Origin of the sequence: Kitasatospora sp. NPDC087315, from assembly GCF_044744345.1 — a bacterium.
In the GTDB taxonomy this organism is placed as follows: domain Bacteria; phylum Actinomycetota; class Actinomycetes; order Streptomycetales; family Streptomycetaceae; genus Kitasatospora.
The window spans coordinates 426,857-484,527 of record NZ_JBIUYD010000001.1 but is presented as its reverse complement, the minus strand read 5'-3'; the positions used below and the strand labels follow the sequence as shown (position 1 = coordinate 484,527).

Genomic DNA, 57,671 nt, shown 5'->3' with positions numbered 1-57,671 from the left:
GTCCCAGGACATCGCCGATGCGGTCGGCTTTCTGGTCTCCCGACGCGCTTCGTGGATCACCGGCAGCAATCTCGTCATCGACGGCGGGCGGACCACGGCCCTGTGACCAGCGGCTGACACCCGACGGGATCCGGCATCGGCCGCAGACCCGCGAACTCCGAGGATCACGGACTCCGGCCGGACCAGTCACCACGTATGCCCAGTAACCACGGACGCACAGACAACCGCTTGCCAGGACGGGAAGGACGGACACGATGACCGCGACAGAGGACGGGGTGCCGGCCTATCCGTTCGGTCCGGCCGACCGGCTCGACGTGGACCCGAAGCTGGCCGAGATCTGCGGCGAACAGCCGGTGCTGCGCGTGAGCCTGCCCTACGGTGGCGACGGCTGGCTGGTCACGCGGCACGCGGACGTCAAGACGGTGCTGGCCGACCCCCGCTTCAGCCGGGCCGCCGCGGTCGGCGAGGACGTGCCCCGCACGGTCTCCGCCGGGCTGCCCAGCACCTCCATGCTGAGCATGGACCCGCCGGAACACAGCCGGCTGCGGCGCCCGGTGGCAAACGCCTTCACGCTGCGCCGTGTCGAGGCGATGCGCCCGCGCATCGAGCAGATCGTGAACGGCCTGATCGACACCATGATCGCCGCGGGACCGCCCGCCGACCTGACTCGGACGCTGACCTGGCCGCTGCCGCTCACGGTGATCTGCGAACTGCTCGGCGTGCCCGTCGCCGACCGCGACCGGTTCAGCGTCTGGGTGGACGGCCTGCTGATGCTGTCCGATCCGGCCCGGTCCGCGCGGGCCCGCGAAGACCTCAACGACTACCTCGCCGGTCTGGTCGCCCTCCGCCGTACCGCCCCCACCGACGACCTGCTCGGCGAGCTGGTCACCGTGCGGGACGAGGGGGACCGGCTCAGCGAGGAGGAGTTGGTCAGCCTCGGGGTCAGCCTGCTGTCCGCCGGTCAGGAGGCCACCGCCAACCAGCTCGGCAACTTCGTCTACACGCTGCTGACCGAGCCCGGTCTCTGGCGGGAGCTCGTCGCCGATCCCGGCCTGGTGCCCGATGCGGTCGAGGAGCTCTCCCGGATCATCCCGATCAGCGCCTTGGCCGGCTTCACCCGTATCGCCACCGAGGACGTGGAACTGAGCGGGCGAACCGTTCGCGCCGGCGACGCCGTGGTCGCCGAACTGGCCCTGGCCAACCGGGATCCCGAGGTGTTCGACCGCCCCGAGGAGATCGACTTCCACCGCGGGAACGTCCCGCACGTCACCTTCGGGCACGGCGTGCACTACTGCCTCGGCGCGCAGCTGGCCAGGACGGAGTTGCGCGTGGTGCTCGAGTCCCTGGTCCGCCGCCTGCCCGGTCTGCGCCTCGCGGTGCCGGCCGACCAGGTGTCCTGGCGGACCGAGCGCCTGATCCGCGGGGCTGCCGCGCTGCCGGTCAGCTGGTGAGGCTCTCACCGGCGGGAAGGGCCGCCGGAGGCTGTCGTCGCCCGCGTCCCCTGCCCCTCGACCAGTACCCAGTCCGACCTGCACGACTCGCCGACATCACCGGGACGCTACGGGAGGGCTGACCATGGCCGAACCACTGGAGGCGATCACTGCGGCGGTGCATGACCCGGGCAAGGGGCTTGCCGAGGTCATGGCGGCCGTCATGGAGGGCTACGGGGACCGGCCGGCCCTCGGCGAACGTGTCAGGGAACCTTCGACGGGGCGCCTGCTCCCGAGGTTCGGCACCATCAGCTACCGCGAACTGTGGACACGCGTCCGTGCGGTCGCCGGCACCTGGTACCACGACCCGGAGTATCCGTTGGGCGCGGGCGACCGGATCGGCATCCTGGGCTTCAGCAGCACCGACTACGCGACGCTCGACCTCGCCTGCATCCACTCGGGCATCGTGTCCGTGCCGCTGCAGTCCAGCGCGCCGCTGTCCCAGCTGCGGCCGATCATCGCGGAGACCGGGCCGCGCGTCCTCGCCGCGAGCACCGAGCGCCTGGACACCGCCGTCGAAGCCGTTCTCGGGGAAACGTCGATCCAGCGCGTGATCGTGTTCGACTACCGCCCCGAGGTCGCGGACCAGCGCGAGGCCTTCGAGTCCACCCGGCGGCGCCTGGCCGAAGCCGGCCGCCCGGTGGTCGTCGAATCGCTGGCCGCGGTGATCGAACGCGGAACCCGCCTGCCGCCCGCTCCCCTGTTCACCGCCGACGCCGGCGACGATCCGCTGGCCCTGCTCATCTACACGTCCGGCAGCACCGGGACCCCCAAGGGTGCCATGTACACCCAGCGGCTGGTCGGCACCGCGTGGAACGGGTTCACCTACGGCTCGGCGGACGTGCCCGCGATCGTCGTCCACTACATGCCGCAGAGCCACCTCGCCGGCCGCTATTCGCTGATGGGCTCGCTCGCCCGGGGCGGTGTCGGCCACTTCACCGCCAGGAGCGACCTCTCCACCCTGTTCGAGGACATCGCGCTGGTCCGCCCCACGGAGCTGACCATGGTTCCGCGCGTGTGCGACATGCTCTTCCAGCAGTACCGGAGCGAGCTGGACCGGCGGGCCGGCGAGCCGGGTGACGTCGAGGCGGCGGTGAGGAGGGAGCTGCGGGAGAACTTCCTGGGCGGGCGCGTCGCCAAGGCCTTCGTCGGGACCGCCCCGATCTCCGCCGAGCTGGCGGCCTTCGTCGAGTCCTGCCTGGATCTCCACCTGTACACCGGTTACGGCTCCACCGAGGCCGGCGGGGTGCTGCTCGACACGGTGGTGCAGCGCCCGCCGGTGATCGACTACAAGCTGGTCGACGTCCCGGAACTGGGCTACTTCCGAACCGACCTCCCGCATCCGCGCGGGGAACTGCTGCTCAAGACGGCCAGCGTCATTCCCGGGTACTACCAGCGGCCCGAGGTCACCGCCGAGATCTTCGACGAGGACGGCTACTACCGGACCGGCGACATCATGGCCGAGCTCGGGCCCGACCGGCTGGTCTACGTCGACCGCACCAAGGACGTCCTGAAGCTGTCCCAGGGCGAGTTCGTGGCCGTCTCCCGCCTGGAGGCCCTCTTCGTCGCCGGCCCCCTGGTCCGGCAGATCTTCGTGTACGGCAACAGTGAACGCGCCTACCTGCTCGCGGTGGTGGTGCCCACCCCGGAGGCGCTGGCCAGGAGCGGCGGGGACGTCGAGTCGCTCAAGCCGCTGCTCAGCGCGTCGCTCCAGCGGATCGCCGGGGAGGCCGAACTCAACTCGTACGAGATCCCCCGCGACTTCGTGATCGAGACCGAACCCTTCAGCTCCGCGAACGGCCTGCTCGCCGACAGCCACAAACTGCTGCGCCCCAGGCTCAGGGAGCGTTACGGCGAGGCCCTCGAACGGCTCTACACCGAACTCGCCGACGGGCAGGCCAGGCGACTGCGCGAACTGCGGCAGGCCGGGCCGGACCAGCCGGTGCTGGAAACGGTCGGCCGGGCCGCCCAGGCACTGCTGGGCTGCCCGGACACCGAGCTGCGCGCCGACGCGCACTTCACCGCCCTGGGCGGGGACTCCCTGTCCGCGCTGTCCTTCTCCAGCCTCATGAAGGAGATCTTCCACATCGAGGTTCCGGTCGGGGTGGTCATCAGCCCGACCAACGACCTGGCGCGGTTGGCGGGATACATCGAGGCGGAGCGCGAGTCCGGGGCGAAGCGGCCCACGTTCGCCTCCGTCCACGGCGGGAACGGCTCCGAAGTCCGCGCCGGCGACCTCACCCTGGAGAAGTTCGTCGACGCGCCGACGCTCGCCGCCGCCCCGGCGCTGCCCCGCCCCGACGGTGCCGTGCGGGCCGTCCTGCTGACCGGGGCCAACGGCTACCTCGGCCGGTTCCTGTGCCTGGAATGGCTGGAGCGGCTGGCGCCCTCGGGCGGCAGGCTGATCTGCGTCGTCCGCGGAAGCGACGCGGTCGCAGCGGCGAAGCGGCTCGAGAAGGCCTTCGACAGCGGCGACGCCGAACTGCTCCGGCGGTACCGGGAGCTGGCCGACGGGACCCTGGAAGTGCTCGCGGGTGACATCGGCGAGCCGTACCTGGGCCTGGGCGAGGACACCTGGAACCGGCTGGCCGATACCGTGGACCTGATCGTCCATCCGGCCGCCCTGGTCAACCACGTGCTGCCGTACACCCAGTTGTTCGGACCCAACGTCGTCGGCACGGCCGAACTGATCCGGTTGGCGCTCACCACGCGGATCAAGCCCGTCACCTACGTGTCCAGCGTCGCCGTGCAGGCCGGAGCCGCGGCTGCGGCCCTCGACGAGGACGCCGACATCCGCGGCACCAGCCCGGTGCGGCGGCTCGATCAGGGCTACGCCAACGGGTACGCGACCAGCAAGTGGGCCGGCGAGGTCCTGCTCCGGGAGGCACACGACCTGTGCGGCCTGCCGGTCGCCGTCTTCCGGTCGGACATGATCCTCGCGCACAGCCGGTACGCGGGGCAGGTGAACGTGCCCGACATGTTCACCCGGCTGCTGCTCAGCCTGGTCGCCACCGGCATCGCGCCGGGCTCGTTCTACCGGACCGGCACCCGCGCGCACTACGACGGTCTGCCGGTCGACTTCACCGCCGAGGCCATCGCCTCGCTGGGCGCGCGGGCCACCGAGGGCTACCGGACCTTCAACGTGCTGAACCCGCACGACGACGGCATCTCGCTGGACACCTTCACCGACTGGCTCACCGAGGCCGGCCACCCGATCCAGCGGATCGACGACTACGACGAATGGCTCGCCCGCGTCACGGCCGCGGTCCGCGCCCTGCCGGAGAGGCAGCGTCCGCACTCGCTGCTGCCCCTGCTGCACGCCTTCGCGCAACCCCAGGAAGGCGGCCCGGGTCCGGCGGTCCCCGCCGAGCGGTTCCACGCCGCCGTACGAGCCGCCAAGATCGGCCCCGGCGAGGACATCCCCCACCTGTCGGCGGCCCTCATCCGCAAGTACGTCACCGACCTGCGCCGACTCGGCCTGCTCTAGGGCTTGGTCCCGCCCGTTGGCGGTGGCGTCACGAGAACGAAATGAGAACCCGGCATGGAACAGAACATCAGCGAGACGGCGATCCGGTGTCTGCGGCGGCTGGAGGAGTACGACTTCGCCGGCGTCCGGGCGATGTGCACCGACGGGGCCACCGTGTGGCAGAACGACGGCAAGGCGGAGCAGGCGATCGACGAGCGACTGGAACAGTTCAAGTCCTTCGTCACCACCCTCGATTCGCTGCGGTACGACGTGATCCGCCAGTTCCAGAATCCGAACGAGGTGCTCCAGCAGCAAGTACTTCACCTGGCCATGGCCGACGGGTCCCGCAGCGAACTCCACACCGCGGTGTACTTCCGGTTCGACGGCGGCCTCATCGACCGGATCGAGGAGTACGTCTACACCGTGCCGGCGGGCACGCCGGGATAGTCGGGCGGCGGCCAGGTGGCCGCGCGGCAGCCGGTCGCAACCGTGCCGTCCATGCCGCCCGTTCGGCGTCCGGCACCGCTCAGCGCGACCGGCGCAGCTCCTCCAGCTCACCGGTCATCCGGCCGAGGAAGCGCGCCACCGCGGCCAGCTCCGCCGCGGTGAACTCGCCGCGTACCGCCTCGGTCCGGCGCGCCACCGGGGCGAACCACTCGGCCGCCATCCGCCCCGCCCCCGGCAGGTAGTGCACCAGGACCTGCCGGCGGTCGGCGGCGTCCCTGGTCCGCCGGACGTGCCCGGCCCGCTCCAGCCGGTCCAGCACGGCGGTGACCGCCCCCGAGCTGAGCGCCAGCTCCTCGCCCAGCCGGCCGGGGGTGATCCCGCCCGGCCCGCCGGCCGGGCCGGGCGCCGCCCGCATGACGGCGAGCAGCGCCTGGACGTCGGTCGCGTGCAGCCCGCTCGCGGCGGCGAAGCCGTGGCCGAGCAGGTTCATCTCGGAGGCGAGGTCCTGGAGCAGCCGGCCGAGTACCGGGGTGTCGGACGGCCCCGGGGGCGGCGGGGTCGTGATCGGCTCCTGCTCCGACAAGGTCATCTTCTCCGGTCGCGGACGGCGTTCCTACCCGTTCAGCCTAACGGCCGGGATAGCGCCGGACGCGGCCGCCGGCCGCTCACACCTGGTCCGCGACCGGCTCCCGGACGGCCTGGCGGACCGTCACCGGACGCGGCCGGGCCGGCCACCAGACCCGGTCGCCGAGGTCCCGGACCAGCGCGGGCACCAGCAGCGAGCGCACCAGCAGGGTGTCCAGCAGCACGCCGAACGCCACGATGAAGGCGATCTGGGCGAGGAAGGCCAGCGGGATCACGCCCAGCGCGGCGAAGGTCGCGGCGAGCACCACCCCGGCCGAGGTGATCACCCCGCCGGTCGCCGTCAGGCCGCGCAGCACCCCCTCCCGGGTGCCGGCCCGCAGCGCCTCCTCGCGCACCCGGGTCATCAGGAAGATGTTGTAGTCCACCCCGAGCGCCACCAGGAACACGTATCCGTACAGCGGCACCGAGGGGTCGGTGGCCGAGAAGCCGAACACGTGCGGGAAGACCAGCGCGCTGACCCCGAGCGTCGCCAGGTAGGAGAGCGCCACGGTGGCCGCGAGCAGCACCGGGGCGAGCAGCGAGCGCAGCAGCAGCACGAGCACGGCGAGGACGCAGACCAGCACGACCGGCATGATCAGTGTCCGGTCGCGCTCGGCCGTGACGCGGGTGTCGTACTGCTGCGCGGTGTACCCGCCGACCAGCGCGTCCGCGTCCGGCACCGTGTGCACGGCCTGCCGCAGGCTCCGCACGGTGGCGATCGCGGCGTCGCTGTCGGCCGGGTCGGCGAGCGTGACGTCCAGCCGGACCTTCCCGTCCACCTCCTTGGCCGGCCCGCCCGGCGCCCCGCCGGTGTACGGGCGGACGGCCGCCACCCCGGGGACGGCACCGGCCGCCGCGGTGACGGCCTCGGCCCGCCCGGCGGCGGCGATCACCACGGCCGGGTTGCCGGAGCCCCCCGCGAAGTGCGCGGAGAGCAGCCGCTGGCCGGCCACCGAGGGCTGGGCCTTGATGAACAGTTCGGTCTGCGGCACCCCGCCCGCGTCCAGGGTGGGCGCGAAGGCCGCCAGCCCGGCGAGGACGGCCAGGCTCACCGCCCAGGTCGCGCGCGGCCGCCGGCCGACCAGCCCGGCCACCCCGGCCCAGACGGCGTGCACCGGTGCCCGCCCGTCCGCGGCCGGGCGGGCCGGCCAGTACGCGGCGCGGCCGAGCAGCACCAGCGCGGCCGGGAGGAAGGTGAGCGCGGAGAGCACCGCGCAGCCGATCCCGATCGCGCCGACCGGCCCGAGCGCCCGGTTGTTGGTCAGGTCGGAGATCAGCAGCACCAGCAGGCCGAGGGCGACGGTCGCCCCGGAGGCGGCGACCGGTTCGACGGACTGCCGCCAGGCGGTGCGCATCGCGGCGAACCGGTCGCCGTGCAGGTGCAGTTCCTCGCGGAAGCGGGCCGACAGCAGCAGCCCGTAGTCGGTGGCCGCGCCGATCACCAGGATCGACAGCAGCCCCTGCACCTGGCCGTCCACCCGGACCACGCCGTGGTCGGCGAGCAGGTAGACCAGCGCGCAGGCGATGCCGAGGGCGAACACCGCGCCGAGGATCACCAGCAGCGGCAGCAGCACACTGCGGTAGACGGCGAGCAGGATCAGCAGCACCACCCCGAGGGCGACACCGAGCAGCAGCCCGTCGATCCCGGCGAAGGCACCGCCGAGGTCGGCCAGGATCGCGGCCGGCCCGGTCAGGCCGACCGTGGAGTCCGGGACCTGCCCGGCGAGTTCGCGGACGGCCCGGACGCTGTCGCCGGTCTGTCTCCCGAGGTCGGAGCGGAACTGGACGACGCCCTGCAGGGCCCGGCCGTCCTCGGCGGGCACGGCCGGCGAGACCCGCCCGGTGGCACCGGTGACGCCGGCGGCCGCGCGCAGCACCTGCTCGGCGGCGGCCCGCTGGGCGTCGTCCACGGCTCCGGTGCGGCTCTCCCAGACCACGATCAGCGGCATCGCGGCCCCGGTCTGGAACTCCCGTCCGAGTCTCGCCACTTCGGTCGACTCGGCGCTGCGCGGCAGAAAGGCGGCCCGGTCGTTGGTGGCGACCTGGGAGAGCTTTCCGGCGTAGGAGCCGAAGGCTCCGCCCAGCCCGAGCCAGACGACGAGCAGGGCCAGCGGGATCAGCAGCCTGGTGCGGCGCCGGACGGCAGGGGGGGCGGTGAGCATGGCGGGAACGCCCTTCGCGCGGGGGCGGGTCACGGACAGCGGGATCATATCTCTCGATGATCGAGAGACTTCACCGTCGAGAGGCCTCCCGCCCCGTCGGCGGAGCGGCCACCGGGAGCGCGCACCCGCCGAGGGCCTCCGGGATCCGGACACGCAGATTCACCCGATCGAGTGGCGGTTGGTGCGCATAGAAACAAATCGGCCCGGACACACTAGTCCATGGCTGACCCATCAGCCTCAACTCACACCCTCACCATAGGAGTTGTTCCCATGGCCCTCCCCATCGCCGACGCCAAGACCCTCAAGTCCGCCCTCGCCGTGACCGTCGACCAGGTCAAGACGTGGCACTCCCTCACGTTCGCGACCGTCCAGGACGCCGTGACCTTCGTCAACCTCGCGCCCGCCCAGGGCGCCGGGGAGTTCGGGTTCTCCTACCGCCCGGACGGGCAGGTGGACGCGATCTACTTCCTCTGAGCCCTCGCGGCACCGACGGCCCCGGGCTCCGACCCGGGGCCGTCGCCCCGCCCGGCCCGGCCCGCGCACCCCGGTGGGTGCGCGGGCCGGGCCGGCACGGCGGTGGGGGTCAGCCGGCGATGGGCCCGGTGTCGAGGCGGATGTGGTCGACGGCCCAGTACCAGTTGTTGCCGGCGTCGTACATCCGGAACTTCAGGGTCACCGTACGGGCGCCCGCCGGAACGGCGAACTGCTTGGTGACGAAGGCGTTCTGGACGTCCTTGCCGGCGTTGTCGTTGCCGGTGGCGTCGCTGCTGTAGCTGAGCAGGCGGATCTCGGTGCCGTTGTCGAAGACGGCCGTCACGGCGGCCTTCTGCGGAGCCTCCTGACGGTAGTGCGAGTCGAAGGCGAGGTACAGCGTGCTCGCGCCGGACGGGAGTTGGACAGCGGGCGAGACCAGGGTGGAGTCGAAGACGCCCTTGCGGGACGGCGCGCCGGTGTCGTCCCAGTCGTCGGGGTCGGCGACCGCGAGGACGCCCAGACCGCGGGTGAAGTTGCCCCGGTCCTGGCCGGCCGGGGTGGACCAGGCCCGCTTGGTGTGGAAGGTCCAGCCCTGGAGCCGGACGGTGCCCTGCGGCATGCCCGGCGCGTTGACCACCGACCAGCCCTGCGGGGCCTGCGGGGTCCAGCCGAGCACGCCGTCCAGCGGCTGGAGGGCCCCGGCCAGCGACTCGAAGTCCTCGCCGAGCAGGTGGCCGGCCATCGTGGGGGCGGTACGCGCGGCGATCTCGCCGTCGGCGACGGCGAAGCGGTTCCCGGCCAGTGCCCGGGCGGTGACCAGGACGCGGTGGGTGGCACCGTCGGGCAGCTGGGCGGGCGGGGTGACGTCCCATTCGGCGGTGCCGGTGGCGCCCGCCGCGAGCGTGGCGGGCGGCGCGGTGACGGCGGTGACCGTCCAGCCGGCCGGGACGACCGGCTGTGCCTCGATCGCGCTCAGCGCGGCGGCGGCGGTGAACCGGGCGCTGATCCGGGCGGGCCGCCCGGGCAGCAGGACGGCCTCGTCGATGGTGGTGGAGGCGGCCCTGAGGGCGACCTCCAGGGCGAGCGGGTCGGACAGGCCCAGCGCCGGGTCGGTGACGGTCCGCTCGTCCCACGGGAAGCGGCCGGCGATCCGGCGGCGGAAGGCGAGGTCGCCGCGGACGGCCACCGCGACGTCGTACCAGCCCTCCGGGCCGACGGTCAGGTTGACGGTCTTGTCGTCGCCCGCCGCGACCCTGACCTCGCGCAGCCCGTCCCCGTAGGCGAGGTCGCCGACCAGGAAGGTCTGGGCGGTGCGCGAGCGGTTGATCACGTCCACCTCCAGCACCTTGCCGTTGCGCTCCTCGGAGAGCGAGACCTCGTACGCGGCGGCGGCGTCGCCGCGCAGGTGCCAGAGCGCGCCGTTGGGGCCGTGCACGCGCAGGTCGTAGCCGTCGGGCCCGACCGTCCAGACGTCCGAGAGCCGGTTCTTGGCGCCCACCGTGTAGTGGCGGGGCGCGCTGCCGGGCTCGGGGTAGACGGCGAAGACGGCGCCCTGGCGGCCCTGGTTGATGAAGTCGACGGTCAGCTCGTTGCCCTTGAGCTTCGGCTTGACCAGCAGGTTGTACGGCGCGGGCCGGGCGGTGCGGGTGCCGCGCTGCTGCTGCGGGAGGACCTGCGGGCTGGGCACGGTGGGGGCGGGCAGCTTGCCGGTGTCCACGACCTTCTGCCGGTTGCCGCTGGTGTCGGGCAGCTCCGGCCAGACCGGGTTGCGGCCGGAGAAGTCGAAGACGTTGGTGAGGTCGCCGCAGACGGCGCGCCGCCAGGGGCTGATGTTGGGCTCCTGGACGCCGAAGCGCTGCTCCAGGAAGCGCAGCACCGAGGTGTGGTCGTAGACGGTGGAGTCGACCACGCCACCGCGCGTCCACGGCGAGACGACGACCATCGGCACCCGGACGCCGAGGCCCATCGGATACGGGCCGGAGACCACGGTCTCCCCGGCGGGCAGGGTGTCCGACCAGGTGAGCGAGCCGTCGGCGGCCTTCACCCGGTACCTGCCGTCCTGGCCGACCACCCGGTGGTAGGTCGAGCCGCCCTTGCTCACCCGGACCACCACCTCGCCGTCGACGGAGACGGTCGACTTGCCGCGCCCGGCCGCCAGCGGCGGGACGGGCGGCAGCTGGTGGTCGAAGAAGCCGCCGTGCTCGTCGTAGTTGAGGATGAAGACGGTCTTCTCCCACACCTCGGGCTTGGCCGCCAGCGCCGCGAGCAGCCGGGCCGTCAGGTGTTCACCGTTCGGCGGCGCGTAGTTGGCGTGCTCGGAGAGCGCGGCGGGCGCGATCAGCCAGGAGACCTGCGGCAGCCGGTCCGCCTGGACGTCGGCGGTGAACGCCTCGACCAGGGCGTCGCCCATCGCGAACGGGTCGTTCTTCTTCGCCGGGTCGCCGACGGCGCGCATGCCGCGCTCGTACAGCGGCTCGCCCGGCTTGGCCTTGACGAAGGGTGCGAACCAGGCCAGCGCGTTGTCGTCGAAGTTGTCCAGCGCCTGGTACGTCTTCCAGCTGACGCCGGCCCGCTCCAGCCGCTCGGCGTAGGTGGTCCACTCGTAGCCGCCGGGGATCTCGGTGTTGTCGGTCACCGGGGTGTCGCGCACGGTGCCGCCGCTGGTGCCGGTCATCAGGTGCTCGCGGTTGGTGTTGGTGTTGCACTGCACCGACGCGTAGTAGGCGTCACAGGTGGTGAACACCGAGGCGAGCGCGTTGTAGAACGGCATGTCGGCGCTCTCGTAGTAGCCCTGGCCGAGCCAGCCGCTGGCGCGGCGGGTGACCGAGCCGTCGGCGAGGCCGTCGTTCCAGGCCTTCATCGAGTCGACGAAGCCGAAGGCGGGGGCGCCCTGCTGGTACGCGTTGGTGTGTGCGGCGTTCATCGGGAACGGCAGCAGGTGCCCCTCCTTGCGGCCCGGGTCGGGCTGGTGGAACACCGAGCGCCCGTTGACCCCGCGCACCGCCGTCCGGTCGCCGAAGCCGCGCACGCCGGGCAGTGTGCCGAAGTAGTGGTCGAACGCGCGGTTCTCCTGCATGAACACCACGACGTGCTGGATGTCCGCCAGCCGGCCGGGCCGGGCCGGCGCGGCGAGCGCCTCGCGCACGCTCAGCGGGAGGGCGGACAGCATCGCGGCCGCCGCCGCGCCGCCGAGCAGGGTGCGGCGCGACAGTTCGGGCATCGGACTCATCGGGGGGTGACTCCTTGTTCGCGGACGCTGGGCCACCGTTCGGCCCAGACCCGTTATGTCTATGCGCCCCAGATGGACGGGACCGGCGTGTTGGATGGCGCTTCGGTGACGGCCCGTGGACTCCAAGCTGTCCAGACAACTTGACGACCGAACAGGCCTCCGCACCGCCCCTGACCGGCCCCGGACGGCAGCCGTCCCCCCTCCGCCACCGGACCCCGGCCCGGCGTGTCACCCCCGAGGTCACACTCCGCGTACGCGCCACCCCCTAGCGTGTCCTCCCGCAGGACGCCGAGTTCGGGAGTGAGATGCCGAGGAGCCGCAGAAGCCCGCGCCGGGCCGCCCGGCCGGCCGCGCTCGCACTGGTGCTGGTGCTCGCCGCCTGTGGCGGCGGTGGCGGCGGAACCGGCCCGACCGTCCTGGAGTGGTACAACTTCCCCGACGACTCCGGCGCCCTCCAACAGGCCGCCGACACCTGCGGCCAGGCCTCCGGCGGCCGCTACGAGATCCGCTACAACAAACTGCCGCGCACCGCCGACGGCCAGCGCCAGCAACTGGTCCGCCGGCTCGCGGCGCACGACGCGGGCGTCGACATCATGGGCCTGGACGTCACCTGGGCACCGGAGTTCGCCGAGGCCGGCTGGATCCGCGAGTGGACCGGGGCGCTGAAGGAGCAGGCCCGCGCCGACACCCTGGCGGCCGCGCTCACGACGGCCACCTGGAAGGACCGGCTCTACGCCGTCCCGTACAACTCCAACACCCAACTGCTCTGGTACCGCGATGACCTGGTGGCCGGCCCGCCCCGCACCTGGGGCGAGATGCTCGGCCAGGCCGAGGCCCTGGCCAGGGCCGGAAAACCGCACCATGTCGAGGTGCAGGGCGCCCAGTACGAGGGGCTGACGGTCTGGTTCAACACCCTGGTGACCAGCGCCGGCGGCACCATCCTCACCCCGGACGCCTCCGCCCCCTCGCTCGGGGCGCCCGCCGTCACCGCCGCGGGCATCATCCGGGACCTCGCGCGCTCCCCCGCCGCCGACCCCTCGCTCGCCAACCAGATGGAGGACCAGAACCGGCTGGCGATGGAGTCCGGGACGGCCGCCTTCGAGCTCAACTACCCCTTCGTCTACCCGTCGATGAAGGCCAACCGGCCCGCGCTGTTCCCGCACCTGCGCTGGGCGCCCTACCCGGCGGTGACCGCGGACCGCCCGGCGAGCGTCACGATCGGCGGCATCGACCTCGCCGTCGGTGCCTACGGCCGCCACCCCGAACTGGCCCACGAGGCCACCCTCTGCCTGCGCAACCGCGACAACCAGCTGGTCAACGCGCTCAAGGGCGGCCTGCCGCCGTCGCTGCGCAGCCTCTACACCGCCGCCGAGCTGACGGCGAGCTACCCGTTCGCCGCCGAGGTGCTGACGGCCCTGGACTCCGCCTCGGTCCGGCCGCGGACACCCGCCTACCAGAACGTCTCGATCGCCATCTCGCACGCGCTCTCGCCGCCCTCGGCGATCGACCCCGAGAGCACCGTCTCCTCGCTGTCCGGCCAGATCGAGGACGCGCTCGCCTCGAAGGGGCTGATCCCGTGACCAGGCCGCCCACCGCACCCACCACGCCCGAAACACCCAAGGCACCCACCGTGCCCACCACTCCCACCGCGACGGAGCGGCGGCTCTCCGCGGGCTCCCGCCAGGAGCGCCGGCTCGCCTGGCTGCTCTGCGCCCCGGCGGTGGCCGTGATGACCGCGGTGACGGCCTATCCGGTCGGCTACGCCGTCTACCTCTCCCTCCACCGCTACGACCTGCGGTTCCCGCAGCAGGCGGAGTTCATCTGGTTCGACAACTATGCCGCCGTGCTGACCTCCTCCTTCTGGTGGCAGGCGCTCCGGGTTACGGTGCTGATCAGCGCGGTCTCGGTGACGATCGAGCTGGTCCTCGGTCTCGCCCTGGCCCTGGTGATGCACCGGGCGGCGTTCGGCCGGGGCGCCGTACGCACCGCCGTCCTGGTGCCGTACGGCATCGTCACCGTCGTCGCCGCCTACTCCTGGCAGTACGCCTGGACGCCCGGCACCGGCTATCTGGCGGCCCTGCTCCCAGCGGGCAGCGCGCCGCTCACCGACCACTGGCAGGCGATCGGCCTGATCATCCTGGCCGAGATCTGGAAGACCACGCCGTTCATGGCGCTCCTGCTGCTGGCCGGGCTGGCGCTGGTCCCCGGTGAGACGGTCCGGGCCGCGATGGTGGACGGCGCGACCTTCCGGCAACGGCTGCGGCTGGTGATCCTGCCGCTGATGAAGCCGGCCATCCTGGTCGCCCTGCTGTTCCGGACCCTGGACGCGTTCCGGGTCTTCGACAACATCTACATCCTGACCGGGGGCTCCAACGACACCGGCTCGGTGTCGATCCTCGGCTACGACAACCTGTTCACCGCGCTCAACCTCGGCATCGGCTCGGCGATCTCGGTGCTGATCTTCCTCTGCGTGGCCGTGATCGCGCTGGTCTTCATCAAGGTGTTCGGCGCCGCGGCGCCCGGTGGCGGAACGGAGCGCCGATGACATCCCGCCGCACCAGGACGCTCACCGGCTGGGGGGCCGTCAACCTGCTGGTGGTGCTGTACGCGCTGTTCCCGGTCTGGTGGATCGCCGCGCTCTCCTTCAAGGACCCGGGCACGCTCGGCGACGGGGCCTTCGTCCCGCGCCAGTGGACGCTCGCGAACTACCGCGGCATCTTCCGGACCTCGGAGTTCACCCGGGCGCTGGTCAACTCGATCGGCATCGCGGTGATCGCGACCACCATCGCCGTGGTGCTGGGCACCATGGCCGCCTACGCGGTGGCCCGGCTGCGCTTCCCCGGCAAGCGTCTGCTGATCGGGCTGTCGCTGCTGATCGCGATGTTCCCGCCGATCTCGCTGGTCTCGCCGCTGTTCGACATCGAGCGGCTGCTGGGCCTCTTCGACACCTGGCCCGGCCTGATCATCCCGTACACGACCTTCTCGCTGCCGCTGGCGATCTACACCCTGTCGGCGTTCTTCCGGGAGATCCCGTGGGACCTGGAGAAGGCGGCGAAGGTGGACGGTGCGACGCCCGCGCAGGCGTTCCGGCTGGTGATCGCGCCGCTGGCGGCGCCCGGTGTGTTCACCACCGGGATCCTGGTCTTCATCTTCTGCTGGAACGACTTCCTGTTCGCGATCTCGCTCACCTCCACCACCGCGGCGCGGACCGTCCCGGCGGCGATCGCCTTCTTCACCGGCAGTTCGCAGTTCGAGCAGCCCACCGGTTCGATCGCCGCGGCCGCCGTGGTGATCACGGTGCCGATCGTGGTGTTCGTGCTGCTGTTCCAGCGCCGCATCGTGGCCGGCCTCACCGCCGGCGCAGTCAAGGGATGAGCCCGGTCGGCGGGCGCGTCCAGGGATGGGTCCGCCGGCCGGCGGACCGGGAAGGCAGAGCGTGGCCGAGATCGTCCTCGACGGGATCACCAAACGCTACCCGGACGGCTCCGTCGCCGTCCACGACTTCAACCTGACCGTCGCGGACGGCGAGTTCGTGATCCTGGTCGGCCCCTCGGGCTGCGGGAAGTCCACCACCCTCAACATGATCGCGGGCCTGGAGGACATCACCGCGGGCACCCTGCGGATCGGCGGCCAGGTGGTCAACGACCGCGCGCCCAAGGACCGGGACATCGCCATGGTGTTCCAGAGCTACGCGCTCTACCCGCACATGAGCGTCCGCCAGAACATGGGCTTCGCGCTCCGGCTGGCCAGGACGGACAAGGCCGTCATCGCCCGCAAGGTCGAGGAGGCCGCGCGCATCCTCGACCTCACCGAGCACCTGGACCGCAAGCCCGCCAACCTCTCCGGCGGCCAGCGCCAGCGGGTCGCCATGGGCCGGGCGATCGTCCGCGCCCCCAAGGCCTTCCTGATGGACGAGCCGCTGTCCAACCTGGACGCCAAGCTCCGGGTGCAGATGCGCACCCAGATCTCCCGGCTGCAGCGCCGGCTCGGCACCACCACCGTCTACGTCACCCACGACCAGGTCGAGGCGATGACGCTCGGCGACCGGGTGGTGGTGATGCGCGGTGGCCTGGTCCAACAGATCGGCGCACCACAGGAGTTGTACGACCGTCCGGTCAACCTCTTCGTCGCCGGGTTCATCGGCTCCCCGGGCATGAACCTCCTGAACGCCACCGTGGAGCAGGACACCCTGCGGACGGCGCTGGGCGACCTGGCGATGGCCGACCCGGTCCGGCGCCGGCTCGCCCGGGCCGGCGCGCCGCGCCGGGTGATCGTCGGCATCCGGCCCGAGCACTTCGAGGACGCGGCCCTGCTGGAGCGTCCGCACGGCGGCCGGACGGCGACGGTGGACGTCGAGGTGCTGGAGTCGGTCGGCTCGGACGTCTACGTCCACTTCACGGCGGAGGGCGAGGCCCTCACCCCGGGCGCCCTGGAGGAGTTCGCGGCCGAACGGAAGGACACCGGGGCCGGGGCCGGGGCGCGAGGGCGCGAGGTGGTCGCCCGGATCGGCACCGCGACCCGGGCCGTCGAGGGCGGCCCGCTGGAGCTGTGGATCGACACCGACCGGCTGCACGTCTTCGACCCGGACAGCGGCGCCAACCTGACCCTTCCGGAGGGCTGAGTACGCCGGCGGGCGGAGCCGCCGACATGCCCGAACGGCCGATCCGGGCGATCATGGGGAAACCGCGCGCCCTCGCGCGGTCGGTGCTCCGTCCCGGAAAGCCCGGAAAGGGTGGAATGCGATGTTCCAGCTCCTGTGGATCCTGCTCATCGGTTTCGTGCTCGGTGTGCTCGCCAAACTGATCCTCCGCGGACCGCAGTCGATCCCCTGGTGGCTGACCATGCTGCTCGGCGCCGCCGGGGCCTGGCTCGGCAACGCGGTGTCCGGCTGGATCGGCGTCCGCCACACCTCGGGCATCGACTGGATCCGCCACCTCCTCCAGATCGGTTTCGCCGTCGCCCTGGTGGCATTCGTCGCCCCCGCCTGGAGCAAGTCACACCCCCGCCGGTAGCGCCCCGGCCGCCTCCGCCGGGCTCAGGCGACGTGGACGCGGGGGCGGCGGTCCCGGTCCGGTTCGGCCTCGCGCAGCACCTCGCGGGTGACGGGCGCGACCTCGCCGTGGCCGAACAGGAAGAACCGCAGGAACTGGGCGAGCGGGTTGCCCTCGGTCCATTCGAAGTAGATGTGCGGCCGCTGGCCGGTGAGGTCCCGCACCCGGAGCAGCAGCGCGGCCAGCGCGTTCGGGACGCTGGAGCTCTGCAGCGCGAGCACCCGGTAGCGGTCGTGCAGCACCTCGCCGCGGACCGTCAGCTCGGCCTCGAAGTCGGACGGGTCGAGCACCGTGACCTCGACGAAGACCAGGTCGTCGTCGGCGGGGATGTCGTTGTCGGCGCGGATCTGGCGGCTCTTGTCACGGTACTCGGCGAGGTCCCGGCTGTTGGGCTCGTTGGCGATCAGCCGCAGCGGGCGGTGGGTGTAGTCGCGGACGAAGCGCTCGGCGACCTCGTCCAGCACCACGTCGGTGACGCGCAGCTCGAAGGCCCGCTTGAGCCGGGAGAGCAGCGAGAGCAGCATGATCCCGGCGATGAAGCAGGCTCCGATCTTGACCCCGTCGGGCCGCTCGGCCACGTTCACCGCCGTGGTGTAGACGAAGACCGTGGCGATCACGGCGAACGCCGCGGTCCAGCGGTGCTGCTGGGCCTTGCGGGCGGCGATGGTCACGGCGATGGCGGCCGAGCTGATCAGCACCAGCACGCCGGTGGCGTACGCGCCGCCCTGGGCGTCCACGCTGGCGTCGAAGAGCCAGGTGACCAGGAAGGCGATGGCGGTGAGGACGAGCACGGTCGGGCGCACCGCCCGGGCCCACTGCGGCGCCATGCCGTAGCGCGGCAGGTAGCGGGGCATCAGGTTGAGCAGCCCGGCCATCGCCGAGGCCCCCGCGAACCAGAGGATGGCGATGGTGGAGAGGTCGTAGACGCTGCCGAAGGCGCTGCCGAGGTACTCGTGGGCCAGGTAGGCGAGGGCCCGGCCGTTGGCCGGGCCGCCGGCCTTGAAGGCGTCGGCGGGGATCAGCAAGGTGGTGATGAAGCTGGTGGTGATCAGGAAGACGCTCATGATCAGGGCCGCGGTGGTGAGCAGCTTGCGGGCGCCCCGGATCCGGCCGGTGGGGCGCTCCTCGGTGTCGTCCGGGTCGCCCTCGATGTGCGGCATCACGGCGACCCCGGTCTCGAAGCCGGAGAGGCCGAGTGCCAGTTTGGGGAAGACCACCAGCGCGACGCCGATCATCGCGATCGCGTTGCCGTGCTCGGCGGTGAGCCCGTTCTTCCAGTCGGTGACCACGTGCGGGGCGTGCAGCACCTGCCAGAGACCGGTCACCACCACCACGACGTTCAGCGTCAGGTAGACCGCGACCAGGAACACCGCCAGGCCGATCGCCTCGCTGAAGCCCTTGAGGAAGACCCCGCCGAGCAGTGCGATCAGCACCAGGGTGATGAGCACCTGTCTGCCGCCGAGGACGCCGCTGAGATGGGGGTTCTCCACCAGGTGGGCGGTGGCGTCGGCCGCCGACAGGGTGATGGTGATCATGAAGTCGGTGGCGGCGAACCCGAGCAGCGTCAGGACGAAGAGCTTGCCCTTCCAGAACGACAGCAGTCGTTCCAGCATGGCGATCGAGCCCTGGCCGTGCGGGCTCTCCTGGGCCACCCGCCGGTACACCGGCAGCGCCCCCAGCAGGGTGACCGCCACCAGCACGATCGTCGCCACCGGGGAGAGCAGACCGGCCGCGAGGGCGGCGATGCCGGGCTGGTAGCCGAGTGTGGAGAAGTAGTCCAGACCGGTCAGGCACATCACCCGCCACCAGCGCTGGACCCGGTGCGCGGCGGGGGCCTCGGCGTGCGGGCCCGGGTGCTGCTTGGCCAGGTCGACCAGGCCCTCCAGCAGCCACGCCCGCAGACGCTGCCGTCCCGACGGAGTGCCCCCCGGATCGGCCGAAGCTGACGAGCCCACGTACACCCCTGTCCACGACTCCGGCCGCCCACGGCTCCGGACCACCTGGCCGCCGTACGGACGGCCCGGTCAGGCTATGTGACGGGGCGACCGGTCCGGCGGAGGGCGGCCGCGCGCGTCGCGCCCGCGGTGCCCTGAACGGCCGTCACGGCGGGGCCGGGAACGGTGTGGTGACACGGTGTGCTGAACCTTCGGCGCGCCGGAGCGCGGCGGGCTCCGGCCGGAGCCGCGACCGGCAAGGATGACCGCGCGGGTCGGCGGGGGCGGCCCGGCCGGGTGAGCGCGAACATGAGGGAGACGGTAGTGGCGGAGCGGCGAACGCCCGGGAGCAGGCGGCACTTTCTGGGGCTGGGACTGGCCGCCGCGGCCGGTGTCTGCTCATGCGGCACCCGCCGGCCGGACCCGGACCCGCAGCCCTCGGCCGGCTCACCGAGCAGCGGTCCCGAGCCCGCGCGGACCGGCCTCCCGTCGGAGAACTCGGCTCCCGGCTCGGCCGACTGGGAGGTCACCAACCCGGGCCCGGCCCACGCGATCGAGGGGTTCGCGGACCGGGTGAGCGTGCTGCCGGGCGAGGGTTTCGGGCTGCATGTCTCCACCGCGGCCGCCGCGTTCACGGTGTCGGCGTACCGGATGGGCTGGTACGGCGGTGCGCGGGCCCGGCTGCTCTGGCGCCGTGCGCACGTGCCCGGCGCCCGGCAGGCCGCGCCCCGGGTCGACGGCCCGACCAGGACGGTGCTGACCGGCTGGCGGCGCACCCTCGCGGTGGACACCGCCGGCTGGCCCGAGGGCGCCTATCTGCTCCGGCTGGACGCCGAGGACGGATCGGGGCAGCGGTACGTCCCGCTCACCGTCCGCTCGGCGGCCACGGCCGGGCGGACGGTGGTGATGAGCGCGCCCGCCACCTGGCAGGCGTACAACGAGTGGGGCGGCCACAGCCTCTACAACGGGCCGACCGGCGGGCTGGCCACCCGCTCGCTGCGCGTCACCTTCGACCGGCCGTACGACTACGACCACGGGGCCGGGCTCTTCCTGGTCTACGAGGCGCCGCTGATCGCGCTCGCCGAACGGCTCGGGATCCCGCTGGCGTACACCACCGGGATCGACGTCGCCCGGGAGCCCGGGCTGCTGCGCGGCGCCACCGCCGTGCTCTCGCTCGGCCACGACGAGTACTGGTCCCCCGAACAGCGCGCACAGGTGACCGCGGCCCGGGACGCCGGGACCAACCTGGCCGTCCTGGGCGCCAACTGCTGCTACCGCCGGGTCCGTTTCGAGCCGTCGGAGCTGGGCCCGGACCGGGTGGTGGTCTGCTACAAGGACGCCTGGCAGGAGGATCCGGGCTACCGGGCGGGCGCGCCGGCGACCACGGACTTCCGGGCGGGGCCGGGCGCCGACCCGGAGAGCTCGATGCTCGGCGTGATCTACGACGGCTACCCGGTGGACGCCCCGTACGTGGTCGGCTCCCCCGGGCACTGGGTCTTCGAGGGGACGGGCGCCACCGCCGGGGCGTCCTTCCCGCACCTGGTCGGCGTCGAGTACGACCGGGTGAACACGGCCTTCCCGACGCCGCGTCCGATCGAGATCCTCGCGCACTCCCCGGTGGTCTGCGAGGGCAGGCGCTCGTTCGCCGACACCGCCTACTCCACCCTGCCGGGCGGCGCCGGGGTGTTCGCCACCGGGACGATGCGCTGGGTGGAGGCCCTGGACGCCCGGGGGCCGGGCGGCAGCAGCGCCGACCACGGCATCGACGCCCGGGCCGGCGACCTGGTCCGCAAGGTCACCGAGAACGTGCTGCGCGCCTTCGCGGCGGGCCCGGCCGGATCCGCCCGCCCCGCCCGGGACAACGTCCGGGCCGTGTACGGCCGGGAGTGAGACCGGCCGGGGGCAGGGCCGGGACGGGGCACGCGCGGCCGTGGCGCGGACACGCCTTAGACTCGCACGGCCGTAGTGGACAACCGTCCGACGGGGCGAGGGCCCCGGCCGGAGATCGCGCGAGGGACAGAACATGGTCGAGGCCTCCCCCAAGGTCGTTGTGGTCGTACCCACGTACAACGAGCGGGAGAACCTGCCGGTCCTCGCCGGCCTGCTCGCGGAGCTGGAACTGCCCAACCTGCACCTGCTGGTGGTCGACGACAACTCGCCGGACGGCACCGGCGAGGTCGCCGACAAGCTCGCGGCGGACTCCGGCGGCACGATCGCCGTACTGCACCGCACCGGGAAGGACGGCCTCGGGCGGGCGTACCTCGCGGGCATGGGCCGGGCCCTCGCGGAGGGGGCCGACGTGGTGATCCAGATGGACGCCGACCTGTCCCACCCGGCCTCGGTGCTCCCGGTCATGGTGGAGACCCTGCTCGCCGACGACACCGCGGTGGTGCTCGGCTCCCGCTACGTGCCCGGCGGCTCGACCGCCGAGGAGTGGCCGTGGCACCGGAAGGCGCTGTCGGCCTGGGCGAACTTCTACGTCAACGCGATACTCGGCCTGGGCGTCAAGGACGCCACCGCCGGGTTCAAGGCCTGGCGCGCCGACACGCTGCGGGCGATCGACCTGCCGTCCGTGAACAGCAACGGGTACTCGTTCCAGGTCGAGATGAACTACCGCGCCGTCCAGCGGGGGCTGCGGATCCGGGAAGTTCCGATCCGGTTCGAGGAGCGGGTCAAGGGCGCGTCCAAGATGAGCCTCGGGGTGCAGGTCGAGTCGGCGCTCGCACCCTGGAGGCTGCTGCGCGACGGCCGCCGCTGACCGACGCGGGCCACGGCCGGGGCATTCGGGTACCGGTCGGCCGATCCGCGGTGTAAGGCGCGGTGAGCGGGAAAGAAGGGCGGCATGCCCGTTCTCCCGGAACCCCTCGTCACCGCGGTCCGGCGCCGTGCCAGGGAACCCGCCGTCGTCCTGACGGTCCGGGCCACGGTGGCCGCGACCCTCTCGTACGCGGTCGCGGTGCGGCTGAGCAGCGAACCGGCCCCGCTGACCGCGCCGCTCACCGCGCTGCTGGTCGTCCAGGTCACCCTCTACTCCACGCTGACGACCAGCATCCGCCGGGTCAACTCGGTCGTGGTCGGGGTGCTGATCGCGATCGGGTTCAGCACCGTGACGGGGCTCTCCTGGTGGAGCCTGGGGCTGATCGTCCTGGCGTCGCTGACGATCGGCCAGTTCGTCCGGGTGGACGAGTTCGTGAACGAGGTCGCGATCAGCGCGATGCTGGTCCTGGGGGTGACCCGGCTGGCCTCGCAGGCCTGGGACCGGGTGCTGGAGACGGTGATCGGCGCCGCGGTGGGTCTGCTCTTCAACCTGCTGTTCGCCCCGCCGGTCTGGGTGGACACGGCGGGCGAGTCGATCGAGGACCTGGCCCGGCGCGCCCGCCACCTGCTCCTGGGCATCGCCGAGGAGCTCGGCCGGCCCACCCCGGTGGAGCGCGCGGCCGAACGGCTGCACGAGGCCCGCCGGCTCGACCAGGCCATCGCGGACGTGGACGGCGCGCTGCGGCAGGCGGAGGACAGCCTGCGCCTCAACCCCCGGATCAGCGAGGGCCTGCTCTCCCGGCTGGTGCTGCGTACCGGACTGGACACGCTTGAGATCTGCGTGGTCGTGATCCGGGTGCTGGCCCGCTCACTCACCGATCTGGCCAAGCGGCGAGCTCCGGGCGAACGGCTGTTCCCGCAGGAGGTGGCCGTCGGGCTGGAGGAGTTGCTCGACCACGTCGGCGGCGCGCTGGTCAGCTTCGCGGTGCTGGTCACCACCCAGGTGAGCCGCAACGCCGAGGAGGCCGAGCAGCGGCTCGGCGCCGAGCTGGCCGCCGCCTGGGCCTGCCGGGAGAACGTGGCCCAGATGCTGCTGCGCAAGGTCCAGGACCACCCGGAGGCCTGGCAGCTGCACGGCGCGATACTGGCCGAGGTCGACCGGATCCTGGACGAACTCGACCTCGAACACCGCAGCCGGCGGCTGATGGAGGAACTGGACCGGGCCTCGGTCGCGAGCCGGGAGCGGTTCTCCCGACTCGCCTGGCTGCGCCGGATCGTCCGCGGCGAGCGGCTGCGGCCGGCCCGGGCGAGGCGATGACGGCACCTCGGGTCGGTCCGACCGGGGCATCGGCCACGGCTCCCGCGGGAGGGGCGGCCGGTTTCGAGGCAGGTCCTCAGGTTGGAGAGCACCACCGACCAGCCGGCCTCGGCGTCGGCGAGTCCGGCGGCGGGCAGGGGCTGGTGATCTTCCGCATGGCTTCGACGCCGGCGGCGGGCCACGGCCGGGCGGCCGGGCCACGGCCGGGGGTCACCGCGTTCGGCGCCCCCGGCCGTGGCCGTGCTCAGTGCACCCAGCCCGCGTAGCGCTGGGTGAAGCGCAAGCCGGTGGCGGCCGTCACGACGACGTCGTAGCGGCCCTGCTTGTCCAGCGGCCAGGCCAGGTTGACCTGCTTGCCGGGCTTGACCCAGACGGTCTGCGCGGTGCCCGCGAAGTCGTTGGGCGCGGCGGTGAAGCCGAGGTCGGTGAGGCCGTCGTTGACCAACTGGAGGGTCAGCCGGGAGGAGTTGACGAGGTCGGCCGTCACGATCGGTACGCCGATGTCGTTCTGGCCGTCCTGGCCGTCGCGGACGACGGTGCCGGCGAAGCGGCGGACGAAGCCGTCCGGGCCGTGGACGGTGAAGTCGTAGCGGCCGTTGGTCCCGGCGGCGTCCCAGACGTGGGTCGCGGTGGCACCGGGCGCCACGGTGTAGGGCGTGCCCGCGAACGGGAGCAGGATGTTGGGGTAGACGGTGTAAGGGAAGGCGACCGTCCCGTCGTTGCTCATGGTGCAGGTGACCCTGCCGGTCCTGCGGTCCACGTCCACGTCGGCCCAGGGCTGGTACGGCAGGTGGCGGTGCGGGCGTTCGCCGCGCTCCTGGACGGGCATGGACTGGGTGCCGGCCGCGGGCAGGGCGACGCCCGGCAGCTTGGTGCCCGCGTCGGCCCTGGCCATCAGCGCGTTGGTGTCGGGGAGCCCGGGTATCGAGAGGTCCGGTGCGGCGAAGTCGAAGCAGCTGGTGAGATCGCCGCAGACGGCCCGGCGCCAGCCCGAGATGTTCGGCTCGGTGACACCGGTGACCAGCTCCATGAAGCGCAGCACCGAGGTGTGGTCGAAGACCTGGGAGTTGACCCAACCTCCGCGCGACCACGGGGAGATGACCCAGAGCGGGACTCTGTTGCCGAGGCCGATCGCCCGGCCCTGGGTGAACTCCTCGGGCGTGCCGGGCTCCGGGGTGGGCGGGACCATGTGGTCGAAGTAGCCGTCGTTCTCGTCGTACATGACCAGGAAGACGGTGTGCTGCCACACCTCCGGGTTGGACATCAGCGACTGGAGCGCCGTGTTGACCCAGTGCGCGCCGTACGCCGGGCCTGCCTCCGGGTGTTCGGAGAACAGGTAGGGCGCGACCAGCCAGGAGATGGTCGGCAGGGTGCCGTCCTTGCAGTGGGCGTCGAAGGCGGCCGGGTCGAACCTGGTCATCGCGTTGATGTACCGCGGGTCCGTGGCGGGGAAGTTGTGGAACTGCTTGAAGTACGACAACGCGTTGTCGTCGTAGTCGCCGGTGCGGTCGTCCTTGCTGGGGTTGTGGTAGACCCGCCAGGAGACGCCCGCCTCCTGGAGCCGCTCGGCGTAGGTCGTCCAGTCTGCGACGGGGTTGTCGGTGACCGGGGTGTTGTCGATCCACGGGCCGGTGGTGCCGTCCCGTCCCGGCCCGGCGGTACCGGTCCACAGATAGAGGCGGTTGGGGTCGGTCGGCCCGGCGAGGGAGGTGAAGTAGGCGTCGCAGAGGGTGAACGCGTCGGCCAGGGCGTACTGGTAGGGGATGTCGTCCCGGGTGAAGTAGCCCATGGTGCGCTCGCCCTTGGCGGCGATCCACTTGTCCATCGCGCCGTTGTTGATCGCCTGGTGGCCGGTGGCCCAGTCGTGCGGCAGGCCGCCGGCGTTCTGCGCGTTGTACTTGGAGGTGTCCATCCGGTACGGCAGCATCACCCCGCCGTCGCTGCGGCGGGCGTCGGGCTGGCGGAACACGTCGCCGCCGTCCGGGAAGCGGAGCGCCTGCTTGTCACCGAAGCCGCGGACGCCGGCCAGTGTGCCGAAGTAGTGGTCGAAGCTGCGGTTCTCCTGCATCAGCACGACGACGTGCCTGACGTCCTTGATGGTGCCGGTGAGCCGGCCCGCGGTGGGTGCGGCGCCGGCGGGTGCGGCCGGGAGGCCGACGACGGCGGCCGCACCCGCGGCCGCGGTGGCGCCGACGAAGGTGCGGCGGGAGAGATCGGACATGACGAACTGGCCTCTCGAAGCTGTGGGAACCGGCTGGGCCGCGTGAACCGGCCGTGCCGGGTGGGCGGTCAGAGCTGCGGAGTGCTCAGAGCCGGAAGGTGGCGACGGCGGCGGCCGTGTCGGACGGCCACTGGTTGGCGGCGACGGCGTCCGGGTCGGTGCCGGTGGCGGGCCAGTCGGCGACCAGTGTGTGCGCCTCGACCAGCTTCAACGAGCCGGTGTACAGGACGTAGTCGATCCGGTCCTGCGGCTCGGGCCGGCCGCCGCGCTGCTTGCGGACCGGCGACCAGGTGAAGCCGGGGGCCTTGACCGGGTTGCGGTTCTCCTCGCGGAAGGTGTCGGTCAGTCCGGCGGCCTGGAGCACGGTGGTGACCGGCCAGGCGAGCGGGCCGACGCCGCCGTGCGCGGTGGCGGTGGCCGCCGTCCAGTCCAGGTGCGAGGGCGAAGAAAGCGCCCCGGCGAGGACGACCGGGGTGCGCCCGGCGGCGTCGGCCCGGACGGCGGCGGCCAGCGCCCTGGCCTGCTGGAGGCGGACGGAGGCGTTCTCGGCGGCCGTCACCTGGGCGGCGCTCTGGCCGTCCTGGACGGCGTAGGGACCGTAGTTCGCCTCGTCCAGGTGCGCGGCCCAGAAGCGGACGGTCCGCCCGCCGGGCAACTGGAGGGTGACACCGGCGGCGGGCAGCGCGGCGGTGACGGGCGTGACGGCGGTGAGCGGGTAGCGGCTGAGGATGCCCACACTGCCCGGGCTCTGGTAGGCGTACCAGCCGAGCGCGTCGGCGAGCGCCCGGGCCGCGGTGCCACCGGTCTCCTGGAGGGCGAGCACGTCCAGGCCCTGGGCGAGCACCACGCGCAGCTGCTTCTCCAGCGCGTCGGTGGAGTGCGTGCCGGCGTCCCAGAGGTTCCAGCCGGCCGCCTTGAGGAGCAGCGGCCCGGCCGGGTCGGCGACCGGGATCTGCACGGTGACGGTGTCGGTGGCACCCGCGCTGTCCTTGACGCCGACGACCACCACCTCGGGGTTCTTCGATGCCGCGGGGGCGGTGCCGGTCAGGGTGCCGTCGGCGCCGACGGAGGCCCAGGCCGGGCCGCTGACCTTGCGGAACGCGGCGGTGCCGGCCGGGTTGCCGGCCGGGCGGGACCAGAGCCCGCCGAGCTTCACGGTGACGGCGGCGCCGGGGGCCGCGGGGGCGGTGGTGAGCGCGTCGACCGCGCTGTGCGGGCGGACCACGACGGGCTTGGGCCGGAAGCTGAACGGGACCGTCTGCGCCAGGATGCCGTAGCCGTCCTTGGCCAGCAGGTAGGCCGTGTAGGGGCCGCCGGTCAGCGCGGAGGTGTCGAGCTGGACGTCGCCGGACGCCGCGGCGGTGTACTTCCAGAGCAGCGAGCCGCCGTTGCCGGGCCGGCGGGTGCCGTCGTAGATGCCGACCCAGTTCTTGGCGTCGGGGGCGTCGGTCGTCCAGTGGAAGGTGAGCTTGTCGCCCTCGAAGGGGTTGGCGGAGGAGGTGAGCGCCAGGGCGCTGCCTGTGGCCACGGTTGTCCTGTCCGCCGCTCGGGAGGCCGGTCCGCGGGGGGGCGGGGACCGCGGCCCGTCCGCGGCTGGTCACGGAGGCTGGGTAGGGCTGCCCGCAGTTGGCTGTACAACTGGGGGCGGGCCCCATTCATCCGAAGGTCGGCGACCAGGACATGAACGAGGTGTGACGGAACATCGGGCGGTGCGGGAACTCCGGCCCGGCCGGGCCGACGGGACGCGGCCGGGCGGAGTGGACCAAGTGGGTCCGGTGGACCGGGTGGACCGGCACCGGTCGGCGGCCGCCGGTCAGCCGGCCGGGGCCGGACCGCCGTGACCGCGCCCCTCCTCGACGAACCGCTTGAAGTCGTGCAGATCGTCGATGACCTGACGGTCCACGAAGCCCAGTGCCTCGCCGATCCGTTCCAGCAGTCCGTGCGGCTCGACGTCCAGCTGGAGCATGATCTTCGTGGTGCCCTCGCCGATCCGGTGGAAGGTCACCACCCCGGCCTGACGGACCTCGCCGGCCACGGTGGCCCACGCCACCCGCTCGTCCGGCACCACCTCCGTCGTCCGGGCCTCGAACTCCCGCTGTGCCCCGGCCACACCGACCACCCAGCGGGTCAGCCCGGGGCTCCGCCGCTCGATGCTGACCACACCCCGCATGAACCGGGGGAACTCCTCGAACCTGGTCCACTGCTCGTACGCCGCCGAGAGCGGCACGTCGACCTGGACCGACTCCTCGATCTTCGTCATCGTGCGTCCCTTCCTCCCGAGGTACCGGCCACCGTCCGGCGGCCGCTCGCCGAACCGCCTGCCCCGCCCGGGCCGGACCATGCCCGGCTTCGGCGTACCCGGTTTCGGCGTGCCCGGCCGCGGAACGGACCGGCACCGAGGCTGACCGGCTCCGGACGGTCCATCGGACCGGCCCGCCGGACCGGGACTTCCGGCCGGACCGGCGTGAACGACGGCGCAGCGGGCAGGCGGACGCCCGGCCCGGCCGCTCCCCCGCGGCGGCTGCGGAGCGGGCGGGCCACCCGGAGCATCCCGAGCGCGTCCGAAGGAGGGATCCGTGTGGAGGGGTGGAGCCTCGTCCGCCTGCTCGCCGTCGCCTCGGCGGCGGCCATCGCCGCCTACGTCCTGAACCTGGCGTCCGAGGCGGTCGCCCGCCTGCTGGCCGCGCGGGGACACACCGGCCGGGTGCCGGCCCTCCTGCGCGGCTGCCGTCCGCCGCTGCTCGCGGCCACCGCCTGCGGGCTGATCCTCGCCGGAGAGCCGTGGGTGCGCGCGGCCCCGGCGGTCCACGGGGCCGTCCGGCATCTGCTGGTGCTCGCCGCCATCGCCTCCTGCGCGTGGCTCACCGCGCGCCTGGTGCGGCTGCTGGTGGACGGCGCGCTGCACCTCGCCGTCCGCCGGCGCGACCCCGCGTGGGCGGGCCGGGCCCGGACCCAGGCCGGACTGCTCGGGCGGATCTGCCAGGCGGCCGTCGCGGTGGTCGCCCTGGGGGCGATGCTGATGACGTTCCCGGCCGTCCGCGGCCTCGGGACCAGCCTGCTCGCCTCCGCCGGACTGGTCGGTGTGGTCGCCGGGATCGCGGCGCAGAGCACCCTCGCCAACCTCTTCGCGGGCGTCCAGATGGCCTTCGGCGATCTGGTCCGGATCGGTGACGTCGTGGTGGTGGCCGGGGAGTGGGGCACGGTGGAGGAGATCACCCTCACCTCGGTGGTGGTCGCCACCTGGGACCAGCGACGGCTGGTCATGCCGATGTCCTACTTCGCGGGCCGGCCGTTCGAGAACTGGTCCCGCCGGACCAGCCGGATCACCGGGACGGCACTGATCCACCTGGACCACAGCGCTCCGGTGGCCGCACTGCGCATGGTGTTCGACGACTTCCTGGCCAAGAACGCGCTCTGGGACGGTGAGGGCAGGGCCCTCCAGGTGGTCGACACCACACCGACCACCATCGTGGTGCGCGCCCTGATGACCGCCGCCAACGCCGACGACGCCTTCGAGCTGCGCTGCCAGGTCCGCGAGCACCTGGTCGCGCACGTCCACGAACACCATCCGCACGCGCTCCCGCGGGTGCCGGTGGCGCCCGCCGCCGGGCGGCCCGGGGAGCCGTGCCCGACGGCGGCCGACCAGTGTGAGGACCCGCGCCCCGGAATGTGACAAATCTCCTTCACGACTTCGTCACACCGCCGGGAGGAATCACCTCGGACATCGCGGGTACAGGGGCACGGACCGTCGCGGAACCGATGAAAGGACCGACATGGCTGCGCCCAGTGATGCCCTCCTCGCCCCCGCGCACTCGTTCGCCGAAAGCCAGGCCCGGACGAGGGACGCGGGTCCGGGCGGTGGAGTGCCCGGACCGAGGCCCGAGAGCCCCGGGACGCCCAGGACGCCCGGAACAGCGGAGATTCCGGAGATTCCGGAGATCGCGGAGATCACGGAGATCACGGAGATCACGGAGATCACGGAGATCACGGCGCCGCGCGAGGTCGCGCCGGCCGACGCACGCGCGCTGACCCGCACACTGATGCGGCGGCTCGGCGGGCTGGAGGAGGGCACCCGGGAGTACTCCTACGTCCGGGCCACCCTGATCGAGCTCAACCTCTCCCTGGTCCGCTTCGCCGTCCGGCGGTTCAGCTCCAGCCGCGAACCGCAGGAGGACCTCGTCCAGGTCGGCACCATCGGCCTCATCAAGGCGATCGACCGGTTCGACCCGGAGCACGGGGTGGAGTTCACCACCTTCGCCCTGCCCACCATCCTCGGCGAGATCCGGCGGCACTTCCGCGACACCACCTGGGCCGTGCACGTCCCGCGCCGGCTGCAGGAGCTGCGGCTCACCCTGGCGAAGGCCCAGGAGCTGCTGTCGCAGCGACTCGACCGCGCGCCGACCGTCGCGGAGCTGGCCGGGCACCTCTCGCTCTCCCAGGAGGAGGTGATCGAGGGACTCACCGCCGCCAACGGGCACACCGTCGGCTCGCTGGACATGAGCACGGACCCGTCCGAGGACTCCAAGGGCTCCCTGCTGCACCGGCTCGGTGACGACGACAGCAGGCTGGAGAAGGTCGAAGACCTGGTCTCGCTCAAGCCGCTGGTCGCCGCGCTGCCGGAGCGCGACCGGCTGATCCTCTCGATGCGGTTCGTCGAGGAACTCACCCAGTCCGAGATCGGTGCCCGGCTCGGGGTCTCCCAGATGCATGTCTCCCGGTTGCTGAGCCGGACGCTGAAGCGGCTCCGCGACGGTCTGGACGAGGACTGAACGAACGTGTCCCGGCCGCCTCGCGGCCGGGACGCCCGTCCGGCGGCCCCCGCGCCTTGGCCGCCGGCTTTCCCCCGCGTAAGGTCGGAGGGCACTCTCTGGAGGGGAAAGACGACAACCATGCCAGTCGATCACGAGCAGTACCCGACGGCGACGGCCGCGCCCGTCGTACCGGCCGCGCTGACCGTCGAGGTCCGGCACACCGGGGCCGAGGCGGCGGTCTGCGCGGTGGCGGGCGACCTCGACATCGACAGCCTGTCCCCCGCCGAGGAGGCGCTGGCCTCGCTGGTGAAGCAGCGCCCGGCGCTGGTGGTGGTCGATCTGGAGGCCGTGGGCTTCTGTGATTCCTCGGGCCTCAATCTGCTGCTGAAGACCCGTCTGGCCGCCGACGCGGCCGGGGTCGGGTTCCGGCTCGCGGCGATCGCCCCGCCGGTCGCCCGGGTCCTGGAACTGACCGGTGCCGGCGCCGTGTTCTCGATCCACGAGTCGGTCGGCGCGGCGCTCGCCGCGTGAACGGCGGGACGCTGCCCGGTCGCGTCGCGCCCGGGCCCTTCGGCAGGTGCCACCGCGCCGCTCCGGTTCGCCGCCGGGCGGGCGGCGATCGAATCAGCCGCTCCAGGAATAACTCCGGGCCACCCGGGAATCCGACCAGACGACCTGCGACCGCGAAGAGCATGCACGGCGGAGAGCACCCAGTGCGGAGGACACCCGTCGCGAGGCACGCTCACCGCGAAGAGCACGAAGGGGTGAACCGCATATGACGAGGGGCCGGGGCACCCTGGACGACAGCCGGTCCGGCGTCGGCCCGCCGGCGGCCGGCCAGCGACGGCGGCTGCTGCTGGCCGGGCTCCCCAAACCGGTGGCCCGTGCCCGGGCGTTCACCCGGCAGGCGCTCGCCGACTGGTCGTGGCTGACTCCGGAGGACGGCGCCGACCCCGACGTGGTCGACGACGTCATGCTGCTCGTGGCCGAACTGGTGGCCAACGCCATGATGCACGGCGGCGGCCCGTTGGAGCTCCTGCTGGACGCCACCGGCGAACGCCTGCGGATCGAGGTGAGCGACGGCGAGGCCGCGCTGCCGGAGCCGCAGCTGCCGCACCGGCCCGGCCTGCCGGGCGGCCACGGGCTCCTGATCGTGCAGCGGACCGCAGACCGCTGGGGCGCCGATCGGCACGCCCGGGGCAAGGCGGTCTGGGCCGAGGTCGAGGCCCGGCGGCTGGCCCCGGGCCTGGCGGCCGGCCGCTGAACGAACGGTCAGGACGCCCGGGGCGGGTGTTCCGACCGGATACTCGGGGCGCGCTCGGGCTGGGCGGCTCGGGCTCGTACGGAGCGCACGCCGAGGCGGCCCGGGGCGGTCACCGGCCCCGGGCCGCACGGCCGTCCTCCGGGGCCGCTCAGCCGGACTCCCCCACCAGCTCGGCCACCGTGTCGGGCCACCGGACGAGCCGGTGCTCGGCGCCCGGCGCGACCTCGTCGTACGTCCGCGCGAGGAAATCGGCGAGGTCCCGGGCCGGCAGCACCACCACGGCGCAGCCCTCGTCCCCGTGGAACTCGACGCCGACCAGGTCGGGCGACCACGGCCCGACCCGGAGGTCGCCCAGACCGGCGGGCGCGCGCAGCCCCGTACCGAACAGCTCTCGGGCGGCCGTCCAGGACAGTGAACCCTCCGGCTCGGCCGAGGCGTTGGCCCCGAAGCCGAGCGAGAGCGCGAAAGGGTCGCCGGGGTCGTACCGCACGGCCATCAGCACCGGTCGGGGTCGCGGCCCGACGATGCACGCCTCGATGAAGTCCTCGATGATCTGGGCCACGGTGCGCCCGCCCTCCCTGGTCGTGAATCCGCTGCCCGCCCGGTGTCGGGCGCGATCTGTCGGACTTGCGTTGATACCGCCGCTGAGCTGGGAATTCTCGATGGCACCGAAGTGCAGCAACCCCATAGAGTCGGCGGGCCCGCCCCGGTCGGGGCGATGGTCTCACCGGTTCGCGCGTCGAGAGCGCGCGACGGTCCAGGAGTTGACGGTCTGATGATGTGTGTGGCTTGCGGGGTGCGCCCCGTGGCGAGTGGGAACTGGCGCTGCTTCGGCTGCGCGGAGGCGGCGCCGGAGTGGCCCGCGGCGTACCGTTCGCCGCACGGCCTGGCGGTGGCGCTCTTCGTTCTGCTGGGCCTCGACGGGTTGATCTCCCTGGGGCTGGTCGCGACCGATCTCTGGGCCCACACGTTCTACGGCCGCCTGATCGACGGGACGGACGACGTCGACAGCGGCCTGCTCGACACCCTGAGCACCCTGTCCGACGGGCTGAGCGGGCTCGCCGCCCTGGCGATGGTGGCCACCGCCGTGGTGTTCGTCATCTGGTTCTACCGGGTGCGGCAGAACGCCGACCTGCTGACTCCGAACGGGCACCGCCTCGGCAAGGGCTGGACCATCGGCGCCTGGATCACCCCGCTGGTCCACCTGTGGTTCCCCTGGCGGCTGATGGTGGACTGCTGGCAGGCGAGCGCCCCGCCGGCGGCGGACGGCCGACGGCGCACGATGCCGCAGACCATCCTGACCCTGTGGTGGTCGGCCTGGGTCGGTTCCCTGGTGATCGGGCGGATCTCGAACACCCTCGCGGACTCGTCCGATCTGGACATCGTGCGCGGTGCGGTCCTCCTGGAGGCCGTCGGGGAGACGATCAGCCTGGTGGCAGCCGTGCTGGCGATCGTCGTCGTCCACCGGCTGACCTCGATGCAGCAGGCCCGCCGGACGATGATCGATCCGTTCGCCGCCGCCCTGGCGGTCAGGGCGGTCGCGGGGCACGGAGTGGCGGCGGCGACCGGCCCCACGGCGGCCGATACCTCAGGGGTCGGTACGGCAGGGGTCGGTACGGCAGGGGTCGGTACGGCAGGGGCGGCCGCCGCCGGCCCCACAGCCGCCGAGCCGCCGCGCTGAGCCGGGACCGCGGCTCCGCCGCAAACGCCCCGGGGTGTCCGACGGCCGGCGCGGCGGGCCGGCGGCACGGGCGGGCTCAGCCGAGTCCGCGGGCGTGGCGCAGACGGGCGGAGACGGCGTCCGGGTCGACGATCGGGGCGGGGTAGCCGGCGGGCGGCGGGTCGAGGCGCCACGGCCGGTGGGCGGCTCGGCCCGCGAGCCCGGCCAGCTCGGGCACCCAGCGGCGGACATAGGCGCCGTCCGGGTCCAGCCGGTCGGCCTGGGCGAGGGGGCTGAGCACCCGGTTGGGCCGGGTGTCCGTGCCGGTACCGGCCACCCACTGCCAGTTGAGCTGGTTGTTCGCCAGGTCTCCGTCGACCAGGAGGTCCAGGAAGTGGCGGGCGCCGATCCGCCAGTCCTTGTAGAGGGTCTTGGCCAGGAAGGACGCCGTGACCAGCCGGGCGCGGTTGTGCATCCAGCCCTCCTCGGCGAGCTGGCGCATCCCGGCGTCCACCAGCGGGAAGCCGGTCCGGCCCTGGCGCCAGGCCTCGCACTCCTCGTCGTCGGGCAGCCAGCGGTCGCCCCGGGGCCGGTAGTCGCGGTGCGCGGCCTCCGGGCGGGCGGCGAGCACCTGGTGGTGGAAGTCCCGCCAGACCAGCTGCCGTACGAACGCCTCGGCGCCGCTGCCGCCCCGGCGTTCGGCGGCCGCGACCAGTTCGGCGGCCGAGAGACAGCCGAAGTGCAGGTAGGGCGAGAGACGTGACGTGCCGTCGGCGGCGAGGTCGTCGTGGAGGTCCCCGTACTGTTCGAGCGGGTAGGCCTGCCACCGCCGCCGCCCGGCGCTCTCGCCGCCGGGCGGCAGGCCCGGCGAGTCGGGGGCGGCGACCGGGACGGGCTCGCTCGCGATCCCGTCGGGCGTGCGCAGCACCTTCGGCACCCGGTGCAGGGTGCGGCGCGGGGTCTGCTGCCAGGCCCGGAAGTACGGGGTGAAGACGGCGTAGTGGTCCTTGCCCTCGGGGGTCACCGCGCCCGGCACGGCCACGGTCAGGGAACCGTCGTGGACACGCAGCCGCTCGCCGAGCCGCTCGCGCAGGGCCTGCTCGCGACGGTGCGCGAAGCCGCTCACACCGGCGGCGACATGGACCGAGACGGCGTCCACCTCGGCGGCGAGGCGGGCGGTCTCGGCGGCGACGGGGCCGCCGCGCAGCACCAGCCGGCCGCCGAGCGGGCGCAGCGAGGCGTCCAGGTCGGTGAGGCAGTCGGCGAGGAAGGCGGACCGGTTGGGCGGGGCGAAGCCCACGGCGGCGACGGCCGGGTCGAGGACGAACAGCGGCACGACCTCGTCGGCGGCGTCGGCGGCGGCCCGGAGCACGGGGTTGTCGTGCAGGCGCAGGTCCTGGGTGAACAGGGCGATGGAGACGGTCATCAGTGGCGGCCCGGTGGTTGTGGTGACGGTTCCGGAACAGGGTCGGGGTCGGGGGTCGGCGGGGACGGCGCCCGGGGTGGGCACCACGGCGAGGCATGTGAGCCTGTCACCCGGCCGGGCACACGGCAGGGCGGCGCGCCGGACGACGGGCCGGTACCGGGCCGTCGTCCGGCGGTTGTTCGGAGCCGGCGACGGTGCGGACGGGTCTGCCGGAGCGGCGGCGGTCGTCTCGTCGTCGCGGGCCCCTGCGGGGGCGGGCGCAGCTCGGCCGGGCGGCGTCCGGCCATGACCTCCCCGGGCCGCACCGGCACCGGGGGCCGGCGCCCCCTGTACCGAGCCCGTCGCACGGTGGTCGCCGCAGACGGACCGGCCGGGTGTGTACCGGCCGGTCCGGATCGGCGGATGCGGGGCCGGCGCCCGGGGCGGGCCGGGTCAGGCCAGGGTGAGGAAGAGCTTCTCCAGCTCGGCCTCGCTCATCGGCGGGGCGTCGGTGTCCGCGGCCGCCATGCACTGACGCATGCCGCTGGCCACGATCTTGAACCCGGCCCGGTCCAGGGCCCGTGAGACCGCCGCCAACTGGGTGACGACGTCCTTGCAGTCCCGACCGGCCTCGATCATCGCGATCACTCCGGCCAGCTGGCCCTGCGCCCGGCGGAGGCGGTTCAGGACCGCTCCGACCGCTTCCTCGTCCACCTGCATGTCCGGGCCGCCTTTCATGGTGATGACCAGTCCCCCAGTGTACCCCGCGGGGTATCGCGGCCCTTGCGGCAAAGGACCGGCTCCGGGGCAGGGCCCGGCTCGCCCGACGAGCACGGGCTCACCCGATCAGGTGAAAGCGGAAAAATCGCGTGCGCGGAGAGCGACAGCCGATCTACCTTGAGTCACCCGAACGCACATCCGGGCCGCCCGGCGCCCGGATCGACAGGGAGGACCACTCATGACATCCACGATCCATGGCGCACGTCCCGCCCACCCCGAGAACGCGGACGAGCCGCCGCGCCCGCGCGTGACCGTCCCCGACGGTGGGCCGATCACCGACGCCCGGCGCCCGGCGGCCGCTGAAGGGGCGTCACATATGAGGCAAGTGAGCCATTTCCGCACAACAGCGGGTGAAGTGACCATCCGTGCACGGGGATCCACCTGAACACCTAGGCTGTCCGCCAATAGATCATCAGATCATAGGTGCGGGGAGGCAACGGTGGAGTACGAGACGATGCGGGAGCACGGTGAGCCCTCCGTCCCCGCCGATCTGCACCCCGAGATCCCGCATCCGGCCCGGATGTACGACTACTACCTGGGCGGGAAGGACAACTTCCCCGCCGACCGCGCCGCCGCCGAACGGGCGCTGGCGGCGAACCCCGAGTTCCGGTCCACCGCACGGGCCAACCGGGCCTTTCTGCACCGGGCGGTGCGGACGGCGGCGGCCCTCGGCCTCGACCAGTTCCTTGACATCGGCACCGGCATCCCCACGGCCGGCCATACCCATGAGATCGCGCAGACCGTCAATCCGCGATCGCGGGTCGTCTATGTGGACAACGACCCGATCGTGCTGACTCATGCGCGCGCCCTGATGGCCGGGACGCCCCTCGGCCGGACCGCCGTGCTCCAGGCCGATCTGCGCGACCCGGCCGACGTCCTCGCCGCCACCAAGGCCGAGCACCTGCTCGACTTCGGACGCCCGGTGGCACTGGTCCTCGCCGCCGTACTGCACTTCCTGCGGGACGAGGACCGGCCGTACGAGGTGGTGCACACGCTGCTCGACGCACTGGCGCCCGGCAGTTGTCTGATCCTGTCGCACGGCACGGCCGACTTCATCCCCGCCGAGGTCCGCGACCGGGTCACCGGGGTCTACGACAGGGCCACCGCCCCACTGGTCGGCCGCAGCCGGGAGCAGGTCCAGACGTTCCTGGACGGGCTCGAGGTGCTGGACCCCGGAGTCGTCACCGTCCCGCTCTGGCGGCCGGACGGCGCTCCCGGCGAGGGCGCGGAGCGGGTCAGCATGTACGGCGCGCTGGCGCGCAAGGCGTAGGCGGCACGGGCCCCGAGCGGTAGGGGCCCCGAGCGGCGCGCGGCGAGGCCCCGCCGAAGCCGTCGGACAGGCCGTCCAGCCGGTGCACTCCGCACCACCCCAACGCGCCAGTAATCCCCAGCGGGGATCGGGGGGTTAGCCCCATGCCCCGGACCGTCAGCACCGGGATACCGTACTCGAACCGGCTCCACAGGGGGGCCTTCACCAGCGACTTTCTCAGATGTGGGGTAGAGGAATGCGCCAGCAGCGCCGCTACGTCGGAGCCCTCGTGCTCGCCGGGATCACCGTGGGCGGACTCAGCGCCTGTTCACCCGACAAGAACTTCAAGGACGACTCCGCGATCCCGGAGAAGATCACCTCCGTCCGGCTGGACAGCACCACCGGAAGCGTCACCCTGCACGGCCGGGCCGGAGCCGACACGGTCTCCGTCCACCGCTCGGTCGACTACTCCGGCGACAAGCCCGGCACCACCGTCACGGTGGAGAACGGCGCGCTGGTCCTGCACGGCTGCGGACGCCACTGCTCGGTCGGCTACACCGTGGAGCTCCCGGCCGGGCTGCCGATCAGCGGGCAGACCTCGAACGGGGCGATCAGCCTCTCCCAGGTCGGCCAGGTGAACGTGTCCACCACCAATGGCGGCATCACCCTGGACGGCGTGGCCGGCCCGGCCGAGGTGAGGACCACCAACGGCGCGATCAAGGGCACCGGGCTGAACGGCGACCACGTCCAGGCGGAGACCAGCAACGGCCGGATCGACCTCACCCCGGTCAGGGCCCAGGACGTGAAGGCGAAGACCTCCAACGGCGGCATCGCCCTCACCGTCCCGGCCGACGCCTACAAGGTCTCGGCCGACACCGACAACGGCAGCAAGAACATCGGTGTCGGCAACGACCCGAACGGCCGGTACCGGCTCGACCTCCGCACCTCCAACGGGGGCATCACCGTCCGGACCTCCTGACGGCCGGGCCGGGAGCTCACCCGGTCCAGGTCCGCACGTCCAGAAGTGGCGGGTCGAGCGGCCAGGGCGGGGCGGCGGCCGTGGCCGCGAGGCGGAGAGCGCCGAGCAGCGGCGGGCCGTCGGGCCGACGCGGGCGGGCGGCCGGCAGGACGGCTGCCAGGGTGGCCACGGCGGCCCCGCGAACCGATGGTAGGTTGAACAGGCCTCCGGTCAAAGCGATCTGAGGCTCCGTCAGCGCGGCGGCTCCGGCAGCAGCAGCCGCGCTGACGGCGATCTCCTCCCCCGCCCGCCGGACGATCCCGCCCGCGACCGCGCAGCCCGCCTCCGCCGCCATGGCGACCTCCGGGGCGAACGCGGCCAGCAGGGCGGCACGGTCCGGGCGCGGCTGGAGCGCGGCGGGCAGGCCGGTCACCGGGCCGTAGCGGCGTTCCGCCGACTCCAGCAGGGCCGGCGAGCCACCCGCACGGCCGTCGTACGCGCGCAGGGCCGCCTCCAGACCGGCCCGGCCGATCCAGGCGCCGCCGCCGCAGTCGCCGAGCAACTGCCCCCAGCCGTCGGCCCGTCGCCAGCCGGTGTCGGGGTGGAAGCCGATCGCCACCAGGCCGGTGCCCGCGGCCACGGCCACGCCCGGCCGCGCCCCGAGCGCGCCCGCGTAGGCGGAGATCGCGTCGCCGGCCAGGACCAGCCGGCCCGCTCCGGTGGCGCGGGCCAGCGGGGCGGGCAGCTTCGCCGCCAGGTCGCGGCCGAGCAGTGCCATCCCGGTGGCTCCGATGGCAACGGCACTGACGCACCCACCGGTTCGCCCGTCCGCTCGCCCGTCCGCTCGCACCGAGGCGGCCAGCGGGCCGAGGGCGGGGAGCAGCTGGCCGAGCAGGGCGTCCGCGTCGTGGCCGGCGCCGGAGATCCGGGCAGGGCTCGCGAGTTCGACGGTGCGCGCCCGGGACAGGTCGGCGGGCCAGGCGTCGGGGGCGAGGGCGAGCCGGATGCCGGAGCCTCCGACGTCAATGCCGATCACCCAGGAGCCTCCGGCGGCTTCGGCCTGGGCCGATGTCCGGTCCACAGCACCCCTCCCAGTGATGTTGCTCTTCCACATCCCGAGACTTCTGTGCGAGAAGCCTCGACATCCCGACGGGTGTCAACCTCAGGTGTGTCCGAAGTGTGCCATCACCGCCCCGGGAAGGAGACCGCGCCGTACACCGTGCCGCCGCCCTCACCACCCGGGCGCACGTGGACTTCTGCCGCGCCACCACCGCCGCCTGTCACGGCGCCGCGCCTGCCCAGGGGTCCGGGCGGCCGGCGGGGACACCGGCATCTGAGGTCCAGTCACCTCTGGGCAGACCGCCGCGCGGAGCCGGGAACGGCCCCGCGCGGCGCGGTGACGGCTTGGTGGCGGCTCAGGAGCGGAGGTCGAAGACCAGGCGGGCCGAGACCTTGCCGGCCAGCACCTCCTCGATGCAGGTGTTGACGTCGTCGAGTTTGCGGGTTTCGCGGATGACGCGGGTGCGGCCGAGGGCGTGCAGGCGGAAGACCTCGGCGAGGTCCTGGCGGGTGCCGACGATCGAGCCGGTCACCTTGGTGCCGTTCAGCACGGTCTCGAAGACGGGCAGTTCGAGCTTCCCTCCGGCGGGCAGGGCGACCAGCACCAGTGTGCCGCCGCGGCGCAGCGAGGCGTAGGCGGCCTGGAAGGAGGCGTTGCTCACCGCGAGCGCGATGGCCGCGTCGGCGCCGCCGAGTTTCTGGACTTCGGCCGCGATGTCCTGGGTGCGGGCGTCGAGGACGTGGTCGGCGCCGAGTTCCCGGGCGAGGGCGAGTTTGTCGTCGGTGATGTCGACGGCGATGGTCTCGGCGCCGAAGACGCGGGCGTACTGCAGGGCGAGGTGGCCGAGGCCGCCGATGCCCGAGACCAGGACGCGCGTGCCGGGGCGGGCGCCGGAGACCTTCAGCGCCTTGTAGGTGGTGACGCCCGCGCAGGTGAGCGGTGCGGCGTCCAGCGGGTCGATGCCGTCGGGGACGGGCACCACGTAGTCACCGTGGGCGAGCGCGTACTCGGCGTAGGCGCCGTCCACCGAGTAGCCGCTGTTGTGCTGGCCGAGGCAGAGCGTCTCCCAGCCCGAGACGCAGTGGTCGCAGCGCCCGCAGGCGTCGGCCAGCCAGGCGATCGCCACCCGCTCCCCCGCCTTGGTGTGGCGGACCTGCCCACCCACCGCCTCGACGATGCCGACACCCTCGTGGCCGGGCACGAACGGCGGACTGGGCTTGACGGGCCAGTCACCATGGGCGGCGTGGATGTCGGTGTGGCAGATCCCGGACGCCTCCAGGCGGACCAGCACCTGGTGCGGCGCGGGCGTCGGGACCGGGCGGTCCTCGATCACCAGCGGCTGGGCGAAGTCTTGGACGACGGCGGCCTTCATGGTCTCTGCCTTTCGAGCGGGAGGACTTGGGCTGTTTCCATCCCACGCCCACCGCGCCCGTCCCGTAAGGGCCGAAGAGGACCCACCCACCCGGGCCGATGGTCCCCGCCCGCCCTGACCAAGGTCGCCCCGGCCAAGGTCGCCCCCGGCCAGACCCCGGCCCGGGTCAGCCGGGGTGGAAGATCACCCGGACGTCGGCGTCGACGGGCAGGATCAGCACGTTGCCCTCGTTCCAGGTCCAGGTGTACGGAATGAGGAACATCCGGTTGTTCGACTGGGCCAGCAGACGCAGGCCGCGATAGCGGTAGTGGAAGCGCTGGGCCGGCCCCGGGTCCGGCAGTGCCCGCTCGTCCACGCCCTGCCACTGGAGGTAGAGACGCTCCGTGGTGTCGACGATCACGGCGGGGCGCAGGGCGAGGTTGCCGGCGAGGCGGTGCGCGTCGCTGGTGCCCTTCTCGTGGGCGTAGCCCCCGGCGGCCCAGAACGAGCAGAGCGCGATGATCGCGACGCTGATGCCGAGCGCCGCCCGCTCCCCGGGCAACGGGTAGGGGGCGCCGGCGCTCCGCACGGCCAGCACCCGGGCGAGGACGGCCAGCAGCAGGGCGCCGCCCAGCAGGAGCGGCGTGCCCATCGCGCCCGCGTCGATGGTCTGGAATCCGGCGAGGAAGCCGAGCACCAGGAGCGGAACGGCCAGGAGCCCGATGACGCGGCAGAAGCGGCGGACGGCCCGGGAGGCACCCGGGTCGTCGCGGACGGCGCTGGTCGCGAAGTGGTAGGCCAGCGCCGCGAGGAGGGCTCCGCAGAGGACGGCTCCCACCGGGAGGTAGAGCGCGGCGGAGCTGCGGAGCAGGTAGTCCTGGGTGGCGAAGCCGAGCGTCGCGGCGTCCACGCCGAAGAAGCTGTAGAGCGCGTCGGTGTAGGCGTAGCCGAAGAAGAGCAGCAGGGCGGTGACGAAGGTGGTGGGGGCGATCCACGAGGCGATCCGGCCGATCCAGCCGCTCCAGGTCTCCGGCCGCGCCGCCGGCGCCTCCTGCGGCGGCCCCTCCTGCGACGGGCTCCCCGGTGCGGAGGCCGCCGGTTCAGGGGCCGCCGGTTCGGGCGCCACCGGCTCCGGGCCGCCGGCCCCGGTGCCTCCGGGCGGCTCCTGCTCCGCAGGCCTCAGGGCGTGCTCGCAGACGCTGTTCCGCCACCGGGCGCCCCGGGCGTGGCCGGCGGGTAGGAGCTCCCGCCCCCGGGCGAGGCGGAGCCCGGGCTGCCGCTCTGGCCCTCCGACGCGCTCTCGACCACGACGTGGCCCGAGGCGGTGGCGTTCCGGCTGGAGCCGCCCACGGTCACGGTGAGGCAGATGACGCGTTCACTGCCGGCCGGTGGCCTCGGCCCCGGGAGCGTGAACGTGACCGTGGTGCTGCTGCCGCCGACCACGGTGACCGTCCGGCTTCGCGGACTCGCCGGCGCGGACCTGGTGTTCCCGGTGCAGTCGACGACCTGGCTGATCTCGGCGGTGAACGTGCTCCGGGACGAACTCTCCAGGAAGACGCGGACCGTCGGCCAGATGCCGCTGGCGCTCGCCGACACCTCGCCCGCGGCGTTGAACCCGCCCTGGTTCCCACCCACCGAGGTCCGGTTCTCCGAGGGCTGCCGCCCCCCGCCTTCCACGGGCGGCGAGGACTCGGGCTCGGCCGTTCCCGACGCCCCGGCCGATGCGGCCGGGGACGCGGGCCCGGCACCGCCGCCCCCGGAGCAGGCCGCGAGCGTCGAGACCACCAGTGCCGCCAGAAGCCACCGGACCGGTCCTCCTGCTGCGCCGCGCGGTGCGGTTCGCGGTGTTCCGGGCATGCGGTCCCCCATCCAGGGACGAGAAGAGCACGGGCGGGGCCGGTCGGTCCGCCCCGCCGCACGCTACCCGTTCGCACACGTTCCGTCTGTCCGCCGAGCGGGTGGCACGGCAGACCCCGGCAGCGGGGCCGGCGGCCCGGGTCAGGGCGTCGGCCGCCCACCGCGGACCAGGCCCGACTGGTAGGCGATGGCGACGAGTTGGGCCCGGTCGCGGGCGTCGAGCTTGGCCATGGCGCGGTGGACGTGGGTGCGGACGGTGAAGGGGCTGACGTACATCCGCTCGGCGATCTCCTCGTTGGTCAGGCCGGTGGCGGCCATGGCCATCACCTCGCGCTCGCGGGCGGTGAGGACGGACAGCCGCTCGGGTGTGCCGGTGGGGGCGGGGTCGGGCTGGGCCAGGAACTGGTCGATCACGGCCCGGGTGGCGGCGGGCGACAGCAGGGCCTCGCCCGCCGCCACCGTGCGCAGCGCCGCGAGCAGTTCCTTCGGGTCGGCGCCCTTGCCGAGGAAGCCGCCGGCGCCCGCCCGCAGGGCCTGGGCGACGTACTCGTCGATCTCGAAGGTGGTGAGGATGAGCACCCTCGTCCCGGTGAGCTCCTCGTCGCCGCAGATGGCGGCGGTCGCCGTCAGGCCGTCGACGCCGGGCATCCGGATGTCCATCAGGACGACGTCGGGCCGGGTGGCCCGGGCGAGTTCGACCGCCTCGCGGCCGTCGGCGGCCTCCCCGACCACCTCCATGTCCTCGGCCGCGTCGATCAGCACCCGGAACGCGCCGCGCAGCAGTGCCTGGTCGTCGGCGAGCAGTACGCGAATGGTCATGACTGGTCCTTGTCCTCTCGGGCGGCGGCGGTGCGCAGGGGCAGTTCGGCGGAGACCCGGAAGCCGCCGTCCGGGCGGCGGTCGGCGTGGAGCCGCCCGCCGACGGCGGAGGCCCGCTCGCGCATGCCGATCAGGCCGTAGCCGGTCGCGTCGGCCGCCGGGCCGGGGATCGCGGGCCAGGGGGTCGCGGATCGCGGGGCGGCGGGCCGGGGGCCCGGCGGGCGGGGCGCCCCCGGTCGCCGGACGGTGGACGCGCCGTTGGCGACGGTGAGGGCGACCCGGCTGCCGGAGTACGCGAGGGTCACGTCGGCGGTGGCACCGTGCGCGTGCTTGGCGACGTTGGTCAGGGACTCCTGGACGATCCGGTAGGCCGTCAGGTCGACCCCGGGGGACAGCGGACGCGGCTCGCCCTCGACGGCGAGCCGGACCGCGAGCCCGGCGCGCTCGAACGAGTTGATCAGGCGCGGGAGCTCGCCGAGCCCGGGGGCCGGCTCCAGCGGCGCCTGCGGGTCGTCGGCGCGGCGCAGCAGGCCGACGGTGGCCTTGAGCTCCTGGAGCGCCGAACCGGTGGCCTCGGTGAGGTGGCTGAGCACCTCGCGGGCCTGGGCGGGGTGGGTGTCCATCAGGTGGACGGCGATGCCGGCCTGGGCGTTGGCCAGGGCGATGTGGTGGGCGACCACGTCGTGCAGGTCGCGGGCGATCCGGATCCGCTCGTCGGCGACCCGTCGCTGGGCCTCCTCCTCGCGGGTGCGCTCGGCGCGCTCGGCGCGTTCCTCGATCGCGGCCAGGTGGGCGCGGCGGGTCCGGATCGCGTCACCGATGGCGCCGGGCAGCAGGACCCAGCTGATGACGCCGAGTTTGTCGCTCAGCGGCGCACCGGACTGGACGGCCAGGGCGGTGGTGCTGAGCAGCACGGCGGCGATCACCGTGGCGTTGCGCGCGGTGGACCGGTCGGTGCGCACGGCCAGGAAGTAGAGGGCCAGCACCACGGGGCCGACCAGGGCGGGGGTGAGCCGGAGGCCGGTCAGTGTGAGCAGGATGCCGAAGCCGAGGGTGACGGCGGTCACCGCGCGGGGGTAGCGGCGGTGGGCGAGCAGGGTGAGGCTGGACACGGCCGCGAGGACGACGGCCACCGGGTCGGGCGGGCCGTAGTGGCCGGCGCGGTCGACCATGGTGCTCACGCAGGTCAGCGCGGTCAGGACGATCACGGCCAGGGTGTCCAGCAGGCGGGGGTGGCGGCGCCGCACGCGCTGCCAGAGGTCGGTCATTCTCGTGCTCTCCGAATCCAGGGATGCCCTGGCGGCACCCTTGGCCGGGGTTCTGCCAGTACGGTCGCCGGCCGCCGCCGCGGGGCGGTGACCGGCAGGCCGGGGGCCGTCGGCGCGGTGGTCGACGGCCCCCGGACGGAAGGGGAACGATCTAGACGCCGACGGAGTGCCGAACCGGTTCCGGCCGGGGCGCCGGGGTCTGGAGCCGGGCGCCCTCGACATCGATGTCGGGCAGGATCCGGTCCAGGCTACGCGGCAGCCACCAGGCCCTGCGCCCGAGCAGTGCCAGGGCGGCCGGCACGATCGCCATCCGGACCACGAAGGCGTCGAAGGCGACGGCGGCGGCGAGGCCGAGACCCATCATCTTGATCATCGGCTCGTTCATCCCGATGAAGCCGGCGAAGACGCTGATCATGATGAACGCGGCGGCGGTGACGACCCGGGCGTTGTGCCGGAAGCCGGTGACCACGGCCTCGCCGGGTTCCTCGCCGTGGACGTAGGCCTCGCGGATCCGGGTGACCAGGAAGACCTCGTAGTCCATGGCCAGGCCGAACACCACGCCCACCATGAAGATCGGCATCATGCTCATCACCGGACCGGTCTGGTCGACTCCGATCAGCCCGGCCAGCCAGCCCCACTGGAAGACCGCGACGACCGCGCCGAGCGCGGCGGCCACCGACAGCAGGAAGCCGAGCGCCGCCTTGAGCGGGACGAGGACGGAGCGGAAGACCACCAGCAGCAGGACGACCGCCAGGCCGACGACGACGACGAGGTAGGGCACCAGCGCGTCGGTGAGCTTCTGGGAGACGTCGATGTTCATCGCGGTGGCACCGCTCACCAGAACGGTGGCGCCGGTGGCGGTCTTCAGGTCGGCCGCCTTGCCGCGGATGGCGTGGACCAGGTCCTTGGTCTCGGCGGCGGCCGGCCCGGTGGACGGCACGGCGGTGAGCACCGCGGTGTCACCGGTCCGGTTGAACATCGCGGGCGTGACCGAGACGACGCCCGGCAGACCGGAGACGGTCTTGGCGACCCGGTCGGCGGCGGCCTTGGGATCGGCCACCCCCTTGACGTCCACCAGGACGCTCAGCGGGCCGTTGAAGCCGGGGCCGAAACCGTCGGAGAGCAGGTCGTAGGCGCGCCGCTGGGTGGTGGAGGTCGGCTTGGACTCGTCGCCCGGCAGCCCCAGCCGCAGGTCGAGGGCGGGCGCGGCGAGAATGCCGAGGCCCAGCACGCCGCCCACCAGTACGGCCACCGGGCGGCGCAGCACGAAGCGGGCCCACCGGGCGCCACCGTTGGCCCGTTGCCGGACCGTGCCGCCGTTCCGTATCCGGCGGGGCAGGACGCGGCGGCCGAGGAAGCCGAGCAGGGCCGGCACCAGGGTCAGGGCGACCAGCACCGCGATCACGACCGTCCCGGCGGCGGCCATGCCCATCTTGGCGAGCACCGGGATGCCCACCACGGAGAGCCCGGCCAGCGCGATCACGACGGTGAGCCCGGCGAAGACCACGGCGGAGCCGGCCGTGCCGGCGGCCCGCGCGGCGGCCTCCCGGGGCTCGTGGCCCTCGGCGAGTTCGGCGCGGTAGCGGGACACGATGAAGACGGCGTAGTCGATGCCGACCGCGAGGCCGAGCATCATCGCCAGGGTGCTGGTGGTGCTGGAGAGGCCGAGCGTGCTGCCGAGCGCGGTGATCGCGGCGATGCCGAGGCCGACCCCGACCACCGCCGTCAGCAGCGGCAGTCCGGCGGCGGCGAGCGAGCCGAAGGTGATCAGCAGGACGAGGGCGGACAGCGCCATGCCGATGGCCTCGCTGCTGCCGCCCATCTCCGACTTGGGCAGCAGCGCGCTGCCGCCGATCTCGACCGTGAGGCCGGCGTCGCGGCCGTGCTGCGCGGCCTGTTCGAGGGCGTCCGTGGCGGCCGTCGACAGGGCGCCGGGCTTGGCGTCGTAGCCCACGGTCGCGTAGGCGGTGGAGCCGTCCTCGGAGACGGCGCCGGCCTGGAACGGGCTGACCGCGCCGGTGACCTGCTCACCGTGGGCGAGCTCGGCGACGGTCCGCTCGACCGCCTGCTGGTTCGCGGTGGCGGTGATCTTCTGCCCGGACGGTGCGACGAAGACCAGTCGGGCCGAGGCCCCGTCGGCCTTGGCGCCGGGGAAGCGCTCCTCCATGAGGTCGAAGGCCTTCTGCGCCTCCGTGCCCGGCATGGCGAAGCCGTCGTCGGGGGCGGCCGGCGCCTTGGCGGCCAGGACACCGGCGGTCGCCAGCAGCGCGACCCAGAGCAGGGTCACCAGGCGGCGCCGGAGAAAGGCCCATCGGCCCAGGCGGTACAGGAATGTGGCCACGGAAGAGCAGACTCCTTCGAAGGACGATCACAGTGCGCGCCGGGGCGCCCCCGGTGGCCTCGCGGCCCGGGTCGCCCGCAGCATGGCCATCCTCGGTCGGCCGGGGCCGTCGGGTCGTCCTCGCTCCGCAGACACTTTCCGTACTGCGCATGCAGTAGGAAGCGGTCCCGAACGGAGTACGGCGGGCCTCCCCCTACGGCGCCGCGCCCCCGGTCGCGTCACCCGGGCGGGCGGTGACGACGGGCCGTGGGCGGCCGGGCGAAGTAGCGTGATGTGCCTGGCCTGACCCTTTTGTCCGGTCCGTCCAGATCCGACCCTTTTCGATGATGTGCTCATCCCGCTGCCGGAGGTGGCCCAATGGGGGTTCCAGCCGCTCGCATCGTGTTCGACGAGAGCGACCGTACGGCCGTCGCGGACGCGGTGACGGAGATCCTCGCCACCGGCGCGCTGACGCTCGGCCCGTGGACCGAGCGTTTCGAGCAGGCGTTCGCCGCCGAACACGGCGCCTCGCACGCGGTCGCCGTGGCCAGCGGCACGGCGGCCCTGGAGGTGGTGCTGCGCACCGTCGGCGTCCGGGACCGCGACGTCGTCGTCCCGGCCGTCACCTTCTACGCGACCGCGGGCGCCGTCGTCCACGCGGGCGGCCGGCCCGTCCTCGCGGACGTGGACCCGGCGACCTTCGCGCTCAGCCCCGAAACCCTGGAGGCGGCCCTCACCCCGGACACCGCCGCCGTGGTGCTGGTGCACATCGGCGGGCTGATCACACCCGAGGCGGACGCCCTGCGCGCGGTCTGCGACCGCCGGGGCATCCCGCTGGTCGAGGACGCGGCCCACGCCCACGGCAGCAGCTACCAGGGTCGGCCCGCCGGGTCGTTCGGCCTGGCCGGCGCCTTCTCCTTCTACCCGACCAAGGTCGTCACCAGCGGCGAGGGCGGCATGATCCTCACCGAGTCGGCCGAGCTGCGCGACGAGGCGCGGATCTACCGCGACCAGGGCAAGGGCTCGTTCACCACCAACCACCACGTCCGCTTCGGCGCGTCCTGGCGGATGAGCGAGCTGAACGCGGCCGCCGGCGCGGTGCACCTGCGCCGGCTCAAGGAGTTCGTGGAGACCAGGCGCGCGGTGGCCCAGCGGTACGACGCGGCGCTCGCCGGGCTGGACGGTCTGCGGACGGTGGCCGAACCGGCCGGCTGCCGCGGCAACTACTACAAGTACGTGGCGCTGCTGCCGCACGGCGTCGAACGCGCCGCGTTCAAGCGGACGGTGGCCGAGGAGTACGGCGTCCGGCTCTCCGGCGAGGTGTACGACCTGCCGCTGCACCTGCAGCCCGTGTTCGCGCCCTACCGGACGGCGCCGCTACCGGTGGCGGAGGACCTCTGCGCGCGGCAGATCTGCCTGCCGGTGCACTCCGACATGACCGCGGACGAGACCGACCAGGTGATCGAGGCGGTCTCGGCCGTCCACCGCCGGTTCGCGGGATGACCCCCGGGCGGCCGGTCCCCGGCAGGCCCGGGACCGGCCGCCCGCACCGACCGAAGAGACCGGACTAGGAGAGAGAACGTGCGCGTAGCCGTCACCGGGGGATGCGGATTCATCGGCTCACACGTCGTGGACCGGCTGCTGTCGGCCGGGCACGAGGTGCTCGCGGTGGACGCCACCGACAAGTACCTCAACCCCGACGCCGAGCACTCCCGTATCGACGTCCTCGACCTGCCCGCCCTGACCACCGCCCTCGACGGCAGCGAGGTGGTCTTCCACCTCGCCGCGATGGCCGACGTCGAACAGGTCTCCGCCGACCCGGTCCGGGCCGTGCGGACCAACATCGACGGCACCGCGACCGTCCTGGAGGCGGCCCGGCGCAGCGGCCTCAGCCGGACCGTACTGGCCAGCACCGTCTGGGTGTACGGCGCCGCGCTCGCCGGGGAGGGGCCGGAGGGCGAGGAGCAGGAGGTGGACGAGCACGTCCCGGTCGAGCTGGAGCGCAGCGGGCACCTGTACGTCGCCACCAAGCTCGCCGCCGAGATGCTGGTGCACAGCTACCGGGAGCTGTACGGGCGGCACTTCACCATCCTGCGCTACGGCATCCCGTACGGCCCGCGGATGCGCGACGAGCTGGTGGTGGCCCGGTTCGTGCAGGCGGCCCTGGCCGGGCGGCCGATCACCATCGCGGGCGACGGCCGGCAGAGCCGCAACTTCGTCTACGTGGAGGACCTCGCGGACGCCCACGTCCGCGCCCTCTCCCCCGCCGCCGAGGACCAGACCTTCGCGCTGGAGGGCTCGGCCGCGGTCTCCGTCCGGGACATCGCCGACACCGTCGACCGGTTGCTCGGACCGGTCACCATCTCGCACATCGAGGCGCGCGCCGCCGACTACGCCGGGCGCCGCATCTCGTCCGCCCAGGCGAAGCGGCTGCTCGGCTGGTCACCGCGGACCAACTTCGCCGACGGGGTGCGGCGGTACGCGGACTGGTACCGGGACGCCACCGGCGCCGGGCCCGACCCGTCCTGAGCCGGGGCTCCGCCGTGCCACACGCCCTGCTGGTCTCCGGTTCGCTCGGCCAGGGGCACGACGTGATGGCCCAGGCGTGCGCGGACTCGCTGCGGGCCCGGGGCTGGACGACGTCCACGGTCGACGCGATGGCGCTGCTCGGGCAGCGCGCGGGCGCGGCCGGGGAGGCGGTCTTCCGGCGGCTGCTCGACCTGCCAGGGGTGTACGACGCCCTCCACTTCTCGGCGCTGCGGCCGGGCGCGCGGCTCGCGCTGCTGGCCGACGCGGCGGCGCGGGCCCGGCTGGTGCCGGCCCTGCGGGAGCTGGTCGCGCGGCAGCGCCCGGAGCTGGTGGTGTCGGTGTTCGCGACCGCGAGCTCGGCGGTGAACCGGTTGCCGGGGCGGGGGTTCCGGCATCTGGTGCTCTGCACGGACGTGACGCCGCACCGGCTCTGGGTGCAGGACGGCACCGACCTGTTCCTGGTCACCTCCGAGGTCGCCGCGTGCGCGGTGCGGCGCTACCGGCCGGACGCGGCGATCGCCGTACTGCCGGCACCGCTGCGCGCGCCGTTCTACCGCCCGCCCGGGCGGGCGGCGGCGCGGGCCGGGCTGGGCGTGCCGGCGGACGCCCGGTGCGTGCTGCTGATGTCCGGCTCCTGGGGCCTCGGCCCGCTCGCCCGCACGGCGGCCGCTCTCGCCGACGCCGGGCCGCACGTGCTGGCCGTGGCCGGACGCAACCGGGAGCTGGAGCGCCGGCTGCGCCGGGCCGCCGACGGCCGCCCCCGTCTGCACCCGTTCGGGTACACCGACCGGATCCCCGCCCTGATGGCCGCCGCCGACCTGGTGGTGACCAGCTCCGGCGACACCTGCAGCGAGGCCCGCGCACTGGGTCGGCGCCTGCTGCTGCTGGACGTCGTCCAGGGCCACGGCCGCGACAACCTGCAGCACGAACTGGAGCTGGGCCACGCCGACGTCACCTCCGCCCGCCCCGCCGAGGTCGTCCGGAGCGCCCTCGCCGCCCTGGCCCGCCCCGCCCCGGCCCCGTCACCCGGCGCCTCCCCCGAGGCCTGGCGGACGGGCTTCGCGGCGGCCCTGGGACGGGTGGGCCTGGCGGCGGAGTAGCGGGGGACGCCCGGTCCGGCACCGCTTGCGACAGCGGTGCCGGACCGGACCGGGAACACAGGGACTACTGGAGGGCACGGGCGAGCCGCTCCCACTCGTCGATGTAAGCCATGGATTTAGTCATCCGTTTGACCGCAGTGGAGATGCAGCGGCCCGGGCCACGCAGTTGCCGACTCATCCCGCCCAGACTTTCCCCCGCCGCCCCGAAGAGACCGAGCCCGTCCATTCCCTCTCGAGTGGCCTCGGCCATCCCGATCACCTGGGCGAGGAAGTCCCTCGCGTCTTGATCGCGCTGCTCGATCGGGGTGGCCTCAACAAGGTGCAACGCCGCCCTCACTCCCCCGTCGATCGTGGTCATCCGCTTCGCGAAGCGAGTGGCAGTCCGCTCCAACTCCTGCGCCGGAGTACTGATCGAACCGGCGTACGCAGTCACCACGGCCATCCGGGCGCTCATCGGGGCACCCGACCGGGAGGTACGCTCCATCTCCGCACTGGACAGGTCCGCGGCGGTGCCGATGCTTTCGATCAGGGCACTCATGCTTTCCATATCAGCCGTCAGTAAACCCAGTTCGTCCTCCAGTGCGAGGAGGTGGTCCAGGATCCCCGGTGTGCCATCGTCCTCACCCGACAGCTCGCCCTCGATCGCAGTCTCGGTGTCCACGGCCTGTAGTGCTCGATGGATCCTGGCCGGAGTCAGCAGATCGAATCCGCTGCGGATTCCCCCTTCGAGTGCGTTCTCCAGGTCTTTCCGGGCGTCGACGAGCCCGCTTGGCGAGCGCGTGAACTGGATGGTCCTGATCAGCGCGATATCGAACGGCAGCTGACCATGCTCTCCGATGTGGATCGTGGGCTTGCCCGTTGCATGCCGAAGCCCCAGTTCGTACATGACGTTCGCGTTCCCCTCGCTCACGTCGGCGATGACGAGGTCGTCCTGGAGCACATGCCGACAGATCTGCTCGGTGATCTCTCCGGCGTGGGCAATCCGATCCGCCCGTAGCGGATCGATACCGAACTTGGAGCAGGCGGGCAGGACCACTTTTTCGAAGGTCTCAAGGGAATCCTCGTACGCCCTCAGCGCGGGGCTCCCCGCCTGCGCGAGCTTGTTCCCGATCGGGCCGATGACAAAGCAGGTCCGGGCGGTGTGCGGATCCTGAGGCGGCTCTGCCGCAGCAACCGCTGTCATAACGGTCATGAGAAGTCTTCCATTCCAGGAGGTACGTGGTGCCACTGGGCTGCGTAGTCGGCCCCTGCCTCCAAGTCCACGGCGTAGACAGGGCGTTCCTCGATTCCGAGGGAACGGAGCAGGAGAGCGGTCGGGATCCGATAGCGGTGTCCCAGCCGGAAAACCGAACAGGGGAAAAGCCCCAGCCGAATCAGCTTGTAGGCGGTTGCGGGGCAGACCCCAAGGGCGCGTGCGGCAGTCCGGAGGTCGACGGTCAGCGGCAGTTCGAAAGCCTCCGCGAAGGAGACGGGCCGCCCGGTCACCGTCCTGCTCCGGCCCGGTGCAACGACAGAGTTCCGATCAAAGACCCCTCACCCGGTCGTCGGGCGCGAAATACAACGTCCCGCAGCCCCAGACGCTCGGCCAGCGACCCAAGGCGCTCACCCTCCACACGCCTCGGCGACACGGTGAAACGAAGTGGGGCGCAGAGCCCCTCCGGGCGATTAGGAGGCGCGATGTGCAGTTCCCACCCCTGGACGGCAGCAACCTCCTCGTCAACGCTCCGGTGGGCGAACGGCGCCGCCGCGACAGCCCTGACATCGGCCGCGGGCACCTCCCGCGACACACGGCTCGCATAGCTCCAGGCGCGATTCCTGGCGAACTTGATCAGATCATGACCGGCGGTCGGCCGTTCCGGATCTACGGTCTCCAGCGCTTCCAGGACAGCCAGCATCGCCTCGGCCTCGACATCGACGCGCGAGGCCCGAAACCGCTCGCAGACGTGGCGGATCGTACGGGACAGGCCCGGTAGCACCAGCCACACGACCAACAGCCGCCATGGCATGCCGTGCGTCGCGCCCTGCTCAGCGCCCTCCTGCCGGGCCGAGAGGATCGCCTGCCTCCAGATCGAACGGCGCAGGCTCACGCTCGGTTGCGTCCGATAGAGAGCCTCACGCGCTTCAGACGGTGAGAGCCTCACCGGACCGCAGCCAGTATGAACCACCAGGCTCATCCCGCTCGCGAACGCCGGCACCTCCATCCACTCATCGATGACATCGCGCACTCGGTTGAATCTCAACAACGCCACGGGTCCACTCCTCGTCCGAGGTTCTCGTCGGAAAGTGCGCCGGCAGCCCGGTCGCAGGCTTGCGCAAGGCGGATCAGGCAACCACGGAATACGAAACAGGCCGTCGGGGACTCGGGGTCGGCGCCTCGCCTCCTCGAAGACGACTGCGATCCGCCCGGTGCGGCGTAATAGTGAAAACCACCCGCAACAACACCCACCACGGCCACGCCTTCGCCGACCTGCTGACGGCTTTCCCGGTAAGGGTGCTGCGGCTCCCCCACCACTGCCCGCTCACTCACCGACAGACCCCCGCTGCCCCTTACCCGGCTGCGGATCGAAGTGAAGGCCTCCAGTGACATTGCCGATGAGCGCGACGCCGTTTCCGACGCGCTGTGAAGCGCCCCCGCGCATCAGGCCGCCAGCCGGCGCGCATGCGTCCGCATCCCGGCCGCGCACGCCGTTCGGCCTGTCCATCTCCTCTGTATCGGCCGCGACATTGAGAAGATTTCCGGATGGCGAGGGAACATAGACCCAGGCACGCTGGCTGAAGGACTTTCCCGCGACCCCGGCAACCACCTCGGCGCAGCGGTCGGGATGCAGCCCCGAGTATCCGCCGAGGACAACGTCCTCGTAGACCCGATCGGAGATGATCGCCGCCAGGTGGGTAGCACTCTCGCTCGTGTCCGCGAGGAGTTGTCTGACCGGGTGGGAGTCCAACAGGCGGTGCACATCGTTCCGCGCGGTTCCGTTGCCGTCCCCGGCGGCACCGGAGTCCGGCAGCGGGCCGACGTGAACGCTCGCGCGAAGCCTGATCCGCGGCGCAGCACACCTCGCATTGTATCTCCCGAGTTCATCGTCCAGCACGTTCAGAAACGGCCACACGATGAAGGGGAGATACGATGGAGGGAAGCCGAAGACGACACCGTCACCAGTATTCGCAGGGAAGGCTTTAACTTCCTTCAGATCCCCCAGTCCAGCACGCTCCAGCGCCTCGTCCACCAACGCGGGGATAAGGCAGCTCGTCGGAGCATGCAACAGGGCAGGCAAACTGGTGAAACTCTTTGCATCGACTGCCAGCAGACCCTGATATTCGGGCAGCGAGCGGCTTGTGGTCCAGGGTACGGGCGGAAATTGCAGTTCAGACATGGGGCTCTCCGAAGGAAGCGCTGAATCGACCGGGCCGCCGGTAATACGACCCGATCAGAGCTTTCTCGTTCACCGGAGAGCCCTATGCGCAGCACTGCGCATATCATCAAATATTGTGATGCGAGTCACATCTCAGCGCCGCACCCCCTCCGCATACGCACGCGAGACTCCGCAATACCTCAACCTTCTTGATCTCGATGAGCTGGCGCCGCGTGGCCAGGACTCCCGACTCCCGCAGCTCGGCCAGAGCCGGTCGCAAAGCACCCCTGGTCACGCCGACCGACTGGGCCAGCTCTTCTCGTGTCAGCCCCGCCACCCGGAGAGACGCCGTGAACTCAGCAAGCCGGAGCAGTGACCTGGCCAGCCTGACCTCCAGCGGCAGAGCCTTGAGCTCACTACACTTGAGTTCCGACTCATGTCGCCTCTCCTGCTCCCGCCACAACAGATCGAGAACCAAGTCGCGCTGCTGCTTGACGAACCAGAGGAAACGGTCAGTGGGAAGAACGACCGCCCTGCACGGCCCCACTGCCATAACGTCAGCATTTCGCGCCCGACCGCTGAAGGCCGACATCTCCCCTAAAAGCGTGAGCGGTCCCCGAAATCCGAGGAACCTGCTCGTACCATCAACAGTTCGCAGAGCAACCCATACCGCACCCCGGGTAAGCAACAGCACACTGGTGCCCGCCTCTCCCTGACTCAGCATCAGGTCTCGACTTCGATAACTTTTCTCTGGGCCCAGCTCCCGCAGCTTCTGCCAAAGCTCATCCACAGCCACTTCCGGCCTCCTGTGAAACGGGGGCACCTGATATCGGCCCCATGCCTCAGAGTTGTACCGCTGAGCACAGGTTTCGTCCTGGAGCACGACGGAAGAGCGCTCTGGTGGATCAACCCGGACGAGGCCCGCATCGATCGATCTTGGAGGTGTCCGCCCACAGGACGCCGACCTCGCATTGCATCGATCACAGCGTAAGTTGCCGACGGCCGCAGGTCGGGCTCGGTCAGGTGGTGTGCAGGGCCGGCGTCCACAGGCGGCTGTCGCGGCCGGAGGGCAGGCCGTGGTCGCGGAGGGGGCCGAGGGTGAGGGTGTGGGTGCGGCAGTGGGTGGCGATCAGGGGGAGGGCGGCGAGGGTGGCGCGCCAGGAGTCGGGGGCGGAGGTGCAGTCGGAGTCGTGCAGCAGGAGGGTGGCGCCGTCGGTGAGGCCGGGGCGGGCGGTGGCGTAGACGGAGGCCGCGGTGGCGTCGTCGGTCCAGTCCCGGCCCCAGGCGGTCCAGAGGACGGTGCGCAGTCCGAGGCGGTGGGCGGCGAGGGCCGGGCCGGCCGTGAGGACGCCGTAGGGCGGCCGGTACCAGCGCGGACGGGCGCCGCAGAGGTCGGTGACCGCCTCGGCGGTGCGGCGCAGTTCCCACAGGTCACGGGCGGGCGCGGGGTACCACGGCCGGCGGTGGTACCAGCCGTGGACGGCGACCTCGTGGCCGCGGGTGACCAGTTCGCGGCCGAGGCCGGGGGCGCGCTCCAGCATCGCGCCGAGCAGGAAGAAGGTGGCGCGCACGCCGAGTGCGTCCAGGGTGTCCAGGACGTACGGGGTGCTGCGCGGGTCGGGTCCGTCGTCGAAGGTCAGCGCCACATGACCGGGCGCCGAACCGTAGCCGGCCAGGTGCCGGGCCGCCGTGCGGCGCACGGGCGGCAGCCGGACGGCCGCCGGCGCGAGGTGCAGGAGCTGGAGGCCCGCGGCCACTGCCGCGGCCCGGCGGGCGGCGCGGGCCCGGTCCATCGGTCTGCGCCTCCCCCGCCTCAGCCGAACCGGGCCGCCAGGCGCCGGAACGCCCCCGGCGCGACGCCGTGGAGGCGCGCGGGGAGGCCGAGCCAGTGCGGGACGAAGAGGCGGTCGCGGTCGGTGGCGATGGTCGCGAGGACGGCGTCGGCGACCCGGTCGGCCGAGACCGGGCGCGGCCGTTCCCGCTGGTAGGGGGTGCCGCGCCGGGCGAAGAACGGGGTGTCCACCGGTCCGGGCAGGACGAGCCGTACACCGACGCCGGTGCCGCGCAGTTCGTACCGGAGGCTCTCGGCGAACATCGCCAGCCCGCCCTTGGTGGCCGCGTAGACGGCCTCGTCACGGACCCCGACCTGGCCGGCGATCGAGCCGAGCAGGACGATCCGCCCGCGGCGCCGTTCCAGCATGCCGGGCAGCAGCAGCCGGACCAGCCGGAGCGGGGCGGCGAAGTTGACCTCGATCATCCGGTCGAGGGCGTCGGAGGGCATGGTGGCGAACGGTCCGCGCCAGCCGAGGCCGGCACTGGCGATCAGCACGTCCACCCGCCCGGCGGTGGCGAGGGCGGCTTCGGCCAGGCGCAGCGGACCGTCCGGTTTGCCGAGGTCCTGGGGCAGGGCGTGGCCTCCGGTGCGGGCGGCGACGGCGTCGAGGCGGGCGCGGTCGGTGCCGGAGAGCAGCAGCTGCCAGCCGGCGGCCGCCAGGCGGGTCGCGGTGACGGCGCCGATGCCGGAGGAGGCGCCGGTGACCAGAACGACCGGGCGATCGGCGGCGGCGGGGCCGGGCCGGCGGGCCCGGTGGGGTCGTCGGTGGACCTCGTCCGCCATGGTCACCTGCCGCTCTGTCCGTGCCTCGCCGTCCGTTTTGTCCGGCAAGCCACCTTCGCACGGCGGCGCCGCCCGGGCTACCGGGGCGGGACCGCCGCCTCCGTCTCCTGCTCGGCGGCGGCCCGGGCGCCGGCGGCGGCCTCGCTCTCCGGTTCGCCGAAGCGGGAGAGCAGGAAGGTGCCGCCGACGGCCACCGCGAAGCCGGTGAGCGCGCACCAGGCGTAGCCGGGCCGGGCCGCGTCGCCCAGCACGACGACCCCGACCAGCGCCGGACCGAAGGTCTCGGTGACCGTTCCGGCGGCGGTCGCCGCCGTCACCGTGCCGCGCTGCAGCGCCAGCGCGTACGCCAGGTACCCGCCGAGGCCTCCGGCGGCGAGCGCGTACGTCGCCGGGTCGGTCAGGAAACCGACCGGGCCGGTGGGGTCCAGGACGCGGACGGCCAGGCTGGTCACGCCGAAGCCGGCCCCCGCGAGCAGGCCGAGGCCGGCCGCGGCGGCGTTCCCGTCACGCCGGACCAGGACCAGGGTGAGCAGCACCATCACCACCGTGGCGGCCAGCAGCGCCCAGTGGAAGACGGGCCCGGCGTGCTCGCGGCCCTCCCGGCCCGAGCCGAGTGCCAGCAGGGTGAGGCCGACGACCACGGCCGCGATCCCGCAGACGTCCCCGCGCCGCAGGCGGGCGCCGAGCAGCCGGACGGCGGCGAGCGCGGTCACCGCCAGGCTCGCGTTGGTGAGGGCCTGGACCAGGAAGAGCGGCAGGCTGCGCAGGGCGACGATGCTCAGGGCGAAGCCGGCGATGTCCAGTGCCGTGCCCAGCAGGAACTGCCAGGACCGGGCGAGCGCGGCCAGCAGCCCGGCCCGCACCCGGTCCGCCCGGGGGGCCGTCCGGGCGCCGCGGGCCTGGAAGACCGACCCGAAGCCGAAGCAGACGGTGGCGACCACGGCGGTGGTGAGTCCGAGCAGCATGGCTCTCCCAGCCTCGGCGGCAGGATCCACCCCCAGTCTGTCCCCGCGCCCGGCGGACCGCACCGGCGGTCGGGTGGGACCGGGGGGCCCTACGGCTTCAGGGCGACGGCGGCGTAGGAGGCGGCCTCGGCGTCGCCGACCGGGCCGGCGCCGTCGCCGGGGTGGTCGGGGCGCCAGCGGGGGGTGGGGACGAGGCCGGGGGCGACGAAGGCCCAGCCGTCGAAGAAGCGGGTGAACTCGGACCGGGTACGGGCCTGCGCGGCGGTGCCGCCGGCCTCGTAGACGCGGACCAGCCGGGCGACCTCCTCGGGGGCGAACTCCGGGGTGACGTGGGACATCACCAGGGCGCTGCCCGGGACCAGGGAGTCCTTGAGGTGCTCGACGATCTCGTAGGCGCCGAGCGCGTCGGGGACGAAGTGGAGCAGGGCGTTGAGGGAGAGCCCGACCGGGCGGGTGAGGTCGATGGTCTCGCGTAGCCGGGGTGAGGCGAGCAGCGCGGCGGGGTCGGTGACATCGGCCGCGACGTAGGCGGTGCGGCCCTCGGGGGTGCCGGTGAGCAGGGCCTGGGCGTGCGAGAGCACGATCGGGTCGTTGTCGGCGTAGACGACCCGGGCCTGCGGGTGGATCCGCTGGGCGACCTCGTGCAGGTTGGGCGAGGTGGGGATGCCGGTGCCGATGTCGAGGAACTGGTCGATGCCGGCCCGGGCGAGGGCCCGGGTCGAGCGGTGCACGAAGGCCCGGTTGGCGCGGGCGGCGGCGCGCAGCCAGGGTGCGACGGCGAGCGCCTGGCCGGCGGCCTCGCGGTCGGCCGCGAAGTTGGTGAGGCCGCCCAGGTAGTAGTCGTACATCCGGGCCGAGTGCGGCACGTTCAGCCGCAGGTCGGCCCCGTCGTAGTGGCTCATTGCGCTCCCCCCGGGGTGACGGCCCCGGCCCGGGGCGTCGGCCGGGCCCACGACGGCCGGGCCCACGGCGGCCGGGCTCTGTGCGCAGGACCCGATGACAGGACCTGGTGGCAGGACCTTTCGATAGGTGCCCATCGCACCCGGGGACCAATCACCCCCTGTCACAGCCGGGTTCGAGGCAACGAACGATCATCAGATCAGAGAAGATGACAATCTGTGTTCGAATTGCAGCCTGGAGTAACAGAGCTGATGGAATGTCGGTGGGCACCAGACAGCCCCCACCCTCAGGC

General features: G+C 73.0%; 49 protein-coding genes (1 of these 49 cut by a window edge). 23 read left to right on the top strand and 26 right to left on the bottom strand.

Annotation, left to right across the window (positions count from 1 at the left end):
• From ACIO5D_RS02170 to ACIO5D_RS02155, 4 genes are all read left to right on the top strand, one after another.
• Positions 1–106, top strand: partial view of an SDR family oxidoreductase gene (locus tag ACIO5D_RS02170; RefSeq protein WP_363610327.1) — the 3' end only. 641 nt of this gene lie to the left of the window's left edge; only the last 106 of its 747 coding nucleotides appear in the window; its start codon lies beyond the left edge, outside the window; its stop codon occupies positions 104–106.
• Between the two features lie 148 nt (positions 107–254).
• Positions 255–1,451, top strand: coding sequence for a cytochrome P450 (locus tag ACIO5D_RS02165; RefSeq protein WP_400793643.1), 1,197 nt, complete (start codon positions 255–257; stop codon positions 1,449–1,451).
• 124 nt (positions 1,452–1,575) lie between these two features.
• Positions 1,576–4,977: a carboxylic acid reductase gene (gene car / locus ACIO5D_RS02160; protein WP_400793641.1), complete on the top strand. Its 3,402-nt coding sequence runs from the start codon at positions 1,576–1,578 to the stop codon at positions 4,975–4,977.
• Positions 4,978–5,031: 54 nt separating this feature from the next.
• Positions 5,032–5,403, top strand: a complete 372-nt coding sequence (locus ACIO5D_RS02155; RefSeq protein WP_400654951.1) for a nuclear transport factor 2 family protein — start codon at positions 5,032–5,034, stop codon at positions 5,401–5,403.
• A gap of 79 nt (positions 5,404–5,482) precedes the next feature.
• Here the strand turns inward: ACIO5D_RS02155 and ACIO5D_RS02150 are convergent, their stop codons facing one another.
• Both ACIO5D_RS02150 and ACIO5D_RS02145 read right to left on the bottom strand, forming a co-directional pair.
• Positions 5,483–5,986, bottom strand: a complete 504-nt coding sequence (locus ACIO5D_RS02150) for a MarR family transcriptional regulator (protein ID WP_400654950.1) — start codon at positions 5,984–5,986, stop codon at positions 5,483–5,485.
• Positions 5,987–6,068: 82 nt separating this feature from the next.
• Positions 6,069–8,189, bottom strand: a complete 2,121-nt coding sequence (locus ACIO5D_RS02145; protein WP_400793738.1) for an MMPL family transporter — start codon at positions 8,187–8,189, stop codon at positions 6,069–6,071.
• Positions 8,190–8,459: 270 nt separating this feature from the next.
• Here ACIO5D_RS02145 and ACIO5D_RS02140 point away from each other — a divergent pair, with 270 nt between their 5' ends.
• Positions 8,460–8,663, top strand: coding sequence for a hypothetical protein (locus ACIO5D_RS02140; protein ID WP_363610337.1), 204 nt, complete (start codon positions 8,460–8,462; stop codon positions 8,661–8,663).
• A gap of 109 nt (positions 8,664–8,772) precedes the next feature.
• Here the strand turns inward: ACIO5D_RS02140 and ACIO5D_RS02135 are convergent, their stop codons facing one another.
• Complete coding sequence (locus ACIO5D_RS02135; RefSeq protein ID WP_400793639.1) at positions 8,773–11,892, bottom strand: phosphocholine-specific phospholipase C; 3,120 nt, start codon at positions 11,890–11,892, stop codon at positions 8,773–8,775.
• Positions 11,893–12,197: 305 nt separating this feature from the next.
• On the opposite strand from ACIO5D_RS02135, the gene ACIO5D_RS02130 reads away from it, so the two are divergent.
• The 5 genes from ACIO5D_RS02130 to ACIO5D_RS02110 all read left to right on the top strand — a co-directional run bounded on the left by ACIO5D_RS02130 (position 12,198) and on the right by ACIO5D_RS02110 (position 16,904).
• Positions 12,198–13,472, top strand: coding sequence for an ABC transporter substrate-binding protein (locus tag ACIO5D_RS02130; protein ID WP_400793637.1), 1,275 nt, complete (start codon positions 12,198–12,200; stop codon positions 13,470–13,472).
• Between the two features lie 50 nt (positions 13,473–13,522).
• On the top strand, positions 13,523–14,437 hold the full coding sequence (locus ACIO5D_RS02125) for a sugar ABC transporter permease (RefSeq protein WP_363610386.1): 915 nt from the start codon (positions 13,523–13,525) through the stop codon (positions 14,435–14,437).
• Entirely contained in the window at positions 14,434–15,267 is an 834-nt protein-coding gene (locus tag ACIO5D_RS02120) for a carbohydrate ABC transporter permease (protein ID WP_400654943.1), read from the top strand. Before ACIO5D_RS02125 ends, ACIO5D_RS02120 begins: the two co-directional genes overlap by 4 nt.
• 61 nt (positions 15,268–15,328) lie before the next feature.
• The gene (locus tag ACIO5D_RS02115) at positions 15,329–16,513 is read left to right on the top strand and encodes an ABC transporter ATP-binding protein (protein ID WP_400793636.1); all 1,185 of its coding nucleotides are present in this window, start codon (positions 15,329–15,331) and stop codon (positions 16,511–16,513) included.
• A gap of 121 nt (positions 16,514–16,634) precedes the next feature.
• A complete protein-coding gene (locus ACIO5D_RS02110) occupies positions 16,635–16,904 on the top strand; it encodes a GlsB/YeaQ/YmgE family stress response membrane protein (RefSeq protein ID WP_363610347.1) in 270 nt (89 codons plus the stop codon).
• A gap of 23 nt (positions 16,905–16,927) precedes the next feature.
• Here the strand turns inward: ACIO5D_RS02110 and ACIO5D_RS02105 are convergent, their stop codons facing one another.
• Positions 16,928–18,898, bottom strand: a complete 1,971-nt coding sequence (locus tag ACIO5D_RS02105) for an amino acid transporter (protein ID WP_400654940.1) — start codon at positions 18,896–18,898, stop codon at positions 16,928–16,930.
• Between the two features lie 288 nt (positions 18,899–19,186).
• Here ACIO5D_RS02105 and ACIO5D_RS02100 point away from each other — a divergent pair, with 288 nt between their 5' ends.
• The 3 genes from ACIO5D_RS02100 to ACIO5D_RS02090 all read left to right on the top strand — a co-directional run bounded on the left by ACIO5D_RS02100 (position 19,187) and on the right by ACIO5D_RS02090 (position 22,952).
• Positions 19,187–20,767, top strand: coding sequence for a N,N-dimethylformamidase beta subunit family domain-containing protein (locus ACIO5D_RS02100; RefSeq protein WP_400793634.1), 1,581 nt, complete (start codon positions 19,187–19,189; stop codon positions 20,765–20,767).
• 133 nt (positions 20,768–20,900) lie between these two features.
• Positions 20,901–21,635, top strand: a complete 735-nt coding sequence (locus ACIO5D_RS02095; protein WP_363610353.1) for a polyprenol monophosphomannose synthase — start codon at positions 20,901–20,903, stop codon at positions 21,633–21,635.
• Positions 21,636–21,719: 84 nt separating this feature from the next.
• A complete protein-coding gene (locus ACIO5D_RS02090) occupies positions 21,720–22,952 on the top strand; it encodes an aromatic acid exporter family protein (RefSeq protein ID WP_363610355.1) in 1,233 nt (410 codons plus the stop codon).
• Between the two features lie 244 nt (positions 22,953–23,196).
• Here ACIO5D_RS02090 and ACIO5D_RS02085 read toward each other — a convergent pair whose 3' ends face one another.
• The 3 genes from ACIO5D_RS02085 to ACIO5D_RS02075 form a co-directional block, all read right to left on the bottom strand.
• Positions 23,197–25,173, bottom strand: a complete 1,977-nt coding sequence (locus ACIO5D_RS02085) for a phosphocholine-specific phospholipase C (RefSeq protein WP_400793632.1) — start codon at positions 25,171–25,173, stop codon at positions 23,197–23,199.
• Between the two features lie 85 nt (positions 25,174–25,258).
• A complete protein-coding gene (locus tag ACIO5D_RS02080; protein WP_400793630.1) occupies positions 25,259–26,701 on the bottom strand; it encodes an endonuclease/exonuclease/phosphatase family protein in 1,443 nt (480 codons plus the stop codon).
• Between the two features lie 285 nt (positions 26,702–26,986).
• Positions 26,987–27,433, bottom strand: coding sequence for an SRPBCC family protein (locus ACIO5D_RS02075; protein WP_363610361.1), 447 nt, complete (start codon positions 27,431–27,433; stop codon positions 26,987–26,989).
• A gap of 318 nt (positions 27,434–27,751) precedes the next feature.
• Between ACIO5D_RS02075 and ACIO5D_RS02070 the strand changes: the two genes are divergently transcribed.
• The 4 genes from ACIO5D_RS02070 (at position 27,752) to ACIO5D_RS02055 (ending at position 31,188) form a co-directional block, all read left to right on the top strand.
• Entirely contained in the window at positions 27,752–28,846 is a 1,095-nt protein-coding gene (locus ACIO5D_RS02070) for a mechanosensitive ion channel family protein (RefSeq protein WP_400654932.1), read from the top strand.
• A gap of 100 nt (positions 28,847–28,946) precedes the next feature.
• A complete protein-coding gene (locus ACIO5D_RS02065; RefSeq protein WP_400793628.1) occupies positions 28,947–29,942 on the top strand; it encodes an RNA polymerase sigma factor SigF in 996 nt (331 codons plus the stop codon).
• A gap of 120 nt (positions 29,943–30,062) precedes the next feature.
• Entirely contained in the window at positions 30,063–30,455 is a 393-nt protein-coding gene (locus tag ACIO5D_RS02060; protein WP_363610367.1) for an STAS domain-containing protein, read from the top strand.
• A gap of 244 nt (positions 30,456–30,699) precedes the next feature.
• Positions 30,700–31,188, top strand: a complete 489-nt coding sequence (locus tag ACIO5D_RS02055) for an ATP-binding protein (RefSeq protein WP_400793626.1) — start codon at positions 30,700–30,702, stop codon at positions 31,186–31,188.
• 148 nt (positions 31,189–31,336) lie between these two features.
• On the opposite strand, the gene ACIO5D_RS02050 is transcribed toward ACIO5D_RS02055, so the two are convergent.
• Positions 31,337–31,750, bottom strand: coding sequence for an SsgA family sporulation/cell division regulator (locus tag ACIO5D_RS02050; protein WP_363610371.1), 414 nt, complete (start codon positions 31,748–31,750; stop codon positions 31,337–31,339).
• Between the two features lie 243 nt (positions 31,751–31,993).
• On the opposite strand from ACIO5D_RS02050, the gene ACIO5D_RS02045 reads away from it, so the two are divergent.
• Positions 31,994–32,869, top strand: coding sequence for a DUF4328 domain-containing protein (locus ACIO5D_RS02045; RefSeq protein ID WP_400793625.1), 876 nt, complete (start codon positions 31,994–31,996; stop codon positions 32,867–32,869).
• A gap of 76 nt (positions 32,870–32,945) precedes the next feature.
• On the opposite strand, the gene ACIO5D_RS02040 is transcribed toward ACIO5D_RS02045, so the two are convergent.
• Positions 32,946–34,274: a deoxyribodipyrimidine photo-lyase gene (locus ACIO5D_RS02040; RefSeq protein ID WP_363610375.1), complete on the bottom strand. Its 1,329-nt coding sequence runs from the start codon at positions 34,272–34,274 to the stop codon at positions 32,946–32,948.
• 432 nt (positions 34,275–34,706) lie between these two features.
• Complete coding sequence (locus tag ACIO5D_RS02035) at positions 34,707–34,973, bottom strand: metal-sensitive transcriptional regulator (protein ID WP_363610377.1); 267 nt, start codon at positions 34,971–34,973, stop codon at positions 34,707–34,709.
• Positions 34,974–35,472: 499 nt separating this feature from the next.
• On the opposite strand from ACIO5D_RS02035, the gene ACIO5D_RS02030 reads away from it, so the two are divergent.
• Positions 35,473–36,303, top strand: coding sequence for an SAM-dependent methyltransferase (locus ACIO5D_RS02030; protein WP_400793623.1), 831 nt, complete (start codon positions 35,473–35,475; stop codon positions 36,301–36,303).
• Between the two features lie 235 nt (positions 36,304–36,538).
• A complete protein-coding gene (locus ACIO5D_RS02025; RefSeq protein WP_400654923.1) occupies positions 36,539–37,261 on the top strand; it encodes a DUF4097 family beta strand repeat-containing protein in 723 nt (240 codons plus the stop codon).
• A 16-nt stretch (positions 37,262–37,277) separates the two neighbouring features.
• Here the strand turns inward: ACIO5D_RS02025 and ACIO5D_RS02020 are convergent, their stop codons facing one another.
• From ACIO5D_RS02020 to ACIO5D_RS01990, 7 genes are all read right to left on the bottom strand, one after another.
• Positions 37,278–38,276, bottom strand: a complete 999-nt coding sequence (locus ACIO5D_RS02020; RefSeq protein WP_400793621.1) for a BadF/BadG/BcrA/BcrD ATPase family protein — start codon at positions 38,274–38,276, stop codon at positions 37,278–37,280.
• 379 nt (positions 38,277–38,655) lie between these two features.
• The gene (adhP, locus tag ACIO5D_RS02015) at positions 38,656–39,672 is read right to left on the bottom strand and encodes an alcohol dehydrogenase AdhP (protein ID WP_400793619.1); all 1,017 of its coding nucleotides are present in this window, start codon (positions 39,670–39,672) and stop codon (positions 38,656–38,658) included.
• Between the two features lie 166 nt (positions 39,673–39,838).
• A complete protein-coding gene (locus ACIO5D_RS02010) occupies positions 39,839–40,777 on the bottom strand; it encodes a hypothetical protein (protein ID WP_400793617.1) in 939 nt (312 codons plus the stop codon).
• Between the two features lie 53 nt (positions 40,778–40,830).
• Positions 40,831–41,286, bottom strand: coding sequence for a hypothetical protein (locus tag ACIO5D_RS02005; RefSeq protein ID WP_363610117.1), 456 nt, complete (start codon positions 41,284–41,286; stop codon positions 40,831–40,833).
• Between the two features lie 363 nt (positions 41,287–41,649).
• On the bottom strand, positions 41,650–42,327 hold the full coding sequence (locus tag ACIO5D_RS02000) for a response regulator transcription factor (RefSeq protein ID WP_363610119.1): 678 nt from the start codon (positions 42,325–42,327) through the stop codon (positions 41,650–41,652).
• On the bottom strand, positions 42,324–43,595 hold the full coding sequence (locus tag ACIO5D_RS01995; RefSeq protein ID WP_363610121.1) for a histidine kinase: 1,272 nt from the start codon (positions 43,593–43,595) through the stop codon (positions 42,324–42,326). Before ACIO5D_RS01995 ends, ACIO5D_RS02000 begins: the two co-directional genes overlap by 4 nt.
• Before the next feature lie 151 nt (positions 43,596–43,746).
• On the bottom strand, positions 43,747–45,936 hold the full coding sequence (locus ACIO5D_RS01990) for an MMPL family transporter (protein ID WP_400654912.1): 2,190 nt from the start codon (positions 45,934–45,936) through the stop codon (positions 43,747–43,749).
• Between the two features lie 357 nt (positions 45,937–46,293).
• Between ACIO5D_RS01990 and ACIO5D_RS01985 the strand changes: the two genes are divergently transcribed.
• The 3 genes from ACIO5D_RS01985 (at position 46,294) to ACIO5D_RS01975 (ending at position 49,544) form a co-directional block, all read left to right on the top strand.
• A complete protein-coding gene (locus ACIO5D_RS01985; protein WP_363610125.1) occupies positions 46,294–47,418 on the top strand; it encodes a DegT/DnrJ/EryC1/StrS aminotransferase family protein in 1,125 nt (374 codons plus the stop codon).
• Between the two features lie 78 nt (positions 47,419–47,496).
• Positions 47,497–48,444, top strand: coding sequence for an NAD-dependent epimerase/dehydratase family protein (locus ACIO5D_RS01980; RefSeq protein WP_363610127.1), 948 nt, complete (start codon positions 47,497–47,499; stop codon positions 48,442–48,444).
• Between the two features lie 14 nt (positions 48,445–48,458).
• Positions 48,459–49,544 carry a hypothetical protein gene (locus ACIO5D_RS01975; protein ID WP_400654908.1) on the top strand — a complete coding sequence of 362 codons (1,086 nt, stop codon included), beginning with the start codon at positions 48,459–48,461 and terminating at the stop codon, positions 49,542–49,544.
• A 64-nt stretch (positions 49,545–49,608) separates the two neighbouring features.
• On the opposite strand, the gene ACIO5D_RS01970 is transcribed toward ACIO5D_RS01975, so the two are convergent.
• The 9 genes from ACIO5D_RS01970 to ACIO5D_RS01930 all read right to left on the bottom strand — a co-directional run bounded on the left by ACIO5D_RS01970 (position 49,609) and on the right by ACIO5D_RS01930 (position 57,381).
• On the bottom strand, positions 49,609–50,727 hold the full coding sequence (locus tag ACIO5D_RS01970) for a hypothetical protein (RefSeq protein WP_400793616.1): 1,119 nt from the start codon (positions 50,725–50,727) through the stop codon (positions 49,609–49,611).
• 5 nt (positions 50,728–50,732) lie between these two features.
• Positions 50,733–51,029: a helix-turn-helix domain-containing protein gene (locus ACIO5D_RS01965; protein ID WP_400793615.1), complete on the bottom strand. Its 297-nt coding sequence runs from the start codon at positions 51,027–51,029 to the stop codon at positions 50,733–50,735.
• The gene (locus ACIO5D_RS01960) at positions 51,026–51,769 is read right to left on the bottom strand and encodes a hypothetical protein (protein WP_400793614.1); all 744 of its coding nucleotides are present in this window, start codon (positions 51,767–51,769) and stop codon (positions 51,026–51,028) included. The genes ACIO5D_RS01965 and ACIO5D_RS01960 overlap by 4 nt, the downstream gene beginning before the upstream one ends.
• A 294-nt stretch (positions 51,770–52,063) precedes the next feature.
• Positions 52,064–52,918: a hypothetical protein gene (locus ACIO5D_RS01955; protein ID WP_400793612.1), complete on the bottom strand. Its 855-nt coding sequence runs from the start codon at positions 52,916–52,918 to the stop codon at positions 52,064–52,066.
• Between the two features lie 106 nt (positions 52,919–53,024).
• Positions 53,025–53,693: a Crp/Fnr family transcriptional regulator gene (locus ACIO5D_RS01950; protein WP_400793610.1), complete on the bottom strand. Its 669-nt coding sequence runs from the start codon at positions 53,691–53,693 to the stop codon at positions 53,025–53,027.
• A 223-nt stretch (positions 53,694–53,916) separates the two neighbouring features.
• A complete protein-coding gene (locus ACIO5D_RS01945) occupies positions 53,917–54,690 on the bottom strand; it encodes a polysaccharide deacetylase family protein (protein WP_400793608.1) in 774 nt (257 codons plus the stop codon).
• Between the two features lie 20 nt (positions 54,691–54,710).
• On the bottom strand, positions 54,711–55,514 hold the full coding sequence (locus ACIO5D_RS01940; protein WP_363610268.1) for an SDR family NAD(P)-dependent oxidoreductase: 804 nt from the start codon (positions 55,512–55,514) through the stop codon (positions 54,711–54,713).
• 77 nt (positions 55,515–55,591) lie between these two features.
• Positions 55,592–56,479, bottom strand: a complete 888-nt coding sequence (locus ACIO5D_RS01935) for a DMT family transporter (RefSeq protein ID WP_400654900.1) — start codon at positions 56,477–56,479, stop codon at positions 55,592–55,594.
• A gap of 89 nt (positions 56,480–56,568) precedes the next feature.
• Entirely contained in the window at positions 56,569–57,381 is an 813-nt protein-coding gene (locus tag ACIO5D_RS01930) for an SAM-dependent methyltransferase (protein WP_400654898.1), read from the bottom strand.
• Positions 57,382–57,671 lie beyond the last annotated feature (290 nt).

Coding starts and splice junctions, on each gene's coding strand:
- ACIO5D_RS01930 (WP_400654898.1), bottom strand. CDS start 57,381: ATGAGCCACTACGACGGGGCCGACCTGCGGCTGAACGTGCCGCACTCG.
- ACIO5D_RS02140 (WP_363610337.1), top strand. CDS start 8,460: ATGGCCCTCCCCATCGCCGACGCCAAGACCCTCAAGTCCGCCCTCGCC.
- ACIO5D_RS02165 (WP_400793643.1), top strand. CDS start 255: ATGACCGCGACAGAGGACGGGGTGCCGGCCTATCCGTTCGGTCCGGCC.
- ACIO5D_RS02075 (WP_363610361.1), bottom strand. CDS start 27,433: ATGACGAAGATCGAGGAGTCGGTCCAGGTCGACGTGCCGCTCTCGGCG.
- ACIO5D_RS02085 (WP_400793632.1), bottom strand. CDS start 25,173: ATGTCCGATCTCTCCCGCCGCACCTTCGTCGGCGCCACCGCGGCCGCG.
- ACIO5D_RS02120 (WP_400654943.1), top strand. CDS start 14,434: ATGACATCCCGCCGCACCAGGACGCTCACCGGCTGGGGGGCCGTCAAC.
- ACIO5D_RS01945 (WP_400793608.1), bottom strand. CDS start 54,690: ATGGACCGGGCCCGCGCCGCCCGCCGGGCCGCGGCAGTGGCCGCGGGC.
- adhP (WP_400793619.1), bottom strand. CDS start 39,672: ATGAAGGCCGCCGTCGTCCAAGACTTCGCCCAGCCGCTGGTGATCGAG.
- ACIO5D_RS02100 (WP_400793634.1), top strand. CDS start 19,187: ATGAGGGAGACGGTAGTGGCGGAGCGGCGAACGCCCGGGAGCAGGCGG.
- ACIO5D_RS01935 (WP_400654900.1), bottom strand. CDS start 56,479: ATGCTGCTCGGACTCACCACCGCCGTGGTCGCCACCGTCTGCTTCGGC.
- ACIO5D_RS02065 (WP_400793628.1), top strand. CDS start 28,947: ATGGCTGCGCCCAGTGATGCCCTCCTCGCCCCCGCGCACTCGTTCGCC.
- ACIO5D_RS02035 (WP_363610377.1), bottom strand. CDS start 34,973: ATGCAGGTGGACGAGGAAGCGGTCGGAGCGGTCCTGAACCGCCTCCGC.
- ACIO5D_RS01995 (WP_363610121.1), bottom strand. CDS start 43,595: ATGACCGACCTCTGGCAGCGCGTGCGGCGCCGCCACCCCCGCCTGCTG.
- car (WP_400793641.1), top strand. CDS start 1,576: ATGGCCGAACCACTGGAGGCGATCACTGCGGCGGTGCATGACCCGGGC.
- ACIO5D_RS01985 (WP_363610125.1), top strand. CDS start 46,294: ATGGGGGTTCCAGCCGCTCGCATCGTGTTCGACGAGAGCGACCGTACG.
- ACIO5D_RS02145 (WP_400793738.1), bottom strand. CDS start 8,189: ATGCTCACCGCCCCCCCTGCCGTCCGGCGCCGCACCAGGCTGCTGATC.
- ACIO5D_RS02040 (WP_363610375.1), bottom strand. CDS start 34,274: ATGACCGTCTCCATCGCCCTGTTCACCCAGGACCTGCGCCTGCACGAC.
- ACIO5D_RS02155 (WP_400654951.1), top strand. CDS start 5,032: ATGGAACAGAACATCAGCGAGACGGCGATCCGGTGTCTGCGGCGGCTG.
- ACIO5D_RS02060 (WP_363610367.1), top strand. CDS start 30,063: ATGCCAGTCGATCACGAGCAGTACCCGACGGCGACGGCCGCGCCCGTC.
- ACIO5D_RS02130 (WP_400793637.1), top strand. CDS start 12,198: ATGCCGAGGAGCCGCAGAAGCCCGCGCCGGGCCGCCCGGCCGGCCGCG.
- ACIO5D_RS02135 (WP_400793639.1), bottom strand. CDS start 11,892: ATGAGTCCGATGCCCGAACTGTCGCGCCGCACCCTGCTCGGCGGCGCG.
- ACIO5D_RS02095 (WP_363610353.1), top strand. CDS start 20,901: ATGGTCGAGGCCTCCCCCAAGGTCGTTGTGGTCGTACCCACGTACAAC.
- ACIO5D_RS02110 (WP_363610347.1), top strand. CDS start 16,635: ATGTTCCAGCTCCTGTGGATCCTGCTCATCGGTTTCGTGCTCGGTGTG.
- ACIO5D_RS01955 (WP_400793612.1), bottom strand. CDS start 52,918: ATGTCTGAACTGCAATTTCCGCCCGTACCCTGGACCACAAGCCGCTCG.
- ACIO5D_RS02025 (WP_400654923.1), top strand. CDS start 36,539: ATGCGCCAGCAGCGCCGCTACGTCGGAGCCCTCGTGCTCGCCGGGATC.
- ACIO5D_RS01940 (WP_363610268.1), bottom strand. CDS start 55,514: ATGGCGGACGAGGTCCACCGACGACCCCACCGGGCCCGCCGGCCCGGC.
- ACIO5D_RS02090 (WP_363610355.1), top strand. CDS start 21,720: ATGCCCGTTCTCCCGGAACCCCTCGTCACCGCGGTCCGGCGCCGTGCC.
- ACIO5D_RS02055 (WP_400793626.1), top strand. CDS start 30,700: ATGACGAGGGGCCGGGGCACCCTGGACGACAGCCGGTCCGGCGTCGGC.
- ACIO5D_RS02000 (WP_363610119.1), bottom strand. CDS start 42,327: ATGACCATTCGCGTACTGCTCGCCGACGACCAGGCACTGCTGCGCGGC.
- ACIO5D_RS01970 (WP_400793616.1), bottom strand. CDS start 50,727: ATGACAGCGGTTGCTGCGGCAGAGCCGCCTCAGGATCCGCACACCGCC.